The organism is Sphingomonas folli, from assembly GCF_019429525.1.
Lineage (GTDB): Bacteria > Pseudomonadota > Alphaproteobacteria > Sphingomonadales > Sphingomonadaceae > Sphingomonas > Sphingomonas folii.
Genome location: NZ_JAHXZL010000014.1, coordinates 1 through 54,710, shown reverse-complemented (window position 1 = coordinate 54,710; position 54,710 = coordinate 1). Strand labels below are relative to the sequence as shown.

Sequence of the window (54,710 nt, the reverse complement as noted above, 5' to 3'; positions counted from 1 at the left end):
CGGTGATCGTGTACGACGACCTCTCCAAGCAGGCGGTGGCCTATCGGCAGATGTCGCTGCTGCTGCGCCGCCCGCCGGGCCGCGAGGCCTACCCGGGCGACGTCTTCTATCTCCACTCGCGCCTGCTCGAGCGCGCGGCGAAGATGAACGACGCCAACGGCAACGGCTCGCTCACCGCGCTGCCGATCATCGAGACCCAGGCGGGCGACGTCTCGGCCTACATCCCGACCAACGTGATCTCGATCACCGACGGCCAGATCTTCCTCGAGACCGACCTGTTCTTCGCGGGCATCCGCCCCGCGATCAACGTCGGCCTCTCGGTCAGCCGCGTCGGCGGCGCGGCGCAGACCAAGGCGATGAAGAAGGTGTCGGGCTCGATCAAGCTGGAGCTGGCGCAGTATCGCGAGATGGCGGCGTTCGCGCAGTTCGGCTCGGACCTCGACGCCTCGACGCAGAAGCTGCTCAACCGCGGCGCGCGGCTGACCGAGCTGCTCAAGCAGCCGCAATTCTCGCCGATGCCGTTCGAGGAGCAGACCGCGTCGATCTACGCCGGCACCAACGGCTATCTCGATCGCGTGCCGGTCGCCGACGTGACCCGCTACGAGGCGGCGATGCTCGCGTTCCTGCGCAACGAGCACGCCGACGTGCTGGGCGCGATCCGCGACACGCGCGAGCTGGGCAAGGACACCGAGGGCAAGCTCAAGGGCGCGCTCGACCAGTTCGCGAAGACGTTCGCCTGATCGCTGACACACGTATGACCGTCACCCCGGCGCAGGCCGGGGTCCAGTGCGACGGTGGAAACTGGATCCCGGCCGTCGCCGGGATGACGGCAAGAGGATAGAATGGCGTCACTCAAGGCCCTCAAGATCCGCATCGGCTCGGTCAAGTCGACGCAGAAGATCACCAAGGCGATGAAGATGGTCGCCACCGCCAAGCTGCGCCGCGCGCAGGAGGCGGCGATCGCCGGCCGCCCCTATGCCGAGCGGCTCGAGGGAGTGGTCGCGAGCCTCGCGCGCAACGTCGGTGTCGGCGCCTCGCCGCTGCTGGCGGGGTCGGGCAAGGACCAGGTGCATCTGCTGGTGGTCGCCACCTCCGAGCGCGGCCTGGCGGGCGCGTTCAACACCAACATCGTCCGCGCCGCGCGCCGCAAGGCCGAGGAGCTGGAAGCGGCGGGTAAGACCGTCATCTTCTATCTCGCCGGCAAGAAGGGGCGCGTGCTGCGCCGCTTCTACCCGCAGGCGATCAAGGTCGACCATGACCTGTCGACGGTGAAGACGGTGGCGTTCGACGACGCCAAGGCGATCGCCGACGACCTGATCGCGCGCTACACCGCGGGCGAGTTCGACGTCGCGCACCTGTTCTACGCCAAGTTCCAGTCGGCGCTGGTCCAGCAGCCGGTCGGCCAGCAGATCATCCCGGTCGCCATCCCCGATCGCGGTGAGCCCAAGCTGGCCAATGCCGGTGACGCGACCGTGGAGTATGAGCCGAGCGAGGAGGCGATCCTGGCCGACCTGCTGCCGCGCAACGTCGCGATCCAGATCTTCCGCGCGATGCTGGAGAATGCCGCGTCCGAGCAGGGCAGCCGCATGACCGCGATGGACAATGCCACGCGCAACGCGGGCGACATGATCAAGCGGCTGAGCATCCAGTACAACCGCGCGCGCCAGGCGGCGATCACCACCGAGCTGGTGGAGATCATCTCGGGCGCCGAGGCGCTGTGAGCCGCGCGGGCACCCTGTTGCTGGCGGCGACGCTGGCGGTGGCAGGCTGCTCCAGGCCCGCCGCCGACCAGGCGCCGGCCAACGACACTGCCGCCGTGACCGAGCCGAGCGGACCCAATCTCGCCGGCGGGAGCTGGGACGGCGTGTTCACCGACCCCGGCGTCGCGCTCGACCGCTTCGGCCGGATCGGGCTGCGCCCTGGCGCCTATGAGAAGCGCGGCAGCGTCTGGCGCTCCGAGGCGGCGCCGACGCCGATGTCGGACCCGCAGGGCAAGCACCCGGTGATGGCCTATTTCACCGCCAGCGGTGCCGCCGACCGGCTCGATCGGATCGAGTATCGCCTCGCCGAGCCGACCGCGGCGAACGACCAGCTCGCGCGCGATTCGTTCGACAAATGGGTCGCGCAGTCGCTCCAGCAGCTCGGCGTCGCCGGCGGCGAGAGCGCGGTCGCGGCGATCCACGGCACCAAGCGCGCGGCGGGCCAGCTCAAGGGCGGGGCCGACTATGCGGTGACCCGCACCACCACCCCGAAGGAGCGGCTGTTGGCCGTGACCTTCACCCGCTCCGCGCCTACATCAGGGCAGACGAACCAAGGAAAGATGTGATGGCAACCCTCGCCGAAGACATTCGCCCGACCAGCGGGAGCACCGGGTCGGGCAGCAACAACGTCGGCCGCATCAGCCAGGTGATCGGCGCGGTGGTCGACGTTCATTTCGACAACAACCTGCCCGCGATCCTGTCGGCGCTGGAGACGAGCAACAACGGCCAGCGGCTGGTGCTCGAGGTGGCGCAGCACCTCGGCGAGAACACCGTCCGCACCATCGCGATGGACTCGACCGAGGGGCTCACCCGCGGCCAGAACGTGACCGACACCGGCAGCCAGATCCGCGTGCCGATCGGGCCCAAGACGCTGGGGCGGATCATGAACGTCATCGGCGAGCCGATCGACGAGCGCGGCCCGGTCGGGGCGGAGCTCAGCGCCCCGATCCACGCCAAGGCACCCGACTTCGTCGACCAGTCGACCGAGAGCGCGATCCTGGTCACCGGGATCAAGGTGATCGACCTGCTCGCCCCCTATGCCAAGGGCGGGAAGATCGGCCTGTTCGGCGGCGCCGGCGTCGGCAAGACGGTGCTGATCCAGGAGCTGATCAACAATATCGCCAAGGGGCATGGCGGCGTGTCGGTGTTCGCCGGCGTCGGTGAGCGCACCCGCGAGGGCAATGATCTGTACCACGAGTTCCTCGACGCGGGCGTGATCGCCAAGGACGCGGACGGCAATGCTGTGAGCGAGGGGTCGAAGGTGGCGCTGGTGTTCGGCCAGATGAACGAGCCGCCCGGCGCGCGCGCGCGGGTCGCGCTGGCGGGCCTGACGATGGCGGAATATTTCCGCGATCAGGAAGGGCAGGACGTGCTGTTCTTCGTCGACAACATCTTCCGCTTCACCCAGGCGGGCGCCGAGGTGTCGGCGCTGCTCGGCCGCATCCCGTCGGCGGTGGGCTATCAGCCGACGCTGTCGACCGACATGGGCGCGCTGCAGGAGCGGATCACCTCGACCAACAAGGGGTCGATCACCTCGGTGCAGGCGGTCTACGTGCCCGCGGACGATCTCACCGATCCGGCGCCGGCCACGTCGTTCGCGCACCTCGACGCGACGACCAACCTGAGCCGCGCGATCTCGGAGCTGGGCATCTACCCGGCGGTCGATCCGCTCGACTCGGTCAGCCGCGTGCTCGAGCCGCGCATCGTCGGTCAGGATCACTATGACACCGCGCGCGCGGTCCAGCAGACGCTGCAGAAGTACAAGTCGCTGCAGGACATCATCGCGATCCTCGGGATGGACGAGCTCTCCGAGGAGGACAAGCTGACGGTCAGCCGCGCGCGCAAGATCCAGCGCTTCCTATCGCAGCCGTTCCACGTCGCCGAGGTGTTCACCAACATCCCGGGCAAGTTCGTACAGCTCGACGACACGATCCGCTCCTTCAAGGCAGTGGTGAACGGCGAGTACGACCATCTTCCCGAAGCGGCCTTCTACATGGTCGGCGGCATCGACGAGGCGGTCGCCAAAGCGGAGAAGCTGGCGCAGGACGCCTGATCGACTCGGTGTCGGTGCTCGGCTACCTCAGGGGGCATGGGCATCGACACGCTCTCGATCGCGAAGGACCTGCGCGCGGCGGCGCTGCCGCAGGACCAGGCCGAGGCCATCGCCGCCGCGATCGGCCGCGCGATGAGCGAGGGGACCGCGACGAAGGCGGACCTGGATCGGCTCGGCGAGCGGATCGACGCTCGGTTCGAGCAGGAGGCCGCCCGGGTCGATGCTCGGTTCGATCGTGAGGCAGCCCGAGTCGACGCGCGGTTCGCGCAGGTCGACGCGCGGTTCGATCAGATCGAGGCGCGCCTCGACGAGGCGGACGTCAAAGTCGATGCGCGCTTCGCTCAGGCCGCCACCGATCTCCGGCTGGTCGAGGAGCGGATGACCGCGCGCATTGAGTCCGCCAAGACGCAGCTGCTGACTTGGCTCGTCGGCGCGATCTTCACCGCCACCGGCGTGCTGGTCGCGGTGCTGAAGCTCTGATCGACTAGTCTCACGACCGCGCCTGTGCGATGTCGCCCTCGCGCCTCGGCCCTAATCTCTATGCCGTCCAGGATCCCAGCCATGCTTCACTTCGAACTCGTCACCCCCGAACGCATCGTCCGCTCGGACGAGGTGCACATGGTCACCGTGCCCGGCACCGACGGCGACTTCGCCGTGCTCGAGGGGCACGCCCCCTTCATGTCGACGATCCGCGACGGCGACGTGCTGGTGCAGAAGGCGCCGGGCGCCGCGCCGGAGACGATCGCGATCCGCGGCGGCTTCGCCGAGGTCAACGCCAAGGGCCTGACCGTCCTGGCCGAACACGCCGGCTAACGCCGCTCGCCGGCCCGACTCAGAGAAAGCTGTACGGGTCGACGTCCACCGCGACCCGCACCTTCGCCGGCCAGTCGAGCGCGCCGAGCCAGGCGCGGATCACGTCCTGCACGTCCAGCGCGCGCCGCGCATGGACCAGCAGCCGGAACCGATGGCGCCCGCGTAGCATCGCCAGCGGCGCGGGTGCGGGGCCGTACACCGCCATCCCTTCCACCTCGGGCGCGTGGCGACCGATCAGCCGCGCCGCCTCGTGCGCCGCCGCCTGGTCCTCGCTCGACACGATGATCGCGGCGTAGCGGCCGAACGGCGGCGCGCCCGCCTCCTGCCGCGCCTCGGTCTCGGCGGCGTAGAAGGCGTCGGCGTCGCCGGTCACCAGCGCCTGCATCACCTGCGCGCGGGGGCTGTGCGTCTGGATGAACACCTGCCCTTTCTTCGCGCCGCGCCCGGCGCGCCCCGAGACCTGGCGGATCTGCTGGAAGGTGCGCTCCGCCGCGCGCAGGTCGCCGCCGTCGAGCCCGAGATCGGCGTCGACCACGCCGACCAGAGTCAGGTTGGGAAAGTGGTAGCCCTTGGTCACCAGCTGGGTGCCGACGACGATGTCGATCGCGCCCTCCTCCATTCGCGCGACGAACTCGGCCGCCTTGGCGGGCGACCAGATCGTGTCCGACGTCACCACCGCGGCGCGCGCCTCGGGGAACAGCGCGGCCACCTCGTCGGCGATCCGCTCCACCCCCGGGCCGCACGCCACCAAAGTGTCCTCGTTGACGCACTCGGGGCAGAGCCGCGGCACCGGCTCGACATGGCCGCAATGGTGACAGGCGAGCCGCCGCGTCAGCCGGTGCTCGACCATCCAGGCGGTGCAGTTCGGACATTGGAAGCGGTGGCCGCAGGTGCGGCACAGGGTCAGCGGGGCATAGCCGCGGCGGTTGAGGAACAGCAGCGACTGCTCACCGCGCGCCAGCGTGTCGCGCAGCGCCTCCACCAGTCGCGGGCTGAGCCAGCGGCCGCGCTCGGGCGGCTCCTCGATGAGGTCGATCGCGGCGATCGCGGGCATCTCGGCGACACCGTAGCGGCCCGGCAGCTTCACCTCGGCATAGGTACCGAGCGCCACCTGGTGGCGGGTCTCGATCGCGGGGGTGGCGGAGGCGAGGATCACCGGGCAGCGCTCGAACAGCCCGCGCATCACCGCGACGTCGCGCGCGTGATAGTGGACGCCGTCCTCCTGCTTGAAGCTCGTCTCGTGCGCCTCGTCGACCACGATCAGCCCGAGCTCGGCATAGGGCAGGAACAGGGCCGAGCGCGCCCCCACGGTCACCCTGGCCTCACCGCTCGCCACCGCGCGCCAGGCCCGCCGCCGCTGGGTCGCGCGCAGGCCCGAGTGCCACGCCACCGGCTCGCAGCCGAAGCGATCGTGGAAGCGCCTGAGGAAGGGCTCGGTCAGCGCGATCTCCGGGAGCAGCACCAACACCTGTCTGCCGCCGCGCAGCGCCGCCGCGACCGCCTCGAAATAGACCTCGGTCTTGCCCGAGCCGGTGACGCCGTCGAGGAGGATCGGGCGGAACGCGGCGGCCTCGATCGCGCCCACCAGCGTCGCGGCGGCCTCCTGCTGCTCGGGGGATAGGGCAGGCGGCGCGTGATCGGGGTCGGGCACCGGATAGGGGCTGTCGATGCCGACCTCGACCGGCTCGATCGCGCCGCTCTTGACCAGCCCGCGGATCACCGCGTCGCTCACCTCGGCGATCGTCGCCAGCTCGCGGATGAGGCCCTGGCGGTCGCCGATCCGCTCGAGCGCCTGCGCGCGCTGCGGCGTGAGGCGGTCGGGCGCATCGCCCGTGGCGCGATACTCGATCGCGCTGCGTGCCCCTTCCAGCGCCGCGCTCGACGACAGCGCCATGCGCGCCACCGCCGCGGGCGGCGCGAGATAATAGTCCGCGGTCCACTCGATCAATCGGCGCAGCGGCGCGCGCAGCGGCGGCACGTCGGCGACCGCGAGCAGGTTGCGTAGCCGGTTGTCGCCGACCTCGGCGTCCGAGGGCATGCGCTCGGGCTCCCACACCACCCCGAGCAGCTGGCGCGGCCCGAGCGGCGCGACCACGATCGTGCCGGGCTCGACCGCCAGCTCGCGCGGCACGCGATAGTCGAGCGGGCCGAGCGCGGAATTGAGGACGAGGACGCGCGCGCGGGAGGACATGCGCGCCATATGGGGCAGCGGGGAGTCGGCGGGAAGCCTCGAGCGATCCGCACTGCCGTCGGCCCGCGATCCCCGGACGAGGCGTTGGCGTCGCAGCGTGTCGGGGCTAGAGCGGCGACGCGACCGGGGTAATGGGACGCGGGGCGCTCGGCACGGCCGCCCCGAGGCGATGAGAGGTGAGTCCATGACAGTGAAGACCGCGATCGTGACGGGCGCCACCTCGGGGATCGGCGCGGCGACCGCGCGCGCGCTGGTGGGCGCGGGCTGGCAGGTGATCGCGACGGGGCGGCGCGCCGAGCGACTCGATGCGCTCGGCACCGATCTCGGCGACTCGCTCCACCCCGCCCTGTTCGACGTGCGCGACGAGGGTGCCGTCGCGGCGGCGCTCGACGCGCTGCCCGATCGCTTCCGCGGTATCGACCTGCTCGTCAACAACGCCGGACTCGCGCTGGGGACAGGGCCGGCGCAGCACGCCGATCTGGCGCAGTGGAAGACGATGATCGACACCAACGTCACCGCGCTGGTGGGGATCACGCACCGGCTGCTGCCCGGGCTGATCGAGCGCAAGGGCGCGATCATCAACCTGGCCTCGGTCGCGGGCAGCTACCCCTATCCCGGCGGCAACGTCTATGGCGGGACCAAGGCGTTCGTGCAGCAGCTCACGCTGATGCTGCGCTCCGACCTGCACGGCACCGGGGTCCGCGTCAGCGCGATCGACCCGGGCATGGTCGAGACCGAGTTCACGCTGGTGCGCACCGGCGGCGATCGGGCCGCCTCCGACACGCTCTACGCCGGTGCCGAGCCGATGACCGCAGAGGATATCGCCGCGACCGTGCTGTGGATCGCGACGCTGCCGCCGCATCTCAACGTCAACCGGCTGGAGCTGATGCCGGTGAGCCAGTCCTTCGCCGGCTTCCAGGTCGCGCGCGACGGCTGACCCGGGGGCCGATCGCGCCGCTACGCCACCCGGCGCGGCGGCGCGAAGCGGTGCCGACCGACGCGTGCGCGCTTGGCCTGGTACAGCAGCACGTCGGCGCGGCGCGCGAGGTCGCGCAGCGAGTGGCAGTCGTCGTCGAAGGCGGCGATGCCGATCGAGCCGGCGCTCGTCATCGTCACGCCGTTCGCCTCCACCGCCACCCGCAGCGCCGCCTCGACTCGCTCGCGCAGCCCGTCGAGATCGGCGATCAGCGCCGGGTCCTCGACGATCAGCGCGAACTCGTCGCCGCCGATCCGCGCCGCCAGCGTGCCGCGCAGCCACGGCTCGGACAAGGCCGCCCCGGTGAGCCGAAGCACGTCGTCGCCGGCACCGTGGCCGAGCGTGTCGTTGATCGCCTTGAAGCCGTCCAGGTCGATCAGCACGAGGTGGAGCGGGGTGTCGTCACGCCGCGCGCGCGCCATCGCATAGTCGAGCGCGCGGTCGAACGCGGCGCGGTTGGCCAATCCGGTGAGCGCGTCCGTGTCGGCGGCGTGGCGTAGCTGCACCTCGAGCGCGTGGCGCTCGGTGATGTCCTGGAACACGCCGACCATGCCGACGACCGCGCCGTCGACGATCTCGGGGTCGCCCATCGAGCGGACGCGCAGGGTGCGCCCGTCGGCGGTGACGAAGTCGCTCTCGAAATCGAAGCGCCTGCCCTCGCGGATCGCGCGCTCCACCGTGGCGGCGACGCCGTCGCGCACCGCGGCGGGGTAGAAGCCGAGCGCGCGCGACAGGTCAGGCTTCTCGCCCAGCGGCAGGCCATGGATGCGATAGACATTGTCCGACCATTCCAGCGACTGATCCTCGACCGACAGCCGCCACGAGCCGATCATCGCGATCTGCTCGGCCTGGCGGAAGATATGGTCCTGCCGCGCGAGCTGGGTGACGAGCAGCTCGCCGGTGGTGGCGATGTGGATGGCCTTCAGCGCGGTGCGGCGCGCCTCGAGCAGCGCCTCGGCGAGCGCGGCGAGGTGGCGCAGCGCGGCACGCGCGGGCTCGTCCAGCGTCCGCGGCGCGACGTCGACCGCGCAGAGCGTGCCGACGGTGTGGCGCACGCCGTCGTGGCCGAGCACGTTGACCGGCGCGCCGGCGTAGAAGCGCAGGCCGTTCTCCACCACCAGCGGGCTGGTGCCGAAGCGCGGGTCGGCGGCGAGGTCCTCGATCACCACCATGTCGCGCTCGGTGACGGTGCGGTCGCAGAAGGCGATGTCGCGCCGCAGCTCGCGCGACGCGGTCGGGCGGGCGCTGGCCTTGATCCACAGACGGTCGCGGTCGACCAGGTTGAGCAGCGCGGTGGGGCAGCCGAGCAGCTGCGCGGCGAGCGCCACGAGCGCGTCGAACTCCTTCTCGGGCTCGCTGTCGAGCAGCGCGAGCGCGTTCAGCGCGGCGAGGCGACTCGACTCGCCCGTCGGGACCGTGAGAGGAGAGGGGGGTGCCATCGCCGACCTTATGGTTGCCTCACGTTAATTTACCTTTTCCACCCGCGCGTAAGCACGCAAAATGCGACGAAAGGAGAAGGCCGACCGCGATGCTGGAGGTGCCGCTGACGCTCGCCGACGACTATGCCATCCATCTCGCGCGCGACCGCCGCCGCTCGGAACATACGGTGCGCGCCTATCGCGCCACCGCGGCGCGGCTGCTCGCCTTCCTCACCGCGCACCGGGGCGAGGAGATCGACCGCGCGGGGCTGGCGCGGGTCGACGCGGCCGACCTGCGCGCCTTCCTCGCGCACCGGCGCGGCGCGGGAACGGGCGCAGGCGCGGGGTTAGGCAATGCCTCGGCGGCGCGCGAGCTCTCCGCGCTGCGCGGCTTCCTCGACTGGGCCGGGGGCAGCGGCGCGGCGCCGCGGCTGCGCGGACCGCGCGTCCGCAAGGGGGTGCCACGCCCGATCGCGCCGCACGAGGCGGTCGCGCTCGCCACCGACGTGTCGGAGGACAGCGACGAGCCGTGGGTGGCGGCGCGCGACTGGGCGGTGCTGCTGCTGCTCTACGGCGCGGGGCTGCGCATCGGGGAGGCGGTGACGCTGCCGGGCGCGGTTCTGCCGCTCGGCGAGACGCTGCGGGTCACCGGCAAGCGTGCCAAGACGCGCGTGGTGCCGCTGCTCGCCGAGGTGCGCGCCGCGGTCGAGCGCTATGTGGCGCTCTGCCCCTGGCCGCTGTCGACCGACGAGTCGCTGTTCCGCGGCGTGAAGGGCGGCGCGTTGTCACCCGGCGTGGTCCGGCTCAAGGTGCGCGGCGCGCGCGCGCGGCTGGGCCTGGGCGATCGTACCACGCCGCACGCGCTGCGCCACAGTTTCGCGACGCATCTGCTGGGCCGCGGCGCCGACCTGCGCGCGCTGCAGGAGCTGCTCGGCCACGCCAGCCTGAGCTCGACCCAGGTCTACACCGCGGTCGATGCGGCGCACCTGCTCGACGTCTACCGCGCCGCGCACCCGCGCGGGTGAGCGAGAGACGCTTCCCCGCGCGGAGGTGCGGTGGTGGTGGGCCGCGGGCGGAACGGCTCAATCGGGTCTCGACGCGACCAGGGCCGCCAGAGTGCGATCCCTCGCAAGCTGAGCCGTACTCCGGCGAGCGCCGAAGCCTAGACGCTGATCCATCTGGTGTGAGTCAGCGGGGTGCTCCTGCCGGCGCAGGGGCCAGAGCCACGAGCGTCACGCCTGCGGCCCTGACACGGATCGATTGAGGTGGGTCAGACCCTCGAACCATGGGACGACGCTCGTCATCCTTGGCTCCCGCGTGCGCGGAAGCATCCCCGGCGAGGCGCAGGGATCATAGCCGGGTCCTACGCCCGGGAGGATCTACTCGCCCCGCGGCGACCAGGTGACGACACGATAGACGTAGTAACCCAGCGCCAGCACCGTCAGCGCGATCCCGACCGGTCCGACGTAGCGGTCGAGCTCGCTGAACCGGCTGCCGAGATAATAGCCGGCGCCCGCCAGCACCGCGTTCCAGATGACGCTGCCGAGGAAGGTCATGGTCAGGAAGCGCCACAGCGGCATCGCCGCCATGCCCGCGGGGAGCGAGATCATCGTGCGGAAGGTCGGCATGAAACGAAACACGAAGATCACCCAGCCGCCGTGACGATGGAAGAAATGCTGTACGCGCTCGACGTCATCCCACTCCATCGTCAGCCAGCGGCCGTGGCGCTCGACGAAGGGGCGGAAGCGCGCATAGCCGACGCGGCGGCCGACCCAGTACCAGAACAGATTGCCCGCGGTGGTGCCGGCAGTGCCCCACAGCAGCAGCGGCACCAGCGCCATCTGCCCGCGCGCCACCGCGATCCCGCCCAGCCCCATGATCACCTCCGAGGGGATGGGGGGAACGATATTCTCCAGCGCCATCAGCAGGAAGATGCCGAGGTAGCCGCCCTTGACGATCCAGCTGACGATGAACTCGGTCACGTCTCCGCCAACGGCGCGGTCAGCGCGTCCGTTCCGCGTGGCGGCGCTCGATCGCGTCCCAGATGAGACCGGCGACGTCGGTGCCGTCGAACCGCTCGATCGCGACGATTCCGGTCGGGGAGGTGACGTTGATCTCGGTCAGCCACTCGCCGCCGATCACGTCGATGCCGACGAAGATCAGCCCGCGACGTCTCAGCTCGGGGCCGAGCGCGGCGCAGATCTCGCGCTCGCGCGGGGTCAGCTCGGTCTTCTCGGCCGAGCCGCCGACCGCGAGGTTGCTGCGGATCTCGCCCGCGCCCGGCAGCCGGTTGATCGCGCCCGCCACCTCGCCGTCGACCAGCACGATGCGCTTGTCGCCCTTGGCGACGTCGGGGAGGAAGGCCTGCACCATGTGCGGCTCGCGCCAGGTCTGGTTGAACACCTCGATCAGCGCGGAGAGATTCTCGCCCTCGGGGCCGACGCGGAAGATCGCCTTCCCGCCGTTGCCGTGGAGCGGCTTGACCACAATCGCGCCGTGCCGCGCGAGGAAGGCGCGCGCCTCGTCGAGCGAGCGGGTCACCAGCGTCGGCGGCATGAAGCGCGCATAGTCGAGCACGAACACCTTCTCGGGCGCGTTGCGCACGCTGGCGGGATCGTTGACCACCAGCGTCCGGTCGGCGACGCGCTCGAGCAGGTGGGTGGCGGTGATGTAGCCGAGGTCGAACGGCGGGTCCTGGCGCATCAGCACCACGTCGACCTCGTCGCCGAGATCGAGCGCGACCGGGGCCTCGACGCTGAAATGATCGCCCGCGACGCGCCGCACCGTCACCGGATGCGCGCTGGTCCACAGCCTGCCGTCCGACCAATTGAGCTGGTCCGCGGTGTAATGGAACAGCCGGTGCCCGCGCGCCTGGCCGGCGAGCATCAGCGCGAAGGTCGAGTCGCCGGCGATGTTGATCTGGTCGAGCGGGTCCATCTGGACCGCGACGGTGAGCGCCATGGACTGTCCCTCTGCGGCGGTGCGATGCGGCGGCAGGTAGGGTGCTGCACCGGCAATGTCACGCCCGCCCTCGCACCGGCGCTCAGCCGATCCAGGCGTTCTCGATGTGGCGCGGGCGCGCGCCGGGGGCGAGCAGCAGCACGTCGACGCGGATGTCGTCCCCCGGCAGCGCGTAGCGCGACATCAGCAGCTCGGCCGCGGCGGCGACGCGCGCGAGCCGGCGCTCGTCGATCGCGGTGTCGAGCTCGGCGGCGGTGCGCCGTGCCTTGACCTCGACGAAGGCGACCAGCGCGCCACGCCGCGCCACCAGGTCGACCTCACCCGCGGGCGTACGCACGCGCCGGTCGAGGATCTGCCAGCCCTGTAGACGCAACCACCAGGCGGCGAGCCGCTCGCCGCGTCGCCCCGCCGCCTCGGCGTCGCGGCGGTCGCGCAGGGAGCGGGGGCGGCGCATCACCGTGGCGTGCGCCAGCCGCGCCGCACCGGCAAGCGTCCGCTGGCCCGGCTCAGCGGGCGCCGACGCGCTGCTGGTAGAGATAGGCGATGAGGTCGGCGCGATCGAGCGGGTCGCGTACCCCGCGGAAGCGCATCGCGGTGCCGGGCGCGACCGCGGCCGGGTCGGCGAGCCAATCGTCCATCGCCTCGTCGGTCCAGCGTCCGCCATGTGCGCGCAGCGCCGCGGTATAGCCGAAGCGCGCGCTCACGCCGGCGACGGGCGCGCCCATCGCGCCCCGCAGGTTGGGCCCGTCGCGGTCGCCCGCGCCGACACCGATCGTGTGGCAGGCGGCGCACTGGCGGAAGAGCCGCGCGCCATGCCGCGCGTCCGCGACGGCGAGCCGCGCCGCCAGCGTCGGGTCGGCGCCCAGCGCCTCGCGCCGAGTGGCCACGTCTGAGTCGCCGCAGCCGGCGAGCAGCGCGACCGCGGCGAGGGCGAGCCGGCGCCGGCTCACTGGTCGAAGTCGCTCGCGCCGGATGTCCCGTGCAGGTCGGACCACAGCCCGCGCGTCCCCGCCTCCTGCGCGCGGTTGACATATTGCGACGCGACCAGCCACCCCTTGATCGGGCGCAGCGGCAGCAGCGTGCCGAGGGTCATCACCGGAACCGAGGTGACGAGATGCACCCAGGCCGGCGGTTCGAAGGCGACCTGGAGCCACACGACGAAGGCGGTCAGCGGCAGCGCGATGACGCACAGCGAGAAGAAGGCGGGGCCGTCGTCGGGCGCGGCGAAGCGATAGTCGAGCCCGCAGTGGCTGCAGCGCGGCACCACCTTGAGCCAGGAGGCGAACATCTTGCCCACGCCGCAGCGCGGGCAGCGGCCGCGCCAGCCCGATCGGATGATCCACCAGAAACGGTCGCGACCGCTCGGCGCGACGGGGGCAGGGGGTGTCGGGTCCATGCTTCGCGATGTAGGCACGTCCGCGGTCGGCTTCGATGGGACAGATCGTCCCACCCGTCGTCGTCGATCCGGCCGACTGCCACGACGTCGCGCTTTCCGTCCGGTTCGGATGGAAAAGTAGCCCACACGATCGCTGGAGGCATCTAGTCTGGTGCGTGCACGACGGGAGAAGGCGATGATCGGCCCCTTTCTGGCAGCGTGGGTCGTCGCGTCGGCACCGGCCGCGGCGACGCAGATCCCCGGCGCGGCGCCCGTCACCGCGTCGCCCCGACCGGAGCCGACCGATGGGCCTGCGGCCGGCGCCGATCCCGTCTCCGCCCCTGTCCCCGCCGCGGAGCAGCGGCTCGGCGACAACGGCGACATCGTCGTCGCCGCGCCGACCCGCGAGGTGATCGGCAGCCAGGTGCGCGCGGCGACGGGGCCGGTATCGCAGAACATGCCGCTGGCCCGTTTCCAGGCGCCGGTGTGCGTCGCGGTCGGCGGGCTCTCGAGCAAGGTGTCGGGCGAGATCGCCCAGCGCATGCTCGAGGACGCCGATCTCGCCGGCATCACACTCGCCGGCGATCGATGCCGCCCCAACACGATGGTGCTGTTCGTCGACGACGCGCACGCCGAGGTGGTGAAGATGGCGCGGTCCAACCATCGCGCGCTGCTGGGGGTCGGCTTCAACGCGCGTCGCGCGCTGCTCAAGGGCCAGGGGCCGGCGTTCGCGTGGCGGCTCACCGAGGTGCGCACGCGCGAGGGCGAGACGAATCTGCCGGGCGACGGACCCCCGACCTTCAGGGTCGCGGTCGCGTCGAGGGTCAACCAGCCGGTGCGACAGGACGTGATCACCGCCGTGCTGATCGTCGAGCGTCGGGCCGTCGTGGGAAAGACGTCGCGTCAGCTCGCCGACTATGCCGCGCTGCGGCTGTTCGCCGGCGCGCGTGAGCTCGCCGGCGGCGGGCTCGACACGATCCTGGCGCTGTTCGGCACGAAGGCCGCGCCGCCCGCGCAGCTCACCGCCTTCGACCGGGGCTATCTGCGCGGCCTGTACACCGGCGGGGCCAACGCCTTCGCCTACACCCAGCGCGGCCGGATGGCGGGCGCGATCGCGCGGGAGAACGAGGCGGGCGCCGCGGCTACCCCTTGAGTGCGAGCGCCCGCGCGTAGAGCGCGCGGCGATCGAGCCCGAGCGCCTTCGCCACCTCGCCCGCCGCCTTGGAGGCGGGCAGGCGGGTGAGCGCCTCCGTCAGCGCCGCGTCGGCGTCGGCCGCGCTCGCCGCGGCGGGCGGGGCAGGGGGGGCGACCACGACGACGATCTCGCCCCTGGGTGGCGCCTCGGCGTAGCGCGCCGCCAGCTCGCCGAGCGTGCCGGTCACCGCCTCCTCGAACTTCTTGGTGATCTCCCGGCACACCGCCGCCTCGCGCTCGCCCAGCAGCTGCGCCAGCGCGGCGAGGCAGGCGCCCAGCCGCGGCCCCGACTCGTACAGCACCAGGGTCGCGCGCACCGCCGCGACCTCGCGGATCGCCTCGGCGCGGGCCTGCTCCTTGGGCGGGAGGAAACCGAGGAACAGGAAGCGGTCGGTCGGCAGGCCGGCCAGAGTCAGCGCGGCCACCGCGGCGCAGGCGCCCGGCACCGTCACGACGTGGCGCCCCGCCGCGCGCGCCTCGCGCACCAGCTTGTAACCGGGATCGGAGATCAGCGGCGTGCCCGCGTCGGAGACGAGCGCGACCACCTCGCCCGCCATCCGCTCGATCAGTCGCGGGCGGACCTCGGCGGCATTGTGGTCGTGATAGGGGGTCATCGGCCGCTTGGCGCCGATGTGGCGCAGCAGCCCGGCGGTGACGCGCGAATCCTCCACCGCGATGACGTCGGCGGCGGCGAGCACCTCCGCCGCGCGCGGCGAGAGATCGCCGAGATTGCCGATCGGGGTGGCGACGATGTAGAGCCCAGGCGGTAGAGAGTTCACGGGAGATGTCATGGCAGAGGCGATCGGGCGGCCGCAATGGTCGAGCGCATGGAGCCGGTTGGTCGCGGTCACCGGCGCGCTGCTGCTCGCGGCCTGCTCGACGGTGGTGCCGCGCGCCCCCGTCGAGGCGCCGCGGCCGCAGACCAGCGCCCAGCCGCCGCGCGACACCGCCCCCGAGGTGGTCACCGGCCTGCCGCACGACGTCGAGCGGCACCGGGTCGCGCTGCTGGTGCCGCTGTCGGGCAGCAACGCGGGCGTGGGGCGCAGCCTCGCCAACGCGACCCAGCTCGCGCTGCTCGACACGCGCAACGCGCAGGTGCGAATCACCAGCTACGATACCGCGACGGGCGCGGCCCAGGCCGCCTCGCGCGCGATCGCCGACGGCGCGCAGCTGATCCTGGGGCCGCTGCTCGCCGAGGACGTGCGCGCGGTGGCGCCGATCGCGCGCGCCGCCAAGGTGCCGGTCCTGTCCTTCTCGAACGACACCGGTGTGGCGGGCAACGGCACCTATGTGCTGGGCTACGCCCCGGCACAGTCGATCGAGCGCGTGGTCGGCTTCGCGCGCGCGCGCGGCATGAACAATTTCGGCGGGCTGGTGCCCAACGCGCTGTACGGCAGCCGCGCCTCCACCGCCTTCCTGCGCGCGGTGGAGCAGGCGGGCGGGCGCGTGGTCTCGCTGCAGACCTATGACCGCGGTCCCGGCGCGCTGGGCGCGGCGGTGCAGCGCATGGCCAAGGACGCGCCGTTCGACGCGATCCTGATCGCCGACAGCGCGGGCTCCGCCACCGCGGCGGTGCCGCTTCTTCGCCGCGACAGCCCGACGACGCAGATCCTCGGCACCGAATTGTGGAACGCGGACAAGGGAGCCAGCGCGCCGGCGCTGAACGGATCGTGGTTCGCTAGCGTGCCCGACGACCTCTACCGCCAATATGCGCGCAACTATCGCACCCGCTTCAACGCCGCGCCGTATCGGCTGTCGAGCCTCGGCTACGACTCGGTGCTGCTGGTGGTGCGGATCGCGCGCGACTGGCGGCCGGGCACCGCTTTCCCCGAGCCGCGGCTGCGCGACGCCGACGGCTTCGCCGGGATCGACGGCGCGTTCCGCTTCGGCCGCGACGGCGTCGCCGAGCGCGCGCTCGAGGTGAAGGAATTGCGCGTCGGCGCCGCGGTGGCGGTGTCGCCCGCGCCGACGGGGTTCGCGGAGAAGTGAGCGCGGCGGCGACGCGGCCGCGCCGCAGCGCCTTGTTCATGCCCGCGTCGAACCCGCGCGCGCTCGCCAAGGCGGTGACGCTCGACTGCGACGCGGTGATCCTCGATCTCGAGGACTCGGTGGCACCGGCGACGAAGCACGAGGCGCGCGCGGCGGCGGTCGCGGCGTTGGAGACCGGCGGCTGGGGCAGGCGTGAGCGCGTCGTGCGGGTCAACGCCGCCGACACCGAATGGGGCCCCGACGACCTCGCCGCGCTGCGCGGCGCGGCGCTCGACGCGGTGCTGCTGCCCAAGGTCGACGACCCTGCCACGCTCCACGCGGCGCGCGCCGCGCTCGGCGAGGGTCCGGCGCTATGGGCCATGATCGAGACCTGCGCCGGCGTCGCGTCGTCGCGCGCGATCGCCGCGGCGGCGCGCGACACCGGTCTCGCCGCACTGGTGGTCGGGCCCAACGACCTCGCACGCGAGCTGCGCTGCGCGCCCGGCGACGATCGCGCGCCGCTGTGGTCGATCCTCACCGAGGTGGTGCTCGCCGCGCGCCTCGCGGGCATCGCCGCGCTCGACGGCGTCACCAACGCGATCGACGATCCCGCCGCGATCGAGCGCGCCTGCGACCAGGGCGCGCGCTGGGGCTTCGACGGCAAGACGCTGATCCACCCCGCGCAGATCGCTGCCGCCAATCGCGCCTTCGCTCCCTCGGTCGAGGCGGTCGCGCGCGCCGAGCGCGTCGTCGCCGCCTTCGCTCTACCCGCTCATGCCGCGCTGGGCGCGATCCGTGTCGAGGGCGAGATGGTGGAGCGGCTTCACCTCGCGCAGGCGGAGCGGCTCATCGCGCTCGATCGCGCGATTCAGTCGCGGCAGTAACCCTCGCCGGCCTTCACCGTCAGACAGTCCTTCTTGCCGTCGAGATATTTCAGCCCGGTCGCGGCGCCGTCGCTCGGTCGCAGCAGCTCGCGCGCGCCCTCGCGCTCGAAGGCGATGCCCTCGGCGGTGACCTCGCCGTCATAGGTCCCTTTGTCGTCGAGGCTCCACTGCATCGCCAATGTGACCGCGTCGCCGTCGCCGGCGCGCGGCGTGACGACGAGGTTGAGCCCCTCCACGCCGCGCCAGCGGCCGAGATAGCGCGCCCGCGACGGGGCGGGCGTGGCGCTCGGGGGTGACGCGCTCGGGTCAGGAGTGACGCTGGCGGCGTCCGGGGCGGCGGTTGCGTTGGCCGCAGCCCCGGACGCGCCGTCGCCTCCCGTCTGCCCGGTCCGGTCGCCGCAGGCGGCGAGCAGGAGGAGGGCGGCGGTGAGGGCGGACGTCTTCATCCCCGCTCAACTCGTGCGACCTGGCGCCGTTCCCCGCGTTTCCGCTCAGCCCTTCGGGGCGGGTTCGTTGAGCAGCGGGATCAGCTCGCGGTTGAGATCGTCGAGGTCGAGCGCGGCGGCCTTGGCGTAGCGCACCACGCCGGCGCGATCGATGATGTAATTGGTCGGAACCGCGGGCATCTCCGCGCTCATGCCCTTGATCCGCCGCACCGCGGGGATCGCCATGGCGGCGAAGACCGGCTTGAGCCGGTGGAGCGGCGCCGAACCGTCGGTCGCCACCGCGAAGACGCTCAGCCCGTGCTGTCTCGCGCGGCGATAATAGCCGTCGAGCAGCGGCAGCTCGGCGCGGCACGGTACGCACCAGGTCGCCCAGAAGTTGAGCAGCACCACCTCGCCCTTGTGATCGGCGAGCGTGGTCTTGCTGCCGTCGACCAGGGTCAGCTCGATCGGCGGCGCGGGCTGGCCGACCTTGAGGTCGCGCGCCGCGGCGGGCGCGGCCAGGAGCGCGCCCGCGAGCGCACAGAGCAATGACAGTCGCATCGTCGATCGATCCCCCCGGGTCGGAGCGTGACCCGGCGCACCGGACTCGGTCAAGGCCGAGACTGGCCCGGAGTGACGCGACCGCGTGCCGGGCTGGCATCGGTTGACCTGCCGCCACCCCGCCGCTACCCGCGCCTCCGACATCGCTGAACCACTCGCGTGCCGAGTCCTGTCGAAGGGCGCGCGGGTTCGCCCGGCAGGCGGAGACCTGTATCCATGGCCAACGTAGCAGTCATCGGCGCGCAATGGGGCGACGAGGGCAAGGGCAAGATCGTCGACTGGCTCGCCGAGCGCGCCGACGTGGTCGTGCGCTTCCAGGGCGGGCACAACGCGGGCCACACGCTGGTGGTGGGCGAATCGGTCTACAAGCTCTCGCTGCTGCCCTCGGGCATCGTGCGCGGCACGCCCTCGGTGATCGGCAACGGCGTAGTGCTCGATCCCTGGGCGCTCAGGGCCGAGATCGAGCGGCTGGCGGCGCAGGGCGTCGTCGCCACGCCCGAGACGCTGCGGATCGCGGACAATTGCGCGCTGATCCTGCCGTTCCACCGCGACCTGGACGCGTTGCGCGAGGACGCCAGCGGCGCGGGCAAGATCGGCACGACGCGGCGCGGCATCGGTCCGGCCTATGAGGACAAGGTCGGCCGCCGCGCGCTGCGCGTCTGCGACCTGGCGCATCTCGACGATCTCGGCCCGCAGCTGGATCGGCTCACCGCGCACCACGACGCGTTGCGCGCCGGTTTCGGCGAGGCACCGATCGACCGCGACGCGCTGGTGGCCGAGCTGCGCGCGATCGCCGGCTTCGTCCTCCCCTTCGCCAAGCCGGTGTGGCGCGACCTCAACCTCGCCAAGGAGGCGGGCAAGAGGATCCTGTTCGAGGGCGCGCAGGGCGTGCTGCTCGACATCGACCATGGCACTTACCCGTTCGTCACCTCGTCGAACACGATCGCGGGGACCGCGGCGGGCGGCTCGGGGTTGGGGCCGGCGGCGGTCGGCTTCGTGCTGGGGATCGCCAAGGCCTATACCACGCGCGTCGGCTCGGGGCCGTTCCCGACGGAGCTGGAGGACGCGGTCGGCGAGCGGCTCGGCACGCGCGGGCACGAGTTCGGCACGGTGACCGGGCGCAAGCGGCGCTGCGGCTGGTTCGACGCGGTGCTGGTGCGACAGTCGGCCGCGGTGGGTGGCATCACCGGCATCGCGCTGACCAAGATCGACGTGCTCGACGGCATGGACGAGGTACGGATCTGCACCGGCTATCGGCTGCGCGGTGACGTCATCGATTACTTCCCGGCGCATGCCGCTGAGCAGGCGCTGGTCGAGCCGGTCTACGAGACGGTCGAGGGCTGGCATGAGTCGACCGCGGGGGCGCGCAGCTGGGCAGAACTGCCGGCGCAGGCGATCAAATATATCAGGCGTATCGAGGAGCTGATCCGCTGCCCCGTCGCGCTGGTGTCGACCAGTCCCGAACGCGCCGACACGATCCTGGTGCGCGACCCGTTCGCCGACTGATCGCGACGCGACCCCCGCGCATCGGCGCGGGGGTCGAGATCGGCGAGGTTATTGCGGCGACTGCGGCGTCGTCGCCATCGGGTCGGCACCGGTCGTGCGCGGGTTGTTCTGCGACATCGGCGCGACCGTCGGATCCGGGTTCATCGTCTGGGTCGACGGATCCGGCGTCGTGCTGGTGCTCGGCTGGCTCATCTTCGAGTGGTTGCGCGACGAGCGACGCGCCTCACGCGTCGACCGCGGCGAGGTCGTCGACATGGTGTCCGACTGCGTGCCCTGGGTGGTCGTGCCGGTGGTGCCGGGCTGCTGCATCGTGCCCATCGAGCCCTGGTCCATGCCGGAGCCCGACTGACCCATGCCACCGCCCATGCTACCGCCGGTTCCACCGGTGGTCTGGGCCGAGGCGACGGCGGGAAGGGCGAGCGCGGCAGCAGCCGCGATAATGAGAATACGCATGGAAACCTCTCCTGTGATGTTAGCCCCCAACGAGCCGCACAGAGCCGGTGTTCCGCTCATTCCTCTGCTAAATTAACCAACTTAGCCACATTGCGCGCGGTGAAGCAAGGCCTGGTCGGCGAGCACCAGCGCGACCATGGCCTCCACGACGGGCACGCCGCGGATGCCGACGCAGGGATCGTGCCGCCCTCTAGTGGCGATCTCGGTCGCCTCGCCCTCGCGCGTGACGGTGGGGACGGGGGTGAGGATCGAGCTGGTCGGCTTGAAGGCGACGCGGACGCGGATCGGCTGGCCGGTCGCGATCCCGCCCGCGATCCCGCCGGCGTGGTTGGCGAGGAAGGCGGGGCCGTCCGCGCCGGGGCGCATCGCGTCCGCATTCTGCTCGCCCGACAGCGCCGCCGCGGCGAAGCCGTCACCGATCTCGACGCCCTTCACCGCGTTGATCGACATGCATGCCGCGGCGAGCTCGCTGTCGAGCTTGGCGTAGAGCGGCGCACCCCAGCCGGCGGGCACGCCGGTCGCCTCGCACGTCACCACCGCGCCGAGCGAGGAGCCGGCCTTGCGCGCGGCGTCGACCTTCTCCTCCCAGCGCGCCGCGGCGACGGCATCGGGGCAGAAGAAGGGGTTGGCGTCGATCGCGGCGTCGTCGAAGGCGGCGGGGTCGATCGCGTCGCCGCCGACCGCCTCGACCCAGGCGCGCACGCGCACCTGCGGCACCACCAGCCGCGCCACCGCGCCCGCGGCGACGCGCGCCGCGGTCTCGCGCGCCGACGATCGTCCGCCGCCGCGATAGTCGCGGAAGCCGTATTTGGCGTCATAGGCGTAGTCGGCGTGACCGGGGCGATAGGCGAGCGCGACCTCGCCATAATCCTTCGAGCGCTGGTCGACGTTCTCGATCATCAGGCTGATCGGCGTGCCGGTGGTGCGCCCCTCGAACACGCCCGAGAGGATGCGGACCTGGTCGGGCTCGCGGCGCTGCGTGGTGAAGCGCGACTGGCCCGGGCGGCGCCGATCGAGCCAGGGCTGGATGTCGGTCTCGGCCAGCGCGATCCCCGGCGGGCAGCCGTCCACCACCGCGCCCAGCGCGGGGCCGTGGCTCTCGCCCCACGTGGTGAAGCGGAACACGCGGCCGAAGGTGTTGTAGCTCATGCGCGAGGGTCCGAATATTGCGAATGTTGAGTCGCCGGCGCGTCGGGACTCAACGTTCGCAGGCGGCCAGCGTGGGACATGGCGCGCGCTGTGCCAGAAGCGCGCGGCTTAGGACAGGGGCGAAGGTAGGGGCTTAGTGCAGCTGTTCCCCGGCGAAGGCCGGGGCCCACTTGGAGGACGCTGGTGAGATCCACGACGGCTTTCCCACCTCGGCCCCGGCCTTCGCCGGGGCACCGCGAGCGTGGCGCCCCGCTCACCCAGCGCCGAGCATCGCGAAGGCATCGGCGTGACGCGCGTCGCCGCGGACGCCGCAGGGCATCAGCCCGCCCTGGAGCGGCAGCGCCAGCAGCGCGTCACCCGCGTAGGGCGACACGAAGTTCCTCGCGTAATCCTCGTGGAAGCCGAAGCGTCGGTAATAGCCCGGGTCGCCCAGCACGAAGCACAGCACCGCGCGCTCGGCCTCGAGCCGGTCGAGCCCCGCCTGTACCAGCGCCTCGCCGACGCCGCGACGACGATAGGCAGCCGACACCGCGAGCGGCGCCAGCGCCACCGCGGGGATCGCGCGGTCGTCGACCGTCACTGCCATGCGGCTGAACGCCACCGCGCCGACGATGGCGCCGGTGGTGCCGTCGAGCGCCACCATCATCAGCACCATGGCACCGTCGACGCACAGCTGCCGCACCAGATCGGCCTCGTCGGCGCGCGCGAAACAGGCGCGCAGCAGCGAGTCGATCCCCGCCACGTCCTCGCCGCGCGCGGGGCGGACGATCAGCTCGGCGGTGTCGCCCGCCTCAGGCAAGCGCGATGTCCGGCGCGTCCTCCGCCTTCATGCCGATCACGTTGTACCCGGCGTCGACGTGGTGGATCTCGCCCGTCACCCCGCTGGCGAGGTCGCTCAGCATATACAGGCCGGCGCCGCCGACATCCTCGATCGTCACGGTGCGGCGCAGCGGCGAGTTGAGCTCGTTCCACTTGAGGATATAGTTGAAGTCGCCGATGCCGCGCGCCGCGAGCGTCTGGATCGGCCCCGCCGAGATCGCGTTGATGCGGATGTTCTCCGGCCCGAGATCGACCGCGAGATATTTCACGCTCGTCTCCAGCGCGGCCTTGGCCACGCCCATCACGTTGTAATGCGGGATCACCTTCTCGGCGCCATAATAAGTGAGCGTCAGGATCGCGCCGCCGTTGGGCATCATCCGGCGCGCGCGCTGCGCCACCGCCACCAGCGAATAGGCCGAGACGTTCATCGTCATCAGGAAATTGTCGAGCGTGGTGTCGTAGTAGCGGCCGCGCAGCTGCGACTTGTCCGAGAAGCCGATGGCGTGGACGACGAAGTCGATCGTCGGCCATTCCCGCGCCAGCGCGGCGAAGGTGTCGTCCAGCGCGGCCATGTCGGCGACGTCGCAGTCGAACAGCCGCGCCACGCCCAGCTGCTCGGCGAGCGGCCGAACGCGCTTCTCCATCGCCGCGCCCTGGTAGGAGAAGGCCAGCTCGGCGCCGGCCTCGCTGAGCTGCTTGGCGATGCCCCAGGCCAGCGACTTGTCGTTGGCGAGCCCCATGATCAGCCCGCGCTTGCCCCCCATCAGTCCGTTCACGCCGTCACCATCATTGTTCATCATTATCGTCGGCCCCCTCTACAACCGCTTCGGGCGGCTCCGCCAGTGCCGCGTTCAGGTGAGCGCCGAACACCAGGCCAAGGCCGATCAGATAGAAGAACAGCAGCATCACCACCACCCCGGCGAGGCTGCCGTAGGTGAGGTCATAGCCACCCAGCTGCGACAAGGCCCAGGGCAGGCCCGCGGTCATGCTCACCCACCATAGGGTAGTGAACAGAGCGCCCGGCCATTTCTTGCTCTCGCTGCGGCGGTATCGCCCCGGCGTGACCGAGTAGAATAGCATGTAGAGCGCGCCGAACATCACCGCGGCGGGGACCAGGCGCGCGAGGTTGAGCCACTCGGCGACGTGCTGCGCCACCGGCAGCAGCCGGTAGATGAACTGCTCGGCCGCGATCAGGATGCCCTGTACCAGGAAGGAGAACAGCGCGATCACGATCGAGCCGACGATCGCGAGGCTGAGCCCCAGCCGCGCGCGCCACAGCGACTGCGACGAGCGCGTGCCATAGGCGCGGCGGAAGATATCGCGGATCGTCTCGGCGAAGCTGCCGACGGTCCACAGACCCACCAGTGCACCGAACCAGAGCAGCGAGCCGGTGCGCGCGTGGAGCACGTTGCTGATCGGCTCGCGCAGGATCGCGCCGACGTCGTGCGGCAGCACCGAGAGGAAGCTGGCGACGCCGCGCTGCACCTCGTCGGTCTGGCCGAACAGAGAGGCCACCGCGGCGGCGACGATGAAGAACGGGAACACCGTCATCAGCGCGAGATAGGCGAGGTTGCCGGCGTGAATGAACCCGTCGGTATAGACGCCGACCGCGGCGCGCTTCAGCACCGACCAGCTGTAGCTGCCGGGGCGGACATGGGCGAGCTGGCGGTCGAGGCGTCGTCGCGCGGCACCGTGGTGGCGCGCGCGATCCTCAGGCGTGAGCGAGGGGGGAGCGTCCGTCACCCACATCAGACGCCCATGTTCGCGCGCGGGTTCCCGCCGCCGGGCCAGCCCGCGACGAAGGACTTCAGCGCGGCGTCGTCGGCGGGCACGTCGATCACCAGCCGGACGAGCTGGTCGCCGCGGCCGCCGGCCTTGCGGTGGAAGCCCTTGCCCTTGAGCCGCAGCGTCTTGCCCGAGCTGGAGCCGGGCGGCACGGTGAGCATCACCGGCTTGTCGACGGTCGGCACCTTCACCGCTGCGCCCTCGACCGCCTCCTTGAGCGTGACGGGCAGGTCGAGCCGGACGTCGTCGCCCTCGCGCGTGAAGAAGCGGTGCGGCTGGATCTCGATGGTCACGATCGCGTCGCCGGGCCCGCCCTGGCCCGGGTCGCCCTTGCCCGAGAGGCGCATCTGCGTGCCGGTGTCGACCCCGGCGGGCAACTTGAGATCGATCGTGCTCCCATCGGCGAGCGTCACGCGCTGCGGCGCGAGCGCGGCGGCGTCGGCGAAGGGCACCTGGAGGCGGTAGGCGACGTTGCCGCCCTTGGGCGGTGGCCCGGCGTTGCGACGGCCGAAGCCGCTGGCGAAACCGCCGCCCCCACCGGCCGCGCGACCGCCGAACAGGCCCTCGAAGATATCGGACATGTCGGGCGCCTCGCCGCCCATGTCGAACTGCTGCGAGCGGAAGCCGCCCGCGCCGCCGGGGCGCGCACCGCCGGCACCATAGCCGAACGGCGCGCTCGGGTTGCCGTCGCCGTCGATCTCGCCGCGATCGTAGCGCGCGCGCTTGTCCTTGTCGGTGAGCAGGTCATACGCCGACGTCACCTTGCCGAAACGCTCCGCCGCCTTGGGATTGTCCTGGTTGCGGTCGGGATGCAGCTCCTTGGCGAGTTTGCGATACGCCTTCTTGATGTCCGCCTCGCTGGCGCCGCGCGCCACGCCCAGCGTCGCATATGGATCGGCCATGGATTCCCCGGTTGGTGTGTTACTTCCCTATGTGGGATAGTCGCGGCACGAGCGCAATCACCGTCGCGGCGCAAGCGCGGTCGCGCGCGGTGTTGACCCGCCGCGGCGGGCCACCGTAGAAGACGGCGCGGGGCGGTCCGGGCGGGCCGCCCTTGTTCTTTCCGAGGAGAAGGCCCCGTGTCGTCCACCCCTGCGCTGATGCCCGTCTACCCGCGGTGCGGCGTGCGCCCGGTGCGAGGCGAGGGCGTCTACCTCTACGGCGAGGACGGCGAGCGCTATCTCGACTTCGCCAGCGGCATCGCGGTCAACGCGCTCGGCCACGGCCATCCGCGGCTGGTCAAGGCGATCGCCGACCAGGCCGCGACGCTGATGCACACCAGCAATCTCTATGGCAGCCCGCAGGGCGAGCATCTCGCGCAGCGGCTGGTCGATCACACCTTCGCTGACACGGTGTTCTTCACCAACTCGGGCGCCGAGGCGGTGGAGTGCGCGATCAAGACCGCGCGGCGCTATCACTATGCCAACGGCAACCCGCAGCGGCACGACCTGATCACCTTCGACACCGCCTTCCACGGGCGGACGCTCGGCGCGATCTCGGCGACCAACCAGGCCAAGATGCGCGACGGCTTCGAGCCGCTGCTCCCCGGCTTCCGATACGCCACGTTCAACGATCTCGCGGGCGCGCTCGCGCTGATCGACGAGCATACCGCGGGCTTCCTGGTCGAGCCGATCCAGGGCGAGGGCGGCATCCGCCCGGCGTCGCAGGAGTTCCTCCGCGGGCTGCGCCAGGCCTGCGACGAGCACGGCCTACTGCTTGTGCTCGACGAGGTGCAGGCGGGCTACGGCCGCACCGGCAAGTTCTTCGCGCACGAGCTGTACGGCATCGTCCCCGACATCATGGCGGTGGCCAAGGGGATCGGCGGCGGCTTCCCGCTCGGCGCCTGCCTCGCCACCGCCGAAGCGGCCAAGGGCATGGTGTTCGGCACGCACGGCTCCACCTACGGCGGCAACCCGCTGGCGATGGCGGCGGGCGAGGCGGTGCTCGACGTGATCCTGGAGGAGGGCTTCCTCGACCAGGTGGCGCGGATGGGCGAGCGGCTGCGCGCCTCGCTCGAGCAGCTGATCCCCAACCACGATCACCTGTTCGACCATGTCCGCGGCCACGGCCTGATGCTGGGGTTGAAGCTGAAGAGCGACAGCCGCCGCTTCGTCGCGCACTGCCGCGACCAGCACGGGCTGCTGCTGGTGGCGGCGGGCGAGAACGTCGTCCGCGTGCTGCCGCCGCTGGTGATCGACGAGAGCCATATCGCCGAGTGCGTGGAGAGATTGAGCGAGGCCGCACGGGTCTACGTGCCGGTGGCCGACGAGTGATGTAAGCTCCTCCCCGCTCGCGGGGAGGGGGACCGCCGCGCGCCAGCGCAGTGGTGGAGGGGGATCTCCGCGAACGCAGCGCTAGTGGAGGCCCCCTCCACCACTCGCTGCGCGAGCGGTCCCCAGTGGCAGGTCGATCATGCCCCCGGCATGATCTCGACTTGCCGGGGGCAAGTCGCCCTGCCACTCCATTCTGGGGAGGATTCAAGTGCGCCATTTCCTGAGCCTCAGCGACGCCGGTGGCGACGCGATCGCCGCCATGCTGGCCGACGCGCTCGAGCGCAAACAGGCGCGCGCGGGCTGGCCCAAGGGGCGCGCCGACGCCGACGCGCCGCTCGCCGGCCGCGTGCTGGCGATGATCTTCGAGAAGAACTCGACCCGCACCCGCGTCAGCTTCGACATGGCGATCCGCCAGCTCGGCGGCCAGTCGATCGTGATGGAGGCGGGGCAGATGCAGCTCGGCCGCGGCGAGACCGTGGCGGACACCGCCCGGGTGCTGTCGGGCTACGTCGACGCGATCATGATCCGCACCGACGACCACGCCAAGCTGGACGAGATGGCCGCGCACGCCAGCGTCCCCGTGATCAACGGCCTCACCGACGAGTCGCACCCGTGCCAGATCATGGCCGACCTGCTCACCATCGTGGAGAGCGGGCGCCAGCTGCCCGGGCTCAAGGTCGCGTGGCTCGGCGACGGCAACAACGTGCTCGCCTCGATCGTCGAGGCGGCGGCGCTGCTCCACTTCGACGTGGTCGCGGCCTGCCCGCAGGGGTTCCAGCCCGGGGAGGAGGCGATCGTCCGCGCCTCGGGCCGCGCGCGCGTCGTCGCCGACCCGCGCGAGGCGGTGGCCGACGCCGACGTCGTCGTCACCGACACCTGGATCTCGATGGGCCAGGCGCAGGCCGAGACCAAGCTGCGCGCGATGATGCCCTATCAGGTCGACGCCGCGCTGATGGCGGCGGCCAAGCCGGGTGCCGCCTTCCTCCACTGCCTCCCCGCGCACCGCGGCGAGGAAGTGACCCCCGAGGTGATCGACGGGCCGCAGTCGCTGATCTGGCAGGAGGCGGAGAACCGGCTCCACGCGCAGAAATCGGTGCTGCGCTGGTGCTTCGGCCAGATCGGTTGATCGGCACGGCGCGGCTTCCCAGATAGTTGGATCAACCGACCGCCTTTCCCCTTCCGTCAGGCCGGGCCCGAGCCGGGATCCATCGTGCCGCACCCCCGACCGGCCGCGGCGCCAGCGGAGCGCTGGACCTCGCGCCAGGCCCGGAGTGACGAGGGGGGCGGTCTCACCGTCCGCCAGCGAGAGGCAGCCTTGACCGATCCCAACGCCCCCGACCTCGACCGCGCGCTCGGCTTCACCATCCCGGCGCAGCACGCGCGCGGGCGCGTGGTGCGGCTCGGGCCGACGCTCGACACGATCCTCGCCGCGCACGCTTATCCGCCCGCGATCGAGAGGTTGCTGGCCGAGGCGCTGACACTCACCGCGCTGATCGGCAGCACGCTCAAGGATCCGCAGGGCCAGCTGACGATGCAGACGCAGACCGAGGCGGGCGTCGTCACGCTGCTGGTGTGCGACTATCGCGCCGGCGAGGTGCGCGGGTACGTCCAGTATGACGCCGAGCGGCTCGCCGACGCGCCGGCGGCGCCGACGCTCTTCGCGCTGTTCGGCAAGGGCTATCTCGCGATCACCTTCGATCTCGCCACCACCGGCGAGCGCTATCAGGGGATCGTCCCGCTCGACGGGGACACGCTGAGCGCGGCGGCGCAGAGCTATTTCTACCAGTCCGAGCAGATCCCGACCCTGGTGCGCGTGGGTCTGCGCAAGGGCGTGGACGGGCGCTGCGTCGCGGGCGGACTGCTGCTCCAGCACCTGCCCGAGGGGGAGGAGGGGCGCGAACGGCTCCACACCAAGCTCGATCACCCCGAGTGGGAGCATGTGGAGGCGCTCGGACGGACCATGGGCAGCGACGAACTCGCCGACGCCGACGTGCCGCTGGAGACCCTGGTCTGGCGGCTGTTCAACGAGGAGGCCGAGGTGCGCGTGCTGGAGGGCCAGGCGCTGGTCAAAGGCTGCCGCTGCGACGTCGACTATATCCGCTCGGTGCTGGCGCGCTTCCCGCTGGAGGAGCGGCTGGCGATGGCGGACGAGAACGGCGTGATCGCGGTCGACTGCGCCTTCTGCTCGACCAGCTTCCCGGTACGCGCCGACGAGCTGGTGGCGTGACGGGCGACCGCGACCTGCGGCGCCCCTGACCTCCGCGGCCGTTAACTCCGAGTGGCCGTCGATCTCGACAGGCGCGATCGCCGCTGGGGCCGGAGGGCTGGGGCGACGTTGGCGATCGTCACCATCGTTAGCCCAATCTTAACCTTCTTCCCCCATAAGCATCCTCGTGCCGTTCATGCGGTGCGCTCTCTCCCTAGCTTGATCTTCAAGCTCCTCATGGGCCGCCCTCGGGCGGCCCTTTTTCTTGCGCTCGGGCGCGCGAGGGCCTAGCTGGCGCCGCATCATGACCGAACTGACCCCCGCCGTCGCGCTCGTCTCGGGCGGGCTCGACTCGCTGGTGTCCGCCGCGCTCGCGCGTGAGGCGGGCCATCCGCTGCTCGCGCTCTCGATCGACTATAACCAGCGCCACCAGGTCGAGCTCGCCGCCGCGCGTCGCATCGCGTCCGCGCTCGGCGCGACGCGCCATGTCGTCCTGCCGATCGATCTCTCGGCGTTCGGCGGCTCGGCGCTGACCGACAATGCCATCGACGTGCCCAAGGACGGGGTCGACGGCACCATCCCCGTCACCTACGTGCCCGCGCGCAACACGATCTTCCTCAGCCTCGCGCTCGGCTGGGCGGAGGCGGCGGGCGCGCGCGACATCTATCTGGGCGTCAACGCGCTCGACTATTCGGGCTATCCCGACTGCCGCCCCGAGTTCATCGCCGCCTATGAGCGGCTCGCCGAGCTCGCCACCAAGGCGGGGGTCGAGGGTGAGCCGTTCCGCTTCCAGGCGCCGCTCCAGCAGATGACCAAGGCCGATATCGTGCGCGAGGGCGCGCGGCTCGGGCTCGACATGGGGATGAGCTGGTCGTGCTACGATCCCGCGCCGGGCGGGCTGCACTGTGGGCGCTGCGACAGCTGCCGGCTGCGCCACAAGGGCTTCGTCGAGGCCGACGTGCCCGATCCGACCGCTTACGCGGTGACCCCGCCGGTCCATTGAGATGAGCTACGCGGTCAAGGAGATGTTCCTGACGCTCCAGGGCGAGGGCGTGCAGGCGGGGCGACGCGCGGTGTTCGTGCGCTTCGCCGGCTGCAACCTGTGGAGCGGGCGCGAGCGGGACCGGGCCACCGCGGTCTGCCGCTTCTGCGACACCGATTTCGTCGGGGTCGACGGCGCGGGCGGCGGCCGCTTCGACGACGCGGCGGCGCTGGTCCGCGCGGCGGAGGGTTTCTGGGGGCCGGGGCGCGCGCGGCGGTTCGTCGTGCTGACCGGGGGCGAACCGATGCTCCAGGTCGACGACGCGGTCGTGGACGCCTTCCATGCGGCGGGGTTCGAGATCGCGATCGAGAGCAACGGCACGCTCGCGGTCCATCCCGGGATCGACTGGGTGTGCATCAGCCCCAAGGCCGGCAGCGAGACGGTGCAGCGCTCGGGCGACGAGCTCAAGCTGGTCTGGCCACAGCCGGGCACCGACCTGACGGCGGTGGAGGCGTGGGACTTCCGCCACTTCCTGCTCCAGCCGCTCGACGACGCGGCGGGCGAGGCGAACGTCGCCGCGGCGATGGCGTTGGTGATGGAGCGGCCGCGCTGGCGATTGTCGCTGCAGACCCACAAGCTGCTGGGGTTGCGCTAGATCGGGTCCGAACGCGCGCCACGCCGGCGAGCGCCGGCGTCCCGCGTTCCGTCAGAGGATCAGACGAGGGACGCTGCGGGCGGCGCGCGAACGAGACCATGGTCGCCCGACCACCCTCTCGGCCCACCGGGGGGGCGCCGAACCTCACACGCCCTCCGGCGCCCAGGAACAGCTGGACGTCGTGACGCGCCAGGTCCTACGCCCGTAGGAGGGCGCCCGGCCGGCGCCCTCGTGCGTCACCTCGCGGCGTAGACCACCGGGGTCAGAGGCGCGCCGCACTTCTGCTCGACGAACAGGCCCTTCTTCCAGCACGCCTCGTCGAAGCGCGGCAGCGTCGCGGGCAGCACCTGGAGCGAGGGGAATTGCTGCTCGCCATAGGGCTTCAGACTGTTGCGCAGCTCGCGCATGCGGGCCATAGCGACGTCGCCGAAGCCGCCGCGCGGGGCGTAGAGCGCGTCGCGGCCGATGCTCGCCGCCGTGGCGCAGAAATTATATTGCGCCGCGACCGTGGCGAAGCCGGCATAAGTGCGTGTGCCGAACTGGTCGAGCGCGGTCTGGCCGTCCTTCTTGGTCTTGGCGACGCGGGAGAAATACTTGCCGAGCGCGTCGAACGAATCCTGCAGCTCGACGCGATGGTCGGCGAGGATCGCGTTATAGGTCTGCACGGTCAGCAACGTCGGCTCGAACTGGCATTGCAGGGCGGCGACGTTGAGCGCGGCGCGCATGTTCCACACCACCCCGGCGCGCAGCTCGGCGGGGGTGGCCCCGGGCAGCGGATGCCCCATGCCGTCCTCGTTCCCGATGATCGGTTCGCCGCGCAGATCCTTCGACTTGAAGAAGAACTGCGCCGAAGCCGGCGTCGTCGCCAGCACCCCAGCCGCCAGCGCCACCCAGGCGCCGACGATCCCCACCTTCAGCATTCCCCAACACTCCTCGTCGCGGCTACGGCCGCGCCGCCCTTTTACGTCAGATTGGGTAAACGGCCCAAGAACATTCTGTCGCGCCAATGATTCATTTCGGCGCGTGGCGCGGCCGCCACGACATTGCTTGTTGACGGCGCGTAACGATACGCGCGCGCGGAGGGCAAAAGAAGAGGCCGCCCGGTCTCCCGGGCGGCCTCCTCAATACAATCGCCGGATCGCGGCAGATTACATCGCGTTCGACATGTTCGACATGTTCGACATCATCATGTCGTTGCCCATCGTGTCGTTCGCCATCATGCCGCCGTTCATGGCGCCGTCGACGGCGGTCATGTTGTCGGTCATGGTATCCATGCCCTCGGTGGCGTTCATGTCGGTGATCATGGTGTTCTCGCTGGTCTCGGTCTTCGAACCGCACGCCGAGACGGCGAGAGCGGCTGCCGCGAGCGCCGAACCGCCGAGGATCTTGGTGATGACTGCACGCATGAATTTGCTCCCTAGACTATGGATTAGGCGACCACCCGGCCGTTTTTTATCCCAAACCGGCGTAGACATTAATCGCAGATGACCGCCCTCTCAAGCCTCGTTTTCACCGACGCAAGTCAGGCTTTGCAGAAAGGCGTCGGCGGTTAACGCCAGCGCCGCGTCGAAAGTTGCAATTTCGTGCGGCGAGCCGAGCGCGGCGGCGCTGGTGACCGGATAGTCGGCGAGACCGCACGGCACGATGCCGCCGAAATGCGCGAGGTCGGGGGCGAGATTGACCGAGAAGCCGTGCAGCGTCACCCAGCGCCGAACGCGAATGCCGATCGCGCCGATCTTGGCCTCGGCGCCGGCGCGGTCTCGCGTCCAGATGCCGATCCGCCCGGGCGCGCGGAAGGCGGCGATGCCCAGCTCGCCCAGCGCCGCGATCAGCCAGCCCTCGAGCGCGTGGACGAAGCAGCGCACGTCGCGGCCGCGCCGGTTGAGATCGAGCATGAGATAGCCGACGCGCTGGCCGGGGCCGTGATAGGTGTAGCGGCCACCCCGACCCGCGGGCACCACGGGGAAGCGCGGGTCGACCAGCTCGCGCGGGTCGGCGCTGGTGCCCGCGGTGTAGATCGGGGGGTGTTCGAGCAGCCATATCAGCTCGCGCGCCTCGCCCGCGGCGATCGCGGCGGCGCGCGCCTCCATCGAGGCGAGCGCCGCGGCATAGTCGGTCAGCCCGGACGACACGCGCCACTCCACCCCGTCGATCATCGTCGCGCGCTGCTGCATGCGCGTCAGATGTGCTCCGTCGGCGCGGTTGGCAAGCTGTCGACGGAGCGCTAGGCCGGCGCGGGAAGGGGACGACGCGATGATCAGGATGGCCACGGTGTGGGAGCGCACGGTCGACGTGCTGCGCGGGCGCGCCGCGATCCTGGCCGGGATCGCCTTCGTCACGCTGTTCCTGCCCTCGGTGCTGGGCGCGGCGGTGACGATCGCGGTCGGCGACGCCGCGGCGGCGCCGGCGGCGCGGTCGCTGGTGGGGCTCGTCTCGGCGGCGCTGATGCTGTTCGGCATGCTCGCGATCACCGCGGTCGCGAGCGACCCGCGCGTCGACCGGGCGGCCGCCTACCGCCGCGCCGCCGAGCGGCTGCCGGCGGCGATCGGCGTCGCGCTGGTACTGGTGATCGCGCTGTCGCTGACCTTCTTGCCGGGCACGCTGGCGCTGATCGCCGCGGGCGCGACCGTGACCGCGGCGGGCGTGGTGATGCAGGGCGCCGCGCCCGGCCCGCTCGCGCTGGCGGGGGGGCTGCTGCTCGTCGCCGCCGCGCTACTGCTGTGGCTGGGGGCGCGGCTGGCACCTCTGTTCGCGGTGGTGGTCAACGAGCGGCTCGGGCTCGGCGCGATCCGCCGCGCCTTCGCGCTGACCCGCGGCGCGGCGGCGCGGCTGATCGGCGTGCTGATCCTCTACGCGATCCTGGTGATGGTGCTCAGCGTCGCGGTGCGCTCGGTGATCGGCGTGGTGCTGCGGCTGCTGCTGGACAGCGACGGCGCGGTGTTCCTCGGCACGTCGGTGGCGCTCGCGGTGGTCAGCGCCGGGGCGACCGTGGTGCAGAACGCCTTCTACGCGCAATATTATGCCGCGGCGCGCGAGCGTGAAGAGGCGGCACCGCTCGCATGAGCCTGACCTTCGCCGGCCTGCTCTCGGTCGCGTGGCGGCTGTTCCGGCGCGATCGCGCGCTGGTGCTGCGGCTCGCCGCTGTCTTCGTCTTCCTGCCCGCCTTCGCCGCGCTGCTGCTGTGCGATCCCCTGCCGCCGCTGCCGCCCGCGCCGCGCGACGAGCTGATGATGCGCGCCTGGCTCGCCGCGGTGGCGAGCTGGGGGCAGAGCAATGCCCTGTTCTACCTGCTCGCCGACCTGCTCGCCGCCTATGGCGTCGCGGCGGTGGCGCTGCTGCTGCTCGACCCGGACCGGCTGACGGTGGGGCAGGCGCTCGGCCAGGCGCTGGCGCGGCTGTGGTCGTTCGTGCTGGTCAGCGTCGCGGTGGCGGTGCCGGTCGGGCTCGGCATGTGGCTGCTGGTGCTGCCCGGGCTCTACGTCCAGGCGCGGCTGATCGCGGCGGTGCCCGCGCTGGCGCGCCACCCGGCGCTGCGCGCGGGGCCGGCGCTCCGGCTGAGCTGGCGGCTGACCAAGGGGCAGGACTGGGCGATCACCGGCGCGCTCGTCACCCTGTTCCTGGCGCAGTGGGTGGCGGTGTCGCCGCTGCTGCAGGCCGACGAGGCGCTGCGCGCGCCCGGCAGCGGCGACCCGGTGCTGCTCGCGCTGGTCGACGCGCTGCTCGCCGCGGTGCCCGTGGCCTATGCGGTGGCGGTGCTGCTGGTCGGCGTGGTCGTCTACCGCGTCGGCGCGAGCAGGGGCAGCTGAGGCGCGGCGTCGGCGGGCAGCGCGCCCGTCACGCGCGGGTCGGTGAAGGTCTCGATCGTGCGGCGCACCGGGGTGAAGCCCTGCGCGCGGTAGAAGTTGAGCGCGGAAGGATGGTCGAGCGTGCAGGTGTGGAGCCACACGCGGTTGACGCCGGCGACCCAGGCGCGCGCGAGCGTCTCCGCCATCAGCCAGCGGCCGTGGCCCTGGCCGGTGAGCTCGGGCACCAGCGCGAAATAGCCGATCTCGCAGGTGCCGGCCGAGCGGAAGTCGAGCTCGACCATGCCCACCTCGATCCCGGCGCGGTCGACCGCGGCATAGACCTGCACCTGCGTGTCGTGGACGATCGCGGTGAGCGCGGCATCGTCCATGACGAGGCGCGAGAACCACAGCCAGCGCGCGCCGACGCGGCGGAACAGCGCACGATACTTGTCGGGCTCCGGCCGCGCCCAGCGCACCAGCCGCAGCGGCGAATCGGGCACCGGGCGCAGCGGCGGGCGGCGTCGCATCTCGAGCGAGGTGACCACCGCGGCGATCTGATCGGCGGGGAGGTGGGTCAGCCCCATGTCGCCACCGGGGGCAGGCTCATCAGGATCGCGTCGACGTTGCCGCCGGTCTTCAGGCCGAAGAGCGTGCCGCGGTCGTAGACGAGGTTGAACTCGGCGTAGCGCCCGCGCCACTCGCGCTGCCGCGCGACGTCCGCGTCGGTGAAGGGCAGGTGCATCCGCCGCCGCACGATCCGCGGGTAGACCTCGAGGAAGGCGCGGCCGACATCCTGGGTGAAGGCGAGGTCGGTCGCGAACGCCCCCTCCAGATGGTCGTAGAAGATGCCGCCGACGCCGCGGTGCACGCCGCGGTGCGGGATGTAGAAATAGTCGTCGGCCCAGGCCTTGAAGCGCGGGTAATGGCCGGCGTCGTGGCGGTCGCAGGCGTCGCGCAGCGCGGCGTGGAAGTCGTCGGTGTCCTCGGCGATCGGCAGCGGCGGGTTGAGGTCGGCGCCGCCGCCGAACCAGCGCCTGGTCGTCGCGAGGAAGCGCGTGTTCATGTGCACCGCGGGGACGTGCGGGTTGGCCATGTGCGCGACCAGGCTGATCCCGGTGGCGAAGAAGCGCGGATCGTCGCCCGCACCGTGGATGGTCCGCGCGAAGTCGCCCTCGAACGTGCCGCCGACGGTCGAGACGTTGACGCCGACCTTCTCGAAGACGCGCCCCTTCATCACGCCGCGCACCCCGCCGCCGCCGGGCGCGCCGCTCGGGTCGGCGCGGTCCCAGGCGATATAGTCGAAGCGCGCGTCGGAGCCCGCCTCGCGCTCGATCGCCTCGAACTCGGCGCAGATCAGGTCGCGCAGCCGCTCGAACCAGGTCCGCGCTTCGCTCTGCTGTTCGTCCAATATCATGGCGATACGCTCTCGCCCGCGGAAGCGTGCCGGGTCAATCGGTCAATCTGTCCCAGCCGCCGGTCTGGCGCAGCGCCTCGCCCAGGATCAGCGCCCCCACCATCGCCACGTTGAGCGAGCGCAGGCCCGCGCGCATCGGCACGCGCACGCGCAGGTCGGCGCGCTCATGGACGTGCGCCGGCACGCCCGAACCCTCGCTGCCGAGCAGCAGCACGTCATGGGTGGCGAAGCGCGCCTGCGGCAGCGGCACCGCACCGGCGGTGGTGGCGAGCACGACGCGCCCCTCGACGGTGGCGAGGAACGCGTCCCAGTCGGCGTGGCGGCGAACGCGGACATGAGCGGCATAGTCCATGGCGGCGCGCGCCAGCGCGCGCTCGCCGAAAGGGAAACCCATCGGCTCGATCAGGTCGACCGCCACGTCGAGGCAGGCGCCGAGCCGCAGCAGCGTGCCGACGTTGCCGGCGATATCGGGTTGGAACAGCGCGATCCGCATCGCCGCCGCTCTACCGCGCTCGTTGCGCCACCGCAAAATGGGATTGGCAAAGCGCGGGGCCCGCGGCTATCACCCCGCCAGACCGCCTCGGGGACGGGCAGGTCGCGCGGGGAGGCGGCATGTCGCGACGGCATCGGATCGACCCGGCGGGAGAATGAACGGGTAGAGGTTTGACGCGAATGGCGACGGTCGAGAACAGCATTCCCCCGGGCGAGGATCCCGCGCCCTATCACGAGCCCGCCCACGACCCGCGCCGCCGCGATTTCATCAATATCGCCGCGGTCTCGTTCGCGGGCGTCGGCGCGGTGGCGATCGTGCTGCCGCTGATCAACCAGATGAACCCCTCGGCCGACGTGCTCGCGCTGTCGACCACCGAGATCGACATCTCGAAGATCGCGCCGGGGCAGGCGATCAAGTCGTCGTTCCGCAAGCAGCCGCTGTTCGTGCGCAACCTGACGCCTAAGGAGATCGGCGAGGCCAATGCGGTCGACGTCGGCTCGCTGCGCGACCCGCAGACGCTCGCCGAGCGCACCAAGCCGGGCAAGGAGAATTGGCTGATCACGCTGGGCGTCTGCACCCATCTCGGCTGCGTGCCGCTGGGCGCGGGCGAGGGCGAGAACAAGGGCCCGTTCGGCGGCTATTTCTGCCCGTGCCACGGCTCGGCCTATGACACCGCCGGCCGGATCCGCCAGGGCCCGGCGCCGCAGAACCTGCACGTGCCCGACTATACGTTCAATTCCGACACCGTCGTGACGGTCGGCTGAGGGAGATAGAGAGATGAGCTTTCCCTGGGCCAAGCATTATGAGCCGAAGCAGCCGCTGATGCGCTGGATGGACGAGAAGCTGCCGCTGCCGCGCCTCGTCTACAACGCCATCGGCGCGGGCTATCCGGTGCCGCGCAACCTCAATTATTTCTGGAACTTCGGCGTGCTCGCCGGGGCCGCGCTGGTGATCCAGATCGTCACCGGCGTGGTGCTGGCGATGCATTATGCCGCCAACGGCGGGGTTGCCTTCGGCTCGGTCGAGAGCATCATGCGCGACGTCAACGCGGGCTGGTTCCTGCGCTACGCGCACGCCAACGGCGCGTCGATGTTCCTCGCCGTGGTGTACATCCACATCGGGCGCGGGCTGTATTACGGCTCGTACAAGGCGCCGCGTGAGATGGTGTGGCTGCTCGGCGTGGTGATCTTCCTGCTGATGATGGCCACCGCCTTCATGGGCTACGTGCTTCCCTGGGGGCAGATGAGCTTCTGGGGCGCGCAGGTGATCACGGGTTTCTTCTCGGCGATCCCGCTGGTGGGCGACACCATCCGCATCTGGCTGCTGGGCGGCTTCGCGCCCGACAATGCCGCGCTGAACCGCTTCTTCTCGCTCCACTATCTGCTGCCCTTCGTGATCGCGGGCGTGATCATCCTGCACATCTGGGCGCTGCACATCCCGGGTTCGAACAACCCGACCGGCGTGGACGTGAAGGGCGAGCAGGACACGGTGCCGTTCCACCCCTACTACACCGCCAAGGACGGCGTGGGCGTGGCGGTGTTCTTCCTGATCTTCGCGACGCTGATCTTCTTCTCGCCCAACCTGCTGGGGCACCCGGACAATTACATCGAGGCCAACCCGCTCTCGACGCCGGCGCACATCGTGCCCGAATGGTATTTCCTGCCCTTCTACGCGATCCTGAAGAGCTTCACCGCGGACTTCATCCTGCCGGCGAAGCTGTGGGGCGTGCTGGCGATGTTCGGCTCGATCCTGCTGCTGTTCTTCCTGCCCTGGCTCGACAGCTCGCCGGTGCGCTCGGCCAACTATCGGCCGACCTACCGATGGTTCCTGATCGTGCTGGTGTTCGACGTGCTGGTGCTCGGCTATGTCGGCGGCGCCGAGGCGAGCGCGCGCAACGTGATGATGGGGCAGATCGCCGCGGGTTATTACTTCGCGCACTTCCTGATCATCCTGCCGCTGGTGTCGGCGGCGGAGCGGCCGCGGCCGCTGCCCAACTCGATCACCGAGGCGGTGCTGTCGAAGCACGGCGGCACCGCGCCCACCAAGACCGCGCTGGCGGGTTGAGAACGAGACGAAGAGGGGATCTGACAGGCAATGGTTCGTCTCATATCACTGGTGATCGGTGCGGGGTTCGTCTTCGTGCTCGCGCTGGCGCTGTTCTTCACCGCCAAGGACGCGATCCAGAACCCGGCGCCGCACACCGCCGAGCATGAGTTCCGCCTGCACCCGGAGGACATCGAGCTGTCCTCCGCGGGCTGGTTCGGCAAGTTCGACCGCCAGCAGCTGCAGCGCGGCTTCCAGGTGTACAAGGAGGTCTGCGCGGCCTGCCACTCGCTGAAATATGTCGCCTTCCGCGACCTGCAGAAGATCGGCTATTCCGAGGCCGAGGTGAAGGCGATCGCGACCCAGTGGGTGATCGAGCAGCCCAGCGTGAACCCGGAGACGGGCGAGGCGGCGACGCGCAAGAACCTGCCGTCGGACCATTTCCCGTCGCCCTTCGCGAACGAGGTCGCGGCGCGTGCGGCCAACGCCAACGCGCTGCCGCCCGATCTCTCGCTGATGACCAAGGCGCGCGAGGACGGCAGCAACTATGTCCACGCGCTGATCACGGGCTATCGTGACCAGCCGGCCGAGCTGCTGCGCAAGTTCCCCGACGCCAAGACGCCGACCGGGCTGCACTACAATCCGTATTTCGCGAACCTCAACATCGCGATGCCGCCGCCGCTGACGTCGGACGGGCAGGTGACCTATTCGGACGGCACCAAGGCGACGCGCGACCAGATGGCGCGCGACGTGGCGGCCTTCCTCACCTGGACCGCCGAGCCCAACCTGGAGGCGCGCCACGCCGCCGGCCTGGCCGCGGTGATCTTCCTGGCGATCTTCATCTACCTGACCTGGGGCGCGTATCAGAACGTCTGGCGCGAGGTGAAGCACTGACCGCGCGGGGCGGGCCCATGGTCCGCCCCGGTGGCCGCCGCCCGCGGCCGTTCGGCGCGACGCGCCGTCACACCGCGGCCTGGGTCGAGCCGGCCGGTGAGCGATTGACCCTCCGGGCGCGAGAACCTACGGGAGGCGAACGGCGCCCCCGTAGCTCAGCAGGATAGAGCGACGGTTTCCTAAACCGCAGGTCGTGAGTTCGAATCTCGCCGGGGGCACCATCCCGCCCGGCGCTTGCGCGATCGCGCGCCCTCCCGCATCATCGTGGGACGGGGAGAGCGAGCCGATGCGCGCGTGGAAACAGGGTCTGGTCGTCGGCGGCCTGGCGTGCGCCGCGCCCGTGGGCGGCGCACCGGAGCACCCGGCCTTCGCCGTGACGATCGAGGTCGACGCCGCGCGCGACGGGGGACCGGTGGCGCAGGAATGGCGCTTCTTCGGCGCCGACGAGCCCAATTACGCGACCATGAAAGACGGCCGCACCACGCTGGCGACGCTCGGGGCGCTCGCGCCCGACCGGGTCTATTTCCGCGCGCACAACCTGCTCACCTCGGGCGACGGCACGCCCGCCCTCAAATGGGGCTCGACGGGCGTCTATCGCGAGGACTCCGCCGGTCGCGCCATCTACGACTGGACGATCGTCGACCGCATCTTCGACACCTATCGCGCGCGCGGCGTGAAACCCTATGTCGAGCTCGGCTTCATGCCCGAGGCGCTGTCGACGAAGCCGCGGCCATACCAGCACGACTGGCGCCCGGGCAGCGGCGAGCTGCGCACCGGCTGGGCCTATCCGCCGCGCGACTATGCGCGCTGGGAGGAGCTGATCCACCGCTGGGTGCAGCATTGCGTCGAGCGCTACGGCCGCGCCGAGGTGGCGAGCTGGTATTTCGAGACGTGGAACGAGGCGAACCTGCCGCGATACTATTGGGGCGGGACGCGCGAGGAGTTCTTCCGTCTCCACGACGCCGCGGTGCGCGGGGTGCGGCGCGCGCTGCCCGAGGCGCGCGTGGGTGGCCCCGACAGCGCGGGTGCGGGCGACGACTTCCTCGCCGCCTTCATGGAGCACGCGCGCGCCGCGGGCACGCCGACCGACTTCCTGTCGTTTCACGCCAAGGGCCAGCCGCGGGTGATCGAGGGGCCGGACGGGAGCCACGTCCGCATGGGGCTCGACACGCACCTCAAGGCCGCGGACCATGAGTTCGCGGCGATCGCGGCCGACCCGGTCTTCCGCACCAGGCCGATCGTGATCGGCGAGTCGGACCCGGAGGGCTGCGCCGCCTGTCAGGGGCCGGCCAACGCCTATCGCAACGGCACGATGTACGCGAGCTACACCGCCGCCTCCTTCCCGCGGCTGCGCGCGCTGGCGCGGCGGCGCGGGCTGACGCTGGAGGGGGTGCTGACCTGGGCGTTCGAGTTCGAGGACCAGGCGCCGTTCGCCGGCTTCCGCCAGCTCACCTCGGGCGGGATCGACCTGCCGGTGATCAACGTCTTCAAGCTCTTCGCGAGGATGGGCGGGCGCTACGTGAGCGCGCGCTCGGACCATGAGGTGGCGCTCGACACCGTGCTGGGCGAGGGCGTGCGCGGCGACGCCGACGTCGGCAGCGTGGCGACGCGCGACGGTGACCGGGTCGCGGTGATGGTGTGGCATTATCACGACGACGACGTTGCCGGACCGCCCGCGGCAGTGCGGCTGCGGCTGCGTGACCTGCCGCGCGCGCTCGCGTCGGGCGCGACGCTGACCCATTATCGCGTCGACGAGAGCCACGCCAACAGCTTCGCGGCGTGGCAGAAGATGGGCGCGCCGCTCGCGCCGAGCGACGCGCAGCGCGCCGCGCTGAAGCAGGCCGCGGCGCTGGTGCCCCTCGCGCCGCCGTCGCGTGTCGCGATGCGGCGCGGGGCGGGCGAGATCGCCTTCACGCTGCCGCGTCAGGGCGTGTCGCTGCTGGTGCTGACTCCGGTGGGCGCGAGCGACGGCGCGCCCTGACATGCGCCGCGGGGGCCCGGCGCGACCTCTCGCCGTCGCGCGGACCTTCGCCCCACGCACCGTCGTCATCCCGGCTTCGGCGGGGGTCCGACGCGCCGCGGACGCCGTCACGTGCGGTACGCGAACAGGTGGATCCCGCGACGAGGCCGAGGAGCCGGGCAGGGCCGGCCGGCGCGCCGCCGGTCGACGACAGCGCGCGCCGCGCGACCTCACCCCTTGTCGGGCAGCTCGCGCACCCAGATGTTGCGGAAGCTGATCGGCTGGCTGGGGTCGCCGTGGTCCTGCAGCTTGATCGGCGCCTTGCCGTGGGGCTTGTAGCTGGGCTTGCCGATATAGACGGTACCGCCGCGCACCTCGGTGTGATCCTGCACCAGCACGCCGTTGACGTAGCCGGTGACATAGGCGGGCCGGGTGACCGAGCCGTCGGCGCCGAAGCGCGGCGCCTCCCAGGTGACGTCGATCGTCTGCCACTCGCCCGGGCGGCGCGCCGGGTTGGCGAGCGGCGGCGTCTGCTTGTAGATCGCGCCGAGTTGGCCGTTGACGTAGGTCGGGTTGTTGTAGCTGTCCATGATCTGGAACTCATAGCCGTCGTCGCCCGGACCAGTGGAGGCGAGGAACAGCCCGCTGTTGCCGCGCGCCTGGCCCTCGCCCGTGATGGTGGCCGGGATGCGGTATTCCAGGTGCAGCTGGTAGCTGCCGAACGACTGCTTGGTCTGGATATTGCCGGTGCCCTTCTTCACCGTCACCGCGCCGTCGGCGACGGTCCAGCCGGCCGCGCCGCCGGTCTTCACCGCGGACCAGCGGTCCAGCCCCTTGCCGTCGAACAGCACCACCGCGTCGGCGGGCGCGGCCCAGCCCGCGAAGGCGCCCGGAGTCACCACCGGCACCGCGGGCGACCATTGCTCGGTCGCTTTGGGGTCACCCTGCTGGCCCTGCGCCACCACCGCGGACGAGGCGAGCAACAGCCCGGCGCCCAGCACGATACGCTTCATAGCTCGCATCCTCTTCGATACTCCCGATCACAATGCGGTTCGCATCCGCGCCGTTGGTAACGCGTCCGCGCGCAACCTCCTAGCCTCGCGTGATCGCTTCCGCCGCGCGAACGCTGCTTGACCGAGATCAGGGCGATCACGCGCGACGGAATGCGACCCACGCTCGTTGTCCGATCGCCGAGGAGTGTCACGATGACGGATCGCGAAGCAGCCGAGCGGACGGTGAGGGCGCTACACGCCGAGGAGGAGCGCGAGAAGGCACTGGCGCGCGACCTGCCGCCCGGCGACGAGCAGGACCAGCACTGGATGCGCGGCGAGCGCCTGTCCGACGAGGCCTGGTCGATCGAGGAACGCTACGACCTCGAGCCCTGGCCGAGCGGGCTCTGGCCCGCCTGATCGGGTGCGGCGAACCGGCGACCGCATCCCCGCCGGCGCGGGGATGCGACGCCGTCGCGCTCAGGCGTTCGCCTGGCTGGTCTTGATCGTGCCGTTCAGACCGGCGGGGAAGAAGCCGCCGGACGAGACCGCCGCCTTGTTCTGGTAGACCACGTTGAGCACCTGCGCGGCGTTGCGGCCGAGCACGAGACCGCCGTCGTTGGTCGGCACCAGGTTGGCGGTGGTGGCGTCGCCGATGTCCTGGTCGTTCTCGGTCGAGCCGTCGAGCCCGTCGCGCGTGTTCGAGATCTGCGTGATTCGCGTGTAGATGCTGGGCACCGTCAGCCCACGGCGCCACAGCTCGGAGCGGATCACGCCGTCGTGGTAGCATTCGGTGGCGAGGATGCCTGCCGAGGCTTCGAGGAAGGTCTTGTTGCTGATCAGCCGCGCCGCGCCGCGATATGCGGTCACGCCGACGTCGGTCAGCAGGTACGAGCCGATCAGGAAATTCTCGTCGTTGAGGAAGGGATCGAAGATCTCGCTCGCGCCGATCACGCCCGCGGCGCGCGCCGCGGCGGTGAAGGCGCCGACCGCGGTCGTCCCCCCGATCGTCACGCTGGCGCTGCCCGACAGGTTGATCGCCGGCTGCGCCACCGCGGCGCTGCCGAGATTGGTGCGGAGGAAGCCGATATGGCCGAGCTCGTCGAACGCGATCTCGCGCGCATATTGCTGCACCACCGGGTCGGAGAAGGTCACCGCGCGCGCGGCACCGTCGCCGCTCCCCGTCACCACCGCACCCTGCGCACCGGCGCCGGTCTGCAGCGCGGCGGCGATGCCCTGGCCCGAGACCGCGTAGGAATAGAAATTGCCCTCGAGATACTCGAGCTGCAGCGCGAAGTTGAGCACGTCGGCGTCGCTCACCGTCGGCGCGGGTGTCGGCGAGACGGTGGGCGCCGGCTCGCCCTCGTTGTCGTCGTTGCAGCCCGACAGCAGCGCGAGGCCGCCGGACATCGCCGCGGCGCCGCCGCACAGCCGGATGAAGTTGCGGCGCGCGCGGCGCTGATGCTCGGCGCGCTCCATGAGGTCGAGAAACTCGGTCTGGTCGCTCATCGCCGCCTCCTCAGTTCGCGCCGGAGCGCCGCAGCGCCGCGTTGGGGTTGTTGGTGCCATTGGGGAAGAAGCCGCCCGCCGTGGCGGCCTGGCGGGTGAGATAGGCGATGTTGTGGACCTGCTCGGCGGTGCGGCTGAACACGATGCCGTTCTGGTCGGTCGGCACGATGTTCGCGGCCAGGCCGAACTGGTTCTGCACCGGGGTGACCCCCTGATCGTCGTCGGCGACGCGCTGCGGCGGCCCGGACGAGACCGTGGTGCCGTCGAGCAGGTCGCGCGCGTCGGAGACCTGGTCGGTGATCGTCCAGATGGCGGGCACCGTCACACCGCGGCGGTAGAGCGCGCCGCGGATGATGCCCGCGTGGAACGCCTCGGCGGCAAGGATGCCCGCGGCGGCGTCGACGATATCGGGGTTGCTGAGCAGCGGCGCGCCGCCCTTGTACGCCGTGACGCCGACGTCCTCGAAGATGTATGCGGCGATCAGGAAGTTGTCGTCGTTGGCATAAGGGTCGAACACCCCGCCGCTGGCGCTGAGATCGACCCCGGCGGCCACCGCCGCTGCGGTGAAGACCGTCGCGGAGAGATCGATCGCGGGCTGCGCGACCGCCGCGGAGGTCAGCGCCTGACGCAGCGAGGCGACATGCGCGATCTCGTCGGACGCGATCTCGCGGGCATATTGGATCACGCCGCGGTCCGTGAGATTGGCCTTGCGCGCGCCGGTCACCGCGCCCTGCGTCTGCGTCCCGGTGAGCTGCGCCGCGGGCAGGCCCTCGCCGCTATAGGCGTAGCTGTAGAATTGCGCCTCGAGATATTCGAGGTTGAGCGCGAAGTTGAGGATGTCGGTGTCGCTCGGCGCGGTCTGCGCCTCGGCGCGGCCGGCGAGCGCGAGCCCGGCACCGCCCAGCGCGACCCCCGCGATCGCGGTCTTGAAGAACTCACGCCTCTGGTGGCGGCGCTCGACGCGCGCGTCCAGGGCATCGATCAGATGCTCACTCCCGGGCATAGACACCTCTCCTGCCCCGATGATCCGCGAGGCGCCGGGCGCCCGCCGTTCCGGCCGCCGCTTCCTGATACGAAGCAGCGATCGAAAAGATGCTCGAGGTTATCCAAGAAAGTTGTTGAAATGCTTGGCGAAGATGCGTCTCAGCCGTCGCCGCGCAGGCGGTAGCCGACGCCCAGCTCGTTGGCGATGACGCTGCCGACGGGGGCGGGCGCCTCCAACTTCTGCCGCAGGTTGCGGACGACGATCCGAAGATACTCGATCCGCGCGTCCTCGTCACCGCCCCAGGCCGCGGCGAGCACGCGCCGGTGGGTAACGACCTTGCCGAGGTGACGCGCCAGCTCGGCCAGCACGTCATATTCCTTCCGGGTGAGATGCACCTCGGCGTCGCCGCGCCGCACCGCGCGCCGGTCGAGGTCGATCGTCAGGTCACCGCGGCGGATCTCGCGCGGCGTCGCGGCACCCGCGGCGCGGTGGCGCAATGCGACGCGTAGTCGCGCGAGCAACTCCTCGCTGTCGAACGGCTTGGTGACGTAATCGTCGGCGCCGAGGTCGAGCGCGCTGACCTTCTCCTCGACCGCGTCGCGTGCGGAGACGACCAGCACCACCGCGTCGCTGCCGTCGCGCAGCAGCGGGATCAGGCTCAGCCCGTCGCGGTCGGGCAGGCCGAGATCGAGCAGCACCGCGTCGGGGTGCGTCGCGGCGCGCTGCTGCAGCGCCTCGCGCGCGCTGCCCGCCTCGACCACGTCATAGCCCGCGCGCGCCAGCGTGTTGCGCAGCAGCCGCCGGATCGCGGGCTCGTCGTCGATCACCAGCACGCGCGCCATCACGCCGCCTCGCCGGTCGGCTGGCGCACGATCAGCGCCGGCGGGACCACCAGCGCGAAAGCGGCGCCGCGCGCGTCCTCGCGGTTGGCGGCGGTGACGCCCATCCCCATCGCCTCGGCGAAGGCCTTGACGATCGCGAGCCCCAGGCCGGTGCCGCCCGCGACGCGGTCCGAGCCCTCCAGCCGGCGGAAGGTCTCGAACACCTCCTCCTCGCGCCCCGCGGGCAGGCCCGGCCCCTCGTCGAGCACGGCGAGGCGCAGCTCGCCGAAGCGATGGCGCCCCTCGATCACCACCGCGCTGCCCGGGTCGCCGTAGCGGCCGGCGTTGTCGAGCAGGTTGAGCAGACAATGGTGGAGCAGCTGCGGGTCGGCGTGCACCAGCGGCAGGTCGGGCGGCACGTCGAGCCGCACCGCATGCCCCTCGAGCGCGCGGCGCGCGTCGTGGGCCGCGCCGGTGACCGCGTCGCTGAGATCGACCGGCTCGACCCGCAGCCGCAGCGCGCCCGCCTCGACCCGCGCCATGTCGAGCAGGTTGGCGACGAAGCGGTTGAGCCGCTCGGCCTCGCTCTCGATCGTGCCGATCAGCTCGGGCGTGGCGCCGTGGTGGAGCTGCGCGGCGGCCGCCATCACCGCGGTGAGTGGGGTGCGCAGGTCGTGGCTGACCGAGGAGAGCAGCGCCGCGCGCAGGCGGTCGCGCGTGCGCACCTCCTCGACGTCGCGCATCTCGGCGGCGAGCCGCAGCCGCTCGAGCACCAGCGCGGCCTGGTCGACCAGGCTGGCGAGCAGCGGCAGCTGGTCGGCGCGGACCGGGTCGCCCCCGGCCGAGCGCGCGATGCCGAGCACCGCCAGCACGCGCTCGCCCGCCTTGAGCGGCACGAACAACCACTCCGACGCCGCGAGCGTGCCCGATCCCTTGCCCGCGGTGGCGCCGGTATCGAACGCCCAGCCGGCGGCGGCGCTGTCCATCGTCTCCAGCCGATAGCCCGGGTCGCTCGCGGCGAGGATGTCGAGCCCGGCCGCGGGGGAGCGGGTGAGCAGCACCACCTGCACGTCGAGCAGCCGCCGCACGTCGTCGCAGATCATCTGCGCGGCACGGTCGCGATCGGTCACGCCGCTGATCTCGCGCAGGAAGCCCGCCAGCGTCGCGTTGGTGCGCGCGCTCGCCGCGGCGAGATCGGCCTGCGCGCGCACCCGCGCCGCGAGATGGCTGGTCGCCACCGCGACGCCGAGCAGCACGATCGCCGAGATCACGTTCTCGGGATTGCTGATGCTCAACGTGCCGACCGGCGGCAGGAAGAAGAAATTGTACGCCAGCGTCGAGGCCACGCCCGCGAACAGCCCGCAGCGCAGCCCGAACAGGCTCGCCGCCGCCATCACCGGCAGCAGGTAGAGCAAGGCGATGTTGCCGAAATCGATGACATGGACCAGCGCGCGGCCGGCCGCGGTGACGCCCGCCACCATCGCCGCCGCGGTAGCATAGCCCGAGGTGGTGCCGGGCGGCGGTGCGGTGCGGCCCGCGCGCGCGTCGCGCGCGGGCGCGGCGGGGACGGGCAGGACGTGGACGGTGACGCCGGGCGTGTCGCGGATCAGCCGGTCGACCACCGAGCCGTGGCGCAGCTCGAACCAGCGCGAGCGCTGCGACTTGCCCATCACCAGCTGGGTCGCGCGCGCGTCGGCGAGGAAGCGCTGGATGCCGTCGACCACGTCGGGCGCGGGCACGGTCGCCACCGCGGCGCCCAGCTGCGTCGCGAGCGTCATCGTCGCGGCGAGCCGCTGGTGCTGCGCCGGGGTGAAGCCGGCCGCGCGCGGCGTCTCGATGAACAAGGCGGTCCATGGGCCGCGCAGCCCGTCCGCCACCCGCTTGGCGGCGCGCACCAGCCCGTCGGCGCCGGGCAGCTCGTTGATCGCGACGACGATCCGCTCGCCGCCCGCCCAGGTGCCGCCGAGCCCGAGCGCGCGCACGTCGTCGAGCATCTGCGCGTCGACCGCCTGCGCGGCGCGGCGCAGCGCCAGCTCGCGCAGCGCCGACAAGTTCGACTTGGAGAAGAAGTGCGACAGCGCGCGCGTCGCCTCCTGCGGCAGGTAGACCTTGCCCGCCTTGAGCCGCTCGATCAGCTCGTCGGGCGGGATGTCGACCACCTCGATCTCGGCGGCCTCGAGCACGCGGTCGGGCACGGTCTCGCGCACGCGCACGCGGGTGAAGCTGGCGACGACGTCGTTGAGACTCTCGACGTGCTGGATGTTGACGGTGCTGTACACGTCGATCCCGGCGGCGAGCAGCTCCTCCACGTCCTGGTAGCGTTTCGGATGGCGGCTGCCGGGGGCGTTGCTGTGCGCCAGCTCGTCGACCAGCGCGAGTCGCGGCGCGCGGGCCAGCACCGCGTCCAGGTCCATCTCGTGCAGCGTGCGTCCCTCATAGGCGACGGCGCGGCGTGGCACGACCTCCTGGCCGCGCACCAGCGCCTCGGTCTCGACCCGGCCGTGCGTCTCGACCACCGCGACGACGACGTCGACGCCGTCGCGTCGCCGCGCCGCCCCCTCGGACAGCATCTCATAGGTCTTGCCCACGCCGGGGGCGGCGCCGAGGAAGATCTTGAGCCGGCCGCGGCCCTCCTGCGCGGCGGCGCGCAGCAGCGCGTCGGGGTCGGGGCGATCGCTGCCCATCGCCGTCAGCGGCGCCCCGCGCGCGCGCCGACGCGGCTCGCCGGGAGGATTGACGACACGACCTCGATCATCGCTTTGGGATAGACCAGAACGGGCGGCAGGGGGAACAGGATCGTCGCGCCTCACGGCAGGGAAGGGGGCGTCTCCTCGAGGCCGCGGCCGCGACCGAGTCCGCCGCGATCTGCCCGCCGGCGCATAGTATTGCCACGGCGATCGTGCGCGAACGCATATAGTCCGCATATGAGAGAAGCGGGCGGCCTTGCGGGTGGCGCCGCCACGCGCCACCTCCTGGCGGGCGCGGCTTGCCAGTCGCGCGCGGGGGTTTAGTAACAGCGTTGACAAGAACCGCGGGCGCACCGCGGCCACACGGGGATCGTACATCTTGGCCAGACCGTTTCGCCTGCTGCTCGCCACCTTGCTCTTCGGCACCAGCGGGCTAGCCCACGCCCAGTCCGACAAGACCGACAAGACGGTCACCAAGGTCGAGAGCAAGAAGGAGGAGGAGGCGGTCAAGCTGCCGCCGCTCCCGGCCGACAAGACGATCGCGCAGACCGCGCGGATCAACGGCCGTGCGATCAGCTACAAAGCGAGCGTGGGCACGATCGCGGTGCGCGACGACAGCGGCAAGGAGATCGGCCAGGTCGTCTACACCGCCTATGTGGTGCCCGGTCGCGACGCCTCGCGCCCGGTCACCTTCGCCTTCAACGGCGGCCCGGGGGCGGCCTCGGTCTATCTCAACATGGGCGCGGTCGGGCCCAAGCGCGTCCAGTTCGGCGCGCAGGGCGACTCCCCCTCGGACGCGCCGGTCGCGCGCGACAATCCCAACAGCTGGCTCGACTTCACCGACCTGGTCTTCATCGATCCGATCGGCACCGGCTTCAGCCGCAGCCTGGTCGACGCCGACGCGACCAAGAAGGCCTTCTACGCCAACGATCCCGACATCCGTTACCTGTCCAAGGTCGTGTACGATTGGCTGGTCAAGGAGGAGCGGTTGCGCTCGCCCAAATATGTCATGGGGGAGAGCTACGGCGGCTATCGCGCGCCGCGCATCGCCTATGAGCTGCAGTCGCAGATCGGCGTCGGGGTCAACGGCCTCATCATGGTCTCGCCCTACCTCGACCCCGCCTCGGGCGACGACGCCACCGCGCTGTCGCCGCTGCCGTGGATGATCGACCTGCCCTCGATGGCGGCGGCCAACCTCGAGCGCCAGGGCAGGCTGACGCCCGCGGCGATGGCCGAGGTCGAGGCCTATACCCGCGGCGACTTCGCGCGCGACCTGCTGCGCGGCCGTTCCGACCCCGAGGCGACCGGGCGCGTCGTGGCGCGCGTGACGCAACTCACCGGGCTCGACCCGGCGCTGGTGCAGAAGCTCGGCGGCCGGGTCGACAGCCGCACCTACCTGCGCGAGGTCCACCGCGGTGAGGGGACGATCGGCAGCGTCTACGATTCGAACGTCACCGCCTTCGATCCCTTTCCCTGGTCGGCGCAGCAGCAGTCGAACGACCCGATCCTCGACGCGCTGATCGCGCCGACCACCAGCGCGATGGTCGATTTCGTCACGCGCGAGGTCGGCTGGAAGACCGACGCGCGCTACAATGCGCTGTCGTACAAGGTGAACGAGGCGTGGGACCGGGGCAAGCCGGCGGACACGCCGGTGACCGACCTGCGCAAGGCGATCGCCAACGATCCCAAGATGAAGGTGATGATCGTGCACGGCTGGGACGACCTGTCCTGCCCGTTCTTCGCGTCGCGGCTGATCGTCGACCAGATGCCCGCCTTCGGCGCGGCCGAGCGCGTGCAGCTGCGTGTCTACCCCGGCGGGCACATGTTCTACTCGCGCGGCGACAGCGGCGCGGCGTTCAAGGCGGACGCGGAGCGGCTGTACGGCGCGGGGTGAGCCGTTTCTCCCGGCGGGCGTCGCCCTCGCGACCTTCGTAGGGTCTGATCCACCTCGATCGATCCGTGCTCCGGCGAACGCCGGAGCCCAGGGCCGCAGACGTGACGCTCGTGGCTCCTGCGTCCGCAGGAGCCCCGCTGGTTCACATCAGATGGATCAGCCTCTAGCCGTCCCCACCCGCCGCCGTCATCCCGGACCTGGTCCGGGATCACGGCTATGAGGGCTCCGATCCCGGTCGCGGCGGCGCCCGCCGCGGCCCGCGTCAGCCGCGCAGCGCCTCGACCCGGCCCATCTCGTCGGGCGGGATCAGCCCTTCGAGCACCGCCCAGAAGCCGCTCACCGCGCCCTGGCCGGCGCGCGAATAGGCGGCCGACAGCTTCTCGCGCAGCGAGTCGTACAGCTCGCTCTCCAGCGCGAGGCCATCGGCGGTGAGCCGCAGCAGCCGCTGGCGGCGGTCGCGCTCGCCCGGACGGGTCTCGACCAGGTTGCGCTCGATCAGCTCGTTGAGCACGCGCCCGAGCGACTGTTTGGTGATCGCCAGCAGCGCCAGCAGCTCGCTCACCGGCATGTCGGGCTTGCGCGCGATGAAGTAGAGCGCGCGATGGTGCGCGCGGCCGAGACCCTGTTTGGCGAGCCCGCGATCGATCGATCGCGTGATGTGGCTGTTGCCGAAATAGAGCAGTTCGATCCCGCGGCGGATCTCGGTCTCGCGCAGGAAGAGCGGCGAGGCGGAATGGGTTGGGGCAGCCATGTTGACCGGCTTTGCCATCGGCCCTAGGCCACCGCAACCCGGCAATGCGATCTCGCGTCGCACGCGCCGCATATCGCCGACCCTGGCCGTTGGGAGCTGATTTCCGTGAACTTCGCGTTCGAGCCGCATCCGTCGCCCGTCCCCGCCAACGAGCGTGCCGCGCGGCTGGTAGACCCGGGCTTCGGGCGCGTCTTCACCGATCACATGGCGATCCTGCATTACTCCGAGGGGCGCGGCTGGCACGACGGGCGGATCGGCGAGCGCGTCGCGCTGACGATGGATCCGGCCTCGTCGGTGCTCCATTACGCGCAGGAGATCTTCGAGGGGCTCAAGGCCTATCGGCTCGAGGACGGCGGCCTGGCGCTGTTCCGTCCCGAGGCCAACGCGCGCCGCTTCAACGCCTCGGCGCGGCGCATGGCGATGCCCGAGCTGCCCGAGGCGCTGTTCCTCGAATCGTGCGAGCGGCTGGTGCTGACCGAGCGCGAGTGGATGCCCTCGGTCGAGGGCGGCTCGCTCTACCTGCGCCCGTTCATGATCGCGTCCGAGGCGTTCCTCGGCGTGAAGCCGTCGGCCGAATATCTCTACATGGTGCTGGCCTCGTCGGTCGGCGCCTATTGGAAGGGCGGCGCGCGCGCGGTGTCGCTGTGGGTCAGCCACGAGTATACCCGCGCCGCGCCGGGCGGCACCGGTGCCGCCAAATGCGGCGGCAATTATGCCACCAGCCTGGTCGCGCAGCAGGAGGCGATCCGGCGCGGTTACGACCAGGTGGTGTTCCTCGACGCCGCCGAGCGGCGCTGGATCGAGGAGCTGGGCGGCATGAACATCTTCTTCGTGTTCGAGGACGGCTCGCTGCAGACCCCGCCGCTGACCGGCACGATCCTGCCCGGCATCACGCGCGATTCGATCCTCCGGCTCGCGCGCGACGAGGGGCTGGCGGTGCGCGAGGAGCCGTATGCGATCGAGCAGTGGCGCGCCGACGCGGCGAGCGGTCGCCTGGTGGAGAGCTTCGCCTGCGGCACCGCCGCGGTGGTGACCCCGATCGGCCGCGCCGCCGGGCCGGACTATGAGTTCACGATCGGCAGCGGCGCGACCGGCCAGCTGACCGCGCGCTTCCTCGATCGGCTGAGTGCGGTGCAGCGCGGGCGCGCGCCCGACCCGCACGGCTGGCTGCGACGTATCGGTTGAGTCTTGCCCCGCGCGCGGCTAAGCGCGCGGGCCTGTTGGGGCGTCGCCAAGCGGTAAGGCACCGGTTTTTGGTACCGGCATGCGCAGGTTCGAATCCTGCCGCCCCAGCCAGCATCTCGCCCTGTCGCCCGTTCGCCCTGTGCGTTCGCCCCGTCGTCGGTGTCGACGATCGGACGCGCGACCGTCGAGGGACCGGGCCTGGCGTCGCCACACGGGCGATTGACATCGTCGCCTCCAGGATGCTTCATCGATCGCATGGGGGCTGCGACCTCCCCATGAGGCGTCAGCCGAAGGATCGCGTCCAGCATCATCCTGCCGAGGACGCACCGTGCCCGCTCATCACGCCATCTCCCCCGACACGCTCGCCCGGCTCGTCGCGCTGCCCGGCGCGCCGGCGATCCTCGACCTGCGCGACGATCCGGCGGCGACCGTCCCCGGCGCGCGCGTGGTCGGCGCGACGACGCGGCCGACCGTCCCCAACGGTCGCGCGGTCGTGGTGGTCGACGAGGCCGGTGGCGCCACGGCGGTCACCGCGGTCGCGCTGCTGCGGAGCGACGGCGTCCGCGCCGAGCGGCTGGAGGGCGGCTTCGCGGCCTGGGCGGCGGCGGGCCTGCCCGCGATGGCGCTGGCGCACCTGCCGCGGCGCCACGACGATGGCCGCACCTGGTGGGTCACGCGCGCCCGGCCGAAGGTGGACCGGATCGCCTGCCCCTGGCTGATCCGGCGCTTCATCGATCCCGACGCACGCTTCCTCTATGTCGCCCCCGCCGAGGTGCTGGCGGTCGCCGCGCGCGAGCGCGCCGAGCCGTTCGACGTCGAGGGTGAAGGGGTCGTATGGACGCACCGCGGCGAGCGCTGCAGCTTCGACGCGCTGCTCGACGGTTTCGGGCTCGCCGGACACGCGCCGCTCGCGCGATTGGCCGCGATCGTGCGCGGCGCGGACACCGATCGGCTCGACCTCGCGCCCGAGGCCGCAGGGCTGCTCGCGGTGTCGCTCGGCCTGTCGCGGCTGTACGACGACGACCACGCGCAGCTCGAGGCGGGGCTCACCCTCTACGACGCGCTCTACCGCTGGTGCCGCGACGCGCGGGGCGAGCGCCACGACGCGCGCTCGCACCGGCCCGCGCGCGCCGCGGTGACGGCGTGAGCGCGCCCGCGCGTCCCCATCCGGTGACGCTGCGCGCCGCGACCCGGGTGTGGTGGCGTATCGCGCTGCTCTCCTTCGGCGGCCCGGCGGGGCAGATCGCGGTGATGCACCGCATCCTGGTCGACGAGGAGCGTTGGATCGGCGAGCAGCGGTTCCTCCACGCGCTCAACTACTGCATGCTCCTGCCCGGCCCCGAGGCGCAGCAGCTCGCCACCTATATCGGCTGGCTGATGCATCGCACGCGCGGCGGCATCGTCGCGGGGGTGCTCTTCGTGCTGCCGGGCGCGGCGGCGATCATGGTGCTGAGCTGGGTCTATGTCCTCTACGGCCGTGTCGGCATCGTCGCCGCCTTGTTCTACGGGCTCAAGGCGGCGGTGCTCGCGGTGGTGCTGCAGGCCGTGGCGCGGATCGGTGGGCGCGCGCTGCGTACCACGCCCGCGCGGCTGCTCGCCGGGCTCGCCTTCGTGCTGATCTTCTTCCTCGGCGCGCCCTTCCCGCTGATCGTGCTGGGCGCAGGGTTGATCGGCTGGTCGTCGGCGCGGCGCGGCGGCACGGCCTTCCGCCCGGGCGGCCACGACTCGGCGGGTGGTGCGGGGGTGGCCGACGTCGACACGCTGCTGGGCGAGGCGTTGCCCGTGCACGCGCTACCCGGCTGGGGCGCGACGCTGCGGACCGCTTCGCTGTGGCTCGCGCTGTGGCTGATGCCGGTGGTGGCGCTGCGCGTCGCGCTGGGCCCCGACGACGTGTTCACGCGCATCGCCACCTTCTTCGCGACGATGGCGACGGTGACCTTCGGCGGCGCCTATGCCGTGCTCGCCTATGTCGCACAGCAGGCGGTCGACCATTACGGCTGGCTCGGTCCGCGCGAGATGCTCGACGGGCTCGGCCTCGCCGAGACCACCCCCGGGCCGCTGATCATGGTGCTCCAGTTCGTCGGCTTCCTCGCCGCCTATCGCGACCCGGGCGGGCTCGCGCCGCTGCTGGCCGCCACGCTCGGCGGATTGCTCGCCACCTGGGTGACGTTCGTGCCGTGTTTCCTGTGGATCTTCCTCGGCGCGCCCTTCATCGAGCGGCTGCGCGGCAACGCCGCGGTGGGCGGCGCGCTGGCGGCGATCACCGCCGCGGTGGTCGGGGTCGTGCTCAACCTGGCGCTATGGTTCGCGCTGCACACGCTGTTCCGCGCCACCGTCGCGGTGCGCGCCGGGCCGCTTCGCTTCGACGCGCCGGTGTTCACGAGCGTCGACCCCTATGCACTCGGACTGGCGCTCGCCGCCGCCCTCGCGTTGTTCCGCACGCGCGCGGGCGTGATCACGACGCTGTCGGCGAGCGCGCTCGGCGGCCTCGCCCTGCATCTTTTCGGGGTGCTGGCATGAGGCCTATCGTGCGCTTCGCCGCGCTCGCCGCCGCGTGCCGGGGAGATGCCCAGGCCTCGGCCGCGGTGATCGCCCCCGGCACCCCTTCAACCATGTGCTGAGCGCGGCCCTGTTCGTCCGGCTCTAGGCCGCCGCGACGGAGAGGGGCCTCGGCATCGTACCGAGACCCCCCGTCAGATCGCCGTCTGGCTCAGCGCGGCGCAGGTGCGGGCGCGGCCGGCGGGGGAGGAGGCGGCGCGCTCCCGTCGGCCACCGGCGCGATCCCGGCGCCCGGGGCCGGCGGCACCGGCGCACCCGCGCCCGGGGGTGGGGGCGGCGGCGCGCCCGCGCCCGGCGGCGGCGGGGGTGCCCCGGCGCCCGACGCGGGGGGCGG

The 54,710-nt window shown here is 71.6% G+C and carries 57 protein-coding genes and 2 tRNA genes (1 of these 59 running past the window's edge); 30 read left to right on the top strand and 29 right to left on the bottom strand.

Annotation, left to right across the window (positions count from 1 at the left end; genetic code table 11):
• From atpA to KZ813_RS18620, 6 genes are all read left to right on the top strand, one after another.
• On the top strand, positions 1-740 hold the 3' portion of the coding sequence (gene atpA / locus KZ813_RS18645) for a F0F1 ATP synthase subunit alpha (protein WP_219756494.1). It extends 790 nt beyond the left edge of the window; 740 of the gene's 1,530 nt are visible here — the last part of the coding sequence; its start codon lies beyond the left edge, outside the window; the stop codon is at positions 738-740.
• A 102-nt stretch (positions 741-842) separates the two neighbouring features.
• Positions 843-1,721: a F0F1 ATP synthase subunit gamma gene (locus KZ813_RS18640; RefSeq protein ID WP_219756493.1), complete on the top strand. Its 879-nt coding sequence runs from the start codon at positions 843-845 to the stop codon at positions 1,719-1,721.
• Positions 1,718-2,326 (top strand): hypothetical protein, encoded by a 609-nt coding sequence (locus KZ813_RS18635; protein ID WP_219756492.1) that lies wholly within the window; start codon positions 1,718-1,720, stop codon positions 2,324-2,326. Before KZ813_RS18640 ends, KZ813_RS18635 begins: the two co-directional genes overlap by 4 nt.
• Complete coding sequence (gene atpD / locus KZ813_RS18630; protein WP_219756491.1) at positions 2,326-3,813, top strand: F0F1 ATP synthase subunit beta; 1,488 nt, start codon at positions 2,326-2,328, stop codon at positions 3,811-3,813. The genes KZ813_RS18635 and atpD overlap by 1 nt, the downstream gene beginning before the upstream one ends.
• A 36-nt stretch (positions 3,814-3,849) precedes the next feature.
• Complete coding sequence (locus tag KZ813_RS18625) at positions 3,850-4,293, top strand: CCDC90 family protein (RefSeq protein WP_219756490.1); 444 nt, start codon at positions 3,850-3,852, stop codon at positions 4,291-4,293.
• A gap of 81 nt (positions 4,294-4,374) precedes the next feature.
• Positions 4,375-4,626: an ATP synthase F1 subunit epsilon gene (locus KZ813_RS18620; protein WP_219756489.1), complete on the top strand. Its 252-nt coding sequence runs from the start codon at positions 4,375-4,377 to the stop codon at positions 4,624-4,626.
• A 19-nt stretch (positions 4,627-4,645) separates the two neighbouring features.
• Here the strand turns inward: KZ813_RS18620 and KZ813_RS18615 are convergent, their stop codons facing one another.
• Positions 4,646-6,817 carry a primosomal protein N' gene (locus KZ813_RS18615; RefSeq protein WP_219756488.1) on the bottom strand — a complete coding sequence of 724 codons (2,172 nt, stop codon included), beginning with the start codon at positions 6,815-6,817 and terminating at the stop codon, positions 4,646-4,648.
• A gap of 184 nt (positions 6,818-7,001) precedes the next feature.
• Between KZ813_RS18615 and KZ813_RS18610 the strand changes: the two genes are divergently transcribed.
• A complete protein-coding gene (locus tag KZ813_RS18610; RefSeq protein WP_219756487.1) occupies positions 7,002-7,754 on the top strand; it encodes an SDR family NAD(P)-dependent oxidoreductase in 753 nt (250 codons plus the stop codon).
• Between the two features lie 20 nt (positions 7,755-7,774).
• Here KZ813_RS18610 and KZ813_RS18605 read toward each other — a convergent pair whose 3' ends face one another.
• Positions 7,775-9,232, bottom strand: a complete 1,458-nt coding sequence (locus KZ813_RS18605) for a diguanylate cyclase domain-containing protein (RefSeq protein ID WP_219756486.1) — start codon at positions 9,230-9,232, stop codon at positions 7,775-7,777.
• A gap of 89 nt (positions 9,233-9,321) precedes the next feature.
• Here KZ813_RS18605 and KZ813_RS18600 point away from each other — a divergent pair, with 89 nt between their 5' ends.
• Complete coding sequence (locus tag KZ813_RS18600; RefSeq protein WP_219756485.1) at positions 9,322-10,236, top strand: tyrosine recombinase XerC; 915 nt, start codon at positions 9,322-9,324, stop codon at positions 10,234-10,236.
• Between the two features lie 354 nt (positions 10,237-10,590).
• On the opposite strand, the gene KZ813_RS18595 is transcribed toward KZ813_RS18600, so the two are convergent.
• From KZ813_RS18595 to KZ813_RS18575, 5 genes are all read right to left on the bottom strand, one after another.
• On the bottom strand, positions 10,591-11,193 hold the full coding sequence (locus tag KZ813_RS18595) for a DedA family protein (protein ID WP_219756484.1): 603 nt from the start codon (positions 11,191-11,193) through the stop codon (positions 10,591-10,593).
• A gap of 19 nt (positions 11,194-11,212) precedes the next feature.
• On the bottom strand, positions 11,213-12,172 hold the full coding sequence (gene gshB / locus KZ813_RS18590; RefSeq protein ID WP_219756483.1) for a glutathione synthase: 960 nt from the start codon (positions 12,170-12,172) through the stop codon (positions 11,213-11,215).
• An 82-nt stretch (positions 12,173-12,254) separates the two neighbouring features.
• On the bottom strand, positions 12,255-12,626 hold the full coding sequence (locus KZ813_RS18585) for a YraN family protein (protein WP_219756482.1): 372 nt from the start codon (positions 12,624-12,626) through the stop codon (positions 12,255-12,257).
• A 52-nt stretch (positions 12,627-12,678) separates the two neighbouring features.
• Entirely contained in the window at positions 12,679-13,122 is a 444-nt protein-coding gene (locus KZ813_RS18580; protein ID WP_219756481.1) for a c-type cytochrome, read from the bottom strand.
• Positions 13,119-13,568, bottom strand: a complete 450-nt coding sequence (locus KZ813_RS18575) for a DUF983 domain-containing protein (RefSeq protein WP_219756480.1) — start codon at positions 13,566-13,568, stop codon at positions 13,119-13,121. Before KZ813_RS18575 ends, KZ813_RS18580 begins: the two co-directional genes overlap by 4 nt.
• A gap of 175 nt (positions 13,569-13,743) precedes the next feature.
• Here KZ813_RS18575 and KZ813_RS18570 point away from each other — a divergent pair, with 175 nt between their 5' ends.
• Positions 13,744-14,700, top strand: coding sequence for a hypothetical protein (locus KZ813_RS18570; RefSeq protein WP_219756479.1), 957 nt, complete (start codon positions 13,744-13,746; stop codon positions 14,698-14,700).
• On the opposite strand, the gene rsmI is transcribed toward KZ813_RS18570, so the two are convergent.
• The gene (rsmI, locus tag KZ813_RS18565; protein ID WP_219756478.1) at positions 14,690-15,532 is read right to left on the bottom strand and encodes a 16S rRNA (cytidine(1402)-2'-O)-methyltransferase; all 843 of its coding nucleotides are present in this window, start codon (positions 15,530-15,532) and stop codon (positions 14,690-14,692) included. The genes KZ813_RS18570 and rsmI overlap by 11 nt on opposite strands.
• On the opposite strand from rsmI, the gene KZ813_RS18560 reads away from it, so the two are divergent.
• Both KZ813_RS18560 and KZ813_RS18555 read left to right on the top strand, forming a co-directional pair.
• Positions 15,531-16,730, top strand: a complete 1,200-nt coding sequence (locus tag KZ813_RS18560; protein ID WP_219756477.1) for a penicillin-binding protein activator — start codon at positions 15,531-15,533, stop codon at positions 16,728-16,730. The genes rsmI and KZ813_RS18560 overlap by 2 nt on opposite strands.
• Positions 16,727-17,593, top strand: coding sequence for an HpcH/HpaI aldolase/citrate lyase family protein (locus KZ813_RS18555; RefSeq protein ID WP_308461933.1), 867 nt, complete (start codon positions 16,727-16,729; stop codon positions 17,591-17,593). The genes KZ813_RS18560 and KZ813_RS18555 overlap by 4 nt, the downstream gene beginning before the upstream one ends.
• Here the strand turns inward: KZ813_RS18555 and KZ813_RS18550 are convergent.
• A complete protein-coding gene (locus KZ813_RS18550) occupies positions 17,578-18,039 on the bottom strand; it encodes a hypothetical protein (protein WP_219756476.1) in 462 nt (153 codons plus the stop codon). The two genes, KZ813_RS18555 and KZ813_RS18550, sit on opposite strands and share 16 nt — an antisense overlap.
• A gap of 45 nt (positions 18,040-18,084) precedes the next feature.
• Positions 18,085-18,579: a TlpA family protein disulfide reductase gene (locus tag KZ813_RS18545; RefSeq protein ID WP_219756475.1), complete on the bottom strand. Its 495-nt coding sequence runs from the start codon at positions 18,577-18,579 to the stop codon at positions 18,085-18,087.
• 216 nt (positions 18,580-18,795) lie between these two features.
• On the opposite strand from KZ813_RS18545, the gene KZ813_RS18540 reads away from it, so the two are divergent.
• Positions 18,796-20,085, top strand: coding sequence for an adenylosuccinate synthase (locus tag KZ813_RS18540; protein ID WP_219756474.1), 1,290 nt, complete (start codon positions 18,796-18,798; stop codon positions 20,083-20,085).
• A gap of 48 nt (positions 20,086-20,133) precedes the next feature.
• On the opposite strand, the gene KZ813_RS18535 is transcribed toward KZ813_RS18540, so the two are convergent.
• The 6 genes from KZ813_RS18535 to KZ813_RS18510 all read right to left on the bottom strand — a co-directional run bounded on the left by KZ813_RS18535 (position 20,134) and on the right by KZ813_RS18510 (position 25,193).
• Positions 20,134-20,538, bottom strand: coding sequence for a hypothetical protein (locus KZ813_RS18535; RefSeq protein WP_219756473.1), 405 nt, complete (start codon positions 20,536-20,538; stop codon positions 20,134-20,136).
• 81 nt (positions 20,539-20,619) lie between these two features.
• Positions 20,620-21,687 (bottom strand): chorismate synthase, encoded by a 1,068-nt coding sequence (gene aroC, locus KZ813_RS18530; RefSeq protein WP_219756472.1) that lies wholly within the window; start codon positions 21,685-21,687, stop codon positions 20,620-20,622.
• A 253-nt stretch (positions 21,688-21,940) separates the two neighbouring features.
• Positions 21,941-22,486 carry a GNAT family N-acetyltransferase gene (locus tag KZ813_RS18525; protein ID WP_219756471.1) on the bottom strand — a complete coding sequence of 182 codons (546 nt, stop codon included), beginning with the start codon at positions 22,484-22,486 and terminating at the stop codon, positions 21,941-21,943.
• Positions 22,479-23,270, bottom strand: coding sequence for an enoyl-ACP reductase FabI (gene fabI, locus KZ813_RS18520; protein WP_219756577.1), 792 nt, complete (start codon positions 23,268-23,270; stop codon positions 22,479-22,481). The genes KZ813_RS18525 and fabI overlap by 8 nt, the downstream gene beginning before the upstream one ends.
• Before the next feature lie 22 nt (positions 23,271-23,292).
• Entirely contained in the window at positions 23,293-24,255 is a 963-nt protein-coding gene (locus tag KZ813_RS18515; protein ID WP_219756470.1) for a YihY/virulence factor BrkB family protein, read from the bottom strand.
• Entirely contained in the window at positions 24,255-25,193 is a 939-nt protein-coding gene (locus KZ813_RS18510; RefSeq protein ID WP_219756469.1) for a DnaJ C-terminal domain-containing protein, read from the bottom strand. Before KZ813_RS18510 ends, KZ813_RS18515 begins: the two co-directional genes overlap by 1 nt.
• Before the next feature lie 177 nt (positions 25,194-25,370).
• Here KZ813_RS18510 and KZ813_RS18505 point away from each other — a divergent pair, with 177 nt between their 5' ends.
• The 5 genes from KZ813_RS18505 (at position 25,371) to queE (ending at position 30,407) form a co-directional block, all read left to right on the top strand.
• Complete coding sequence (locus tag KZ813_RS18505) at positions 25,371-26,564, top strand: aspartate aminotransferase family protein (protein ID WP_219756468.1); 1,194 nt, start codon at positions 25,371-25,373, stop codon at positions 26,562-26,564.
• Positions 26,565-26,772: 208 nt separating this feature from the next.
• Positions 26,773-27,690 carry an ornithine carbamoyltransferase gene (argF, locus tag KZ813_RS18500; RefSeq protein ID WP_219756467.1) on the top strand — a complete coding sequence of 306 codons (918 nt, stop codon included), beginning with the start codon at positions 26,773-26,775 and terminating at the stop codon, positions 27,688-27,690.
• 189 nt (positions 27,691-27,879) lie between these two features.
• Positions 27,880-28,791 carry an Hsp33 family molecular chaperone HslO gene (gene hslO / locus KZ813_RS18495; RefSeq protein ID WP_219756466.1) on the top strand — a complete coding sequence of 304 codons (912 nt, stop codon included), beginning with the start codon at positions 27,880-27,882 and terminating at the stop codon, positions 28,789-28,791.
• 283 nt (positions 28,792-29,074) lie between these two features.
• The gene (gene queC, locus KZ813_RS18490) at positions 29,075-29,773 is read left to right on the top strand and encodes a 7-cyano-7-deazaguanine synthase QueC (RefSeq protein WP_219756465.1); all 699 of its coding nucleotides are present in this window, start codon (positions 29,075-29,077) and stop codon (positions 29,771-29,773) included.
• Position 29,774: 1 nt separating this feature from the next.
• Complete coding sequence (queE, locus tag KZ813_RS18485) at positions 29,775-30,407, top strand: 7-carboxy-7-deazaguanine synthase (protein ID WP_219756464.1); 633 nt, start codon at positions 29,775-29,777, stop codon at positions 30,405-30,407.
• Positions 30,408-30,643: 236 nt separating this feature from the next.
• Here queE and KZ813_RS18480 read toward each other — a convergent pair whose 3' ends face one another.
• The 3 genes from KZ813_RS18480 to lipB form a co-directional block, all read right to left on the bottom strand.
• Positions 30,644-31,327 (bottom strand): hypothetical protein, encoded by a 684-nt coding sequence (locus tag KZ813_RS18480; RefSeq protein WP_219756463.1) that lies wholly within the window; start codon positions 31,325-31,327, stop codon positions 30,644-30,646.
• A gap of 228 nt (positions 31,328-31,555) precedes the next feature.
• Entirely contained in the window at positions 31,556-31,813 is a 258-nt protein-coding gene (locus KZ813_RS18475; RefSeq protein ID WP_219756462.1) for a hypothetical protein, read from the bottom strand.
• A gap of 90 nt (positions 31,814-31,903) precedes the next feature.
• A complete protein-coding gene (gene lipB, locus KZ813_RS18470; protein ID WP_219756461.1) occupies positions 31,904-32,581 on the bottom strand; it encodes a lipoyl(octanoyl) transferase LipB in 678 nt (225 codons plus the stop codon).
• A gap of 79 nt (positions 32,582-32,660) precedes the next feature.
• Here lipB and KZ813_RS18465 point away from each other — a divergent pair, with 79 nt between their 5' ends.
• Entirely contained in the window at positions 32,661-33,470 is an 810-nt protein-coding gene (locus KZ813_RS18465; RefSeq protein ID WP_219756460.1) for a hypothetical protein, read from the top strand.
• Complete coding sequence (locus KZ813_RS18460) at positions 33,467-34,213, top strand: hypothetical protein (protein WP_219756459.1); 747 nt, start codon at positions 33,467-33,469, stop codon at positions 34,211-34,213. Before KZ813_RS18465 ends, KZ813_RS18460 begins: the two co-directional genes overlap by 4 nt.
• On the opposite strand, the gene KZ813_RS18455 is transcribed toward KZ813_RS18460, so the two are convergent.
• The 3 genes from KZ813_RS18455 to KZ813_RS18445 are packed head-to-tail and all read right to left on the bottom strand — an operon-like array spanning position 34,183 to position 36,099.
• Positions 34,183-34,776 (bottom strand): GNAT family N-acetyltransferase, encoded by a 594-nt coding sequence (locus KZ813_RS18455; RefSeq protein WP_219756458.1) that lies wholly within the window; start codon positions 34,774-34,776, stop codon positions 34,183-34,185. The genes KZ813_RS18460 and KZ813_RS18455 overlap by 31 nt on opposite strands.
• Positions 34,767-35,606: an oxygen-dependent coproporphyrinogen oxidase gene (gene hemF, locus KZ813_RS18450; protein WP_219756457.1), complete on the bottom strand. Its 840-nt coding sequence runs from the start codon at positions 35,604-35,606 to the stop codon at positions 34,767-34,769. Before hemF ends, KZ813_RS18455 begins: the two co-directional genes overlap by 10 nt.
• A 34-nt stretch (positions 35,607-35,640) precedes the next feature.
• Entirely contained in the window at positions 35,641-36,099 is a 459-nt protein-coding gene (locus tag KZ813_RS18445; protein ID WP_219756456.1) for a tRNA (cytidine(34)-2'-O)-methyltransferase, read from the bottom strand.
• 179 nt (positions 36,100-36,278) lie between these two features.
• Between KZ813_RS18445 and petA the strand changes: the two genes are divergently transcribed.
• The 5 genes from petA to KZ813_RS18420 all read left to right on the top strand — a co-directional run bounded on the left by petA (position 36,279) and on the right by KZ813_RS18420 (position 41,017).
• The gene (petA, locus tag KZ813_RS18440) at positions 36,279-36,863 is read left to right on the top strand and encodes a ubiquinol-cytochrome c reductase iron-sulfur subunit (protein ID WP_219756455.1); all 585 of its coding nucleotides are present in this window, start codon (positions 36,279-36,281) and stop codon (positions 36,861-36,863) included.
• Positions 36,864-36,876: 13 nt separating this feature from the next.
• Positions 36,877-38,163, top strand: a complete 1,287-nt coding sequence (locus KZ813_RS18435) for a cytochrome b (protein ID WP_219756454.1) — start codon at positions 36,877-36,879, stop codon at positions 38,161-38,163.
• Between the two features lie 30 nt (positions 38,164-38,193).
• Complete coding sequence (locus tag KZ813_RS18430; RefSeq protein ID WP_219756453.1) at positions 38,194-39,036, top strand: cytochrome c1; 843 nt, start codon at positions 38,194-38,196, stop codon at positions 39,034-39,036.
• A 144-nt stretch (positions 39,037-39,180) separates the two neighbouring features.
• A tRNA-Arg gene (locus tag KZ813_RS18425) sits at positions 39,181-39,257 on the top strand.
• Positions 39,258-39,322: 65 nt separating this feature from the next.
• Positions 39,323-41,017 (top strand): GH39 family glycosyl hydrolase, encoded by a 1,695-nt coding sequence (locus tag KZ813_RS18420; protein ID WP_219756452.1) that lies wholly within the window; start codon positions 39,323-39,325, stop codon positions 41,015-41,017.
• Positions 41,018-41,226: 209 nt separating this feature from the next.
• Here KZ813_RS18420 and KZ813_RS18415 read toward each other — a convergent pair whose 3' ends face one another.
• Positions 41,227-42,009: a 3-keto-disaccharide hydrolase gene (locus KZ813_RS18415; RefSeq protein WP_219756451.1), complete on the bottom strand. Its 783-nt coding sequence runs from the start codon at positions 42,007-42,009 to the stop codon at positions 41,227-41,229.
• Between the two features lie 192 nt (positions 42,010-42,201).
• Here KZ813_RS18415 and KZ813_RS18410 point away from each other — a divergent pair, with 192 nt between their 5' ends.
• The gene (locus KZ813_RS18410; protein ID WP_219756450.1) at positions 42,202-42,405 is read left to right on the top strand and encodes a hypothetical protein; all 204 of its coding nucleotides are present in this window, start codon (positions 42,202-42,204) and stop codon (positions 42,403-42,405) included.
• Positions 42,406-42,465: 60 nt separating this feature from the next.
• On the opposite strand, the gene KZ813_RS18405 is transcribed toward KZ813_RS18410, so the two are convergent.
• From KZ813_RS18405 to KZ813_RS18390, 4 genes are all read right to left on the bottom strand, one after another.
• A complete protein-coding gene (locus tag KZ813_RS18405; protein WP_219756449.1) occupies positions 42,466-43,494 on the bottom strand; it encodes a ferritin-like domain-containing protein in 1,029 nt (342 codons plus the stop codon).
• Between the two features lie 10 nt (positions 43,495-43,504).
• A complete protein-coding gene (locus KZ813_RS18400; protein ID WP_219756448.1) occupies positions 43,505-44,497 on the bottom strand; it encodes a ferritin-like domain-containing protein in 993 nt (330 codons plus the stop codon).
• A 140-nt stretch (positions 44,498-44,637) separates the two neighbouring features.
• On the bottom strand, positions 44,638-45,321 hold the full coding sequence (locus KZ813_RS18395; protein ID WP_219756447.1) for a response regulator transcription factor: 684 nt from the start codon (positions 45,319-45,321) through the stop codon (positions 44,638-44,640).
• Positions 45,321-47,984: a DUF4118 domain-containing protein gene (locus KZ813_RS18390; RefSeq protein ID WP_219756446.1), complete on the bottom strand. Its 2,664-nt coding sequence runs from the start codon at positions 47,982-47,984 to the stop codon at positions 45,321-45,323. Before KZ813_RS18390 ends, KZ813_RS18395 begins: the two co-directional genes overlap by 1 nt.
• A 382-nt stretch (positions 47,985-48,366) precedes the next feature.
• Here KZ813_RS18390 and KZ813_RS18385 point away from each other — a divergent pair, with 382 nt between their 5' ends.
• Positions 48,367-49,881 (top strand): S10 family peptidase, encoded by a 1,515-nt coding sequence (locus KZ813_RS18385; protein WP_258046946.1) that lies wholly within the window; start codon positions 48,367-48,369, stop codon positions 49,879-49,881.
• Positions 49,882-50,143: 262 nt separating this feature from the next.
• Here the strand turns inward: KZ813_RS18385 and KZ813_RS18380 are convergent, their stop codons facing one another.
• Positions 50,144-50,632, bottom strand: coding sequence for a MarR family transcriptional regulator (locus KZ813_RS18380; protein WP_219756445.1), 489 nt, complete (start codon positions 50,630-50,632; stop codon positions 50,144-50,146).
• 99 nt (positions 50,633-50,731) lie between these two features.
• Between KZ813_RS18380 and KZ813_RS18375 the strand changes: the two genes are divergently transcribed.
• From KZ813_RS18375 to chrA, 4 genes are all read left to right on the top strand, one after another.
• Positions 50,732-51,817 (top strand): branched-chain amino acid aminotransferase, encoded by a 1,086-nt coding sequence (locus KZ813_RS18375; protein ID WP_373369294.1) that lies wholly within the window; start codon positions 50,732-50,734, stop codon positions 51,815-51,817.
• 36 nt (positions 51,818-51,853) lie between these two features.
• Positions 51,854-51,928, top strand: a tRNA-Gln gene (locus tag KZ813_RS18370).
• A 217-nt stretch (positions 51,929-52,145) separates the two neighbouring features.
• Positions 52,146-52,964 carry a chromate resistance protein ChrB domain-containing protein gene (locus KZ813_RS18365; protein WP_219756444.1) on the top strand — a complete coding sequence of 273 codons (819 nt, stop codon included), beginning with the start codon at positions 52,146-52,148 and terminating at the stop codon, positions 52,962-52,964.
• On the top strand, positions 52,961-54,337 hold the full coding sequence (gene chrA / locus KZ813_RS18360) for a chromate efflux transporter (RefSeq protein ID WP_308461932.1): 1,377 nt from the start codon (positions 52,961-52,963) through the stop codon (positions 54,335-54,337). Before KZ813_RS18365 ends, chrA begins: the two co-directional genes overlap by 4 nt.
• 173 nt (positions 54,338-54,510) lie before the next feature.
• On the opposite strand, the gene KZ813_RS18355 is transcribed toward chrA, so the two are convergent.
• Positions 54,511-54,710 (bottom strand): hypothetical protein (locus KZ813_RS18355; RefSeq protein WP_219756443.1); only part of this gene is annotated, 200 nt, incomplete at its 5' end.

What these genes read in the sequence shown, in the direction of transcription:
- KZ813_RS18390 (WP_219756446.1), bottom strand. Translation starts at nt 47,984, where the DNA reads ATGGGCAGCGATCGCCCCGACCCCGACGCGCTGCTGCGCGCCGCCGCG.
- KZ813_RS18395 (WP_219756447.1), bottom strand. Translation starts at nt 45,321, where the DNA reads ATGGCGCGCGTGCTGGTGATCGACGACGAGCCCGCGATCCGGCGGCTG.
- queE (WP_219756464.1), top strand. Translation starts at nt 29,775, where the DNA reads ATGAGCTACGCGGTCAAGGAGATGTTCCTGACGCTCCAGGGCGAGGGC.
- KZ813_RS18445 (WP_219756456.1), bottom strand. Translation starts at nt 36,099, where the DNA reads ATGCGGATCGCGCTGTTCCAACCCGATATCGCCGGCAACGTCGGCACG.
- aroC (WP_219756472.1), bottom strand. Translation starts at nt 21,687, where the DNA reads ATGAGCTACAACACCTTCGGCCGCGTGTTCCGCTTCACCACGTGGGGC.
- KZ813_RS18510 (WP_219756469.1), bottom strand. Translation starts at nt 25,193, where the DNA reads ATGGCCGATCCATATGCGACGCTGGGCGTGGCGCGCGGCGCCAGCGAG.
- KZ813_RS18430 (WP_219756453.1), top strand. Translation starts at nt 38,194, where the DNA reads ATGGTTCGTCTCATATCACTGGTGATCGGTGCGGGGTTCGTCTTCGTG.
- KZ813_RS18435 (WP_219756454.1), top strand. Translation starts at nt 36,877, where the DNA reads ATGAGCTTTCCCTGGGCCAAGCATTATGAGCCGAAGCAGCCGCTGATG.
- KZ813_RS18400 (WP_219756448.1), bottom strand. Translation starts at nt 44,497, where the DNA reads ATGCCCGGGAGTGAGCATCTGATCGATGCCCTGGACGCGCGCGTCGAG.
- KZ813_RS18415 (WP_219756451.1), bottom strand. Translation starts at nt 42,009, where the DNA reads ATGAAGCGTATCGTGCTGGGCGCCGGGCTGTTGCTCGCCTCGTCCGCG.
- rsmI (WP_219756478.1), bottom strand. Translation starts at nt 15,532, where the DNA reads ATGACATCTCCCGTGAACTCTCTACCGCCTGGGCTCTACATCGTCGCC.
- KZ813_RS18420 (WP_219756452.1), top strand. Translation starts at nt 39,323, where the DNA reads ATGCGCGCGTGGAAACAGGGTCTGGTCGTCGGCGGCCTGGCGTGCGCC.
- atpD (WP_219756491.1), top strand. Translation starts at nt 2,326, where the DNA reads ATGGCAACCCTCGCCGAAGACATTCGCCCGACCAGCGGGAGCACCGGG.
- KZ813_RS18560 (WP_219756477.1), top strand. Translation starts at nt 15,531, where the DNA reads ATGGCAGAGGCGATCGGGCGGCCGCAATGGTCGAGCGCATGGAGCCGG.
- KZ813_RS18380 (WP_219756445.1), bottom strand. Translation starts at nt 50,632, where the DNA reads ATGGCTGCCCCAACCCATTCCGCCTCGCCGCTCTTCCTGCGCGAGACC.
- KZ813_RS18540 (WP_219756474.1), top strand. Translation starts at nt 18,796, where the DNA reads ATGGCCAACGTAGCAGTCATCGGCGCGCAATGGGGCGACGAGGGCAAG.
- KZ813_RS18475 (WP_219756462.1), bottom strand. Translation starts at nt 31,813, where the DNA reads ATGCGTGCAGTCATCACCAAGATCCTCGGCGGTTCGGCGCTCGCGGCA.
- KZ813_RS18465 (WP_219756460.1), top strand. Translation starts at nt 32,661, where the DNA reads ATGATCAGGATGGCCACGGTGTGGGAGCGCACGGTCGACGTGCTGCGC.
- KZ813_RS18460 (WP_219756459.1), top strand. Translation starts at nt 33,467, where the DNA reads ATGAGCCTGACCTTCGCCGGCCTGCTCTCGGTCGCGTGGCGGCTGTTC.
- queC (WP_219756465.1), top strand. Translation starts at nt 29,075, where the DNA reads ATGACCGAACTGACCCCCGCCGTCGCGCTCGTCTCGGGCGGGCTCGAC.
- KZ813_RS18605 (WP_219756486.1), bottom strand. Translation starts at nt 9,232, where the DNA reads ATGGCACCCCCCTCTCCTCTCACGGTCCCGACGGGCGAGTCGAGTCGC.
- KZ813_RS18570 (WP_219756479.1), top strand. Translation starts at nt 13,744, where the DNA reads ATGATCGGCCCCTTTCTGGCAGCGTGGGTCGTCGCGTCGGCACCGGCC.
- KZ813_RS18535 (WP_219756473.1), bottom strand. Translation starts at nt 20,538, where the DNA reads ATGCGTATTCTCATTATCGCGGCTGCTGCCGCGCTCGCCCTTCCCGCC.
- lipB (WP_219756461.1), bottom strand. Translation starts at nt 32,581, where the DNA reads ATGCAGCAGCGCGCGACGATGATCGACGGGGTGGAGTGGCGCGTGTCG.
- KZ813_RS18455 (WP_219756458.1), bottom strand. Translation starts at nt 34,776, where the DNA reads ATGGGGCTGACCCACCTCCCCGCCGATCAGATCGCCGCGGTGGTCACC.
- KZ813_RS18575 (WP_219756480.1), bottom strand. Translation starts at nt 13,568, where the DNA reads ATGGACCCGACACCCCCTGCCCCCGTCGCGCCGAGCGGTCGCGACCGT.
- KZ813_RS18610 (WP_219756487.1), top strand. Translation starts at nt 7,002, where the DNA reads ATGACAGTGAAGACCGCGATCGTGACGGGCGCCACCTCGGGGATCGGC.
- KZ813_RS18545 (WP_219756475.1), bottom strand. Translation starts at nt 18,579, where the DNA reads ATGCGACTGTCATTGCTCTGTGCGCTCGCGGGCGCGCTCCTGGCCGCG.
- KZ813_RS18405 (WP_219756449.1), bottom strand. Translation starts at nt 43,494, where the DNA reads ATGAGCGACCAGACCGAGTTTCTCGACCTCATGGAGCGCGCCGAGCAT.
- KZ813_RS18640 (WP_219756493.1), top strand. Translation starts at nt 843, where the DNA reads ATGGCGTCACTCAAGGCCCTCAAGATCCGCATCGGCTCGGTCAAGTCG.
- KZ813_RS18480 (WP_219756463.1), bottom strand. Translation starts at nt 31,327, where the DNA reads ATGCTGAAGGTGGGGATCGTCGGCGCCTGGGTGGCGCTGGCGGCTGGG.
- KZ813_RS18620 (WP_219756489.1), top strand. Translation starts at nt 4,375, where the DNA reads ATGCTTCACTTCGAACTCGTCACCCCCGAACGCATCGTCCGCTCGGAC.
- KZ813_RS18410 (WP_219756450.1), top strand. Translation starts at nt 42,202, where the DNA reads ATGACGGATCGCGAAGCAGCCGAGCGGACGGTGAGGGCGCTACACGCC.
- KZ813_RS18615 (WP_219756488.1), bottom strand. Translation starts at nt 6,817, where the DNA reads ATGTCCTCCCGCGCGCGCGTCCTCGTCCTCAATTCCGCGCTCGGCCCG.
- fabI (WP_219756577.1), bottom strand. Translation starts at nt 23,270, where the DNA reads ATGGGGGGCAAGCGCGGGCTGATCATGGGGCTCGCCAACGACAAGTCG.
- gshB (WP_219756483.1), bottom strand. Translation starts at nt 12,172, where the DNA reads ATGGCGCTCACCGTCGCGGTCCAGATGGACCCGCTCGACCAGATCAAC.
- petA (WP_219756455.1), top strand. Translation starts at nt 36,279, where the DNA reads ATGGCGACGGTCGAGAACAGCATTCCCCCGGGCGAGGATCCCGCGCCC.
- KZ813_RS18600 (WP_219756485.1), top strand. Translation starts at nt 9,322, where the DNA reads ATGCTGGAGGTGCCGCTGACGCTCGCCGACGACTATGCCATCCATCTC.
- KZ813_RS18515 (WP_219756470.1), bottom strand. Translation starts at nt 24,255, where the DNA reads ATGTGGGTGACGGACGCTCCCCCCTCGCTCACGCCTGAGGATCGCGCG.
- KZ813_RS18550 (WP_219756476.1), bottom strand. Translation starts at nt 18,039, where the DNA reads ATGAAGACGTCCGCCCTCACCGCCGCCCTCCTCCTGCTCGCCGCCTGC.
- hemF (WP_219756457.1), bottom strand. Translation starts at nt 35,606, where the DNA reads ATGATATTGGACGAACAGCAGAGCGAAGCGCGGACCTGGTTCGAGCGG.
- KZ813_RS18585 (WP_219756482.1), bottom strand. Translation starts at nt 12,626, where the DNA reads ATGCGCCGCCCCCGCTCCCTGCGCGACCGCCGCGACGCCGAGGCGGCG.
- KZ813_RS18625 (WP_219756490.1), top strand. Translation starts at nt 3,850, where the DNA reads ATGGGCATCGACACGCTCTCGATCGCGAAGGACCTGCGCGCGGCGGCG.